Raw genomic sequence first — 57,671 nt, 5'->3', positions numbered from 1 at the left:
GTGCAGCCGTGCCTGCACCTCCCGGCCGGTGAGCAGGGCCCCGACGGCGCGCCAGGTGGGCACACCGGAGGCCAGGAGCCGCTCGCCCTCGGCGGGGTCGAGCGCCGCGAGCGTCGCCGCGTCCCCGGTCGCCAGCGCCCGCGCGACGGCCTCGTCGAACGGCCCGGCGGCCGGGTCCAGGTAGCCGGGGGCCTTGACCGTGCGCCGCGCCGAGCCGTCGCCCATGGCCAGGACGCCGAGCCTCACCGGCAGCCCGGCGACGGCCTCGGCGAGGTCCGCGGGCGCCACGCCGAGCCGCACGCCGGCGAACCCGGCCTCGTCCAGCAGCCAGGCGCCCACCGTGTGCGCGAGTGGCGTGCACCGGCCGCCCGGGCGTCGCTGTCCCGCGAACGGCACGTCGAGGTCGACGCCGAAGCGGCGGAGGTCCCCGCCGTCCCCCGCGCCGAACCGGCCGTCGGCGCCGCCACCCACGACGACCACCACCTCCGGCCGGTGGGCGAGCAGCGCGTCGAGCGCGTCGGCGCAGGCCGCACGCAGGTCGCTGGTCTCCGGCCCGGCCCGCCCCTCCACCTGCGGCAGGAGCAGCGGCGGGCAGGGACAGAAGGCGACCGTGAGAGGACCCGGGGTCCCCTGGGCGGCGGATCCGGCCGGGCTGGAGCTCACCCGAGCAGTGTCCCGGATGCGACGTGGGACACTGCGGTGCGTGTCGAGCACGGAGAACGCCGAAAGCACCTCGCAGCAGGTCCCCACCCCGGACACGGCCGGCTCCGAGGCGGTCACCCCCGAGGCGGGGACGGCGGCCGCGCCCGTCCCCGGCGACGCCGCGCTGGCCGACCCGGCCGCGGGGTCGTCGGAGGTCGCCGCACCGTCCGGGCCGGCTCCGGAGACGCCCACCGGCAGCGCCCCCGAGGCAGCCACCTCGGCCGGCGACCCCGGCACCGTTCCGCCGGGGACCGTGGTGCCGGAGGCGGTCGCACCGGACGCCGCGAGCCCCGACGCCGCTGCTGAGGCCGTCACCCCCGAGGCCGCCGTCCCCGAGGCCGTCGTCCCCGAGGTCGCCGTCCCGGAGGTCGCCGTCCCGGAGGCCGTCGTCCCGGAGGCCGCTCCCCCGGCGCTCGCCCCCGCGCAGCCGGCGTCGGACCCCGCGAAGTGGGGCCGGGTGGACGAGGACGGCACCGTCTACGTCCGCACCGCAGACGGCGAGCGCGCCGTGGGTTCCTGGCAGGCCGGCGACCCCGCCGCGGGCCTGGCCCACTACGCCCGCCGCTACGACGACCTCGCCACCGAGGTGTCGCTGCTCGAGGCGCGGCTGAAGGCGCACACCGGCAACCCCAGCGAGCTGAAGTCCAAGGCGCAGGCGCTGGCCGACTCGATCCCCACCGCCACCGCCGTCGGCGACCTCGACGGGCTGGCTGCCCGGGCCCGCGCGATGGTGGAGACCGCCGACTCCGCGGCCGCCGAGTCGCGGGCGGAGAAGGCGGCCGCCCGCGCCGCCCAGGTCGCCCGCAAGGAGGCGCTGGCCGCCGAGGCCGAGCAGATCGCCGCCGAGTCCACCTCGTGGAAGGCCGCCGGTGACCGGCTCAAGGCCATCGTCGAGGAGTGGAAGACCATCCGCGGCATCGACCGCAAGACCGACGAGGCGCTGTGGACCCGGTTCGCCGCCGCCCGTGACGCCTTCAGCCGCCGTCGCGGCGCGCACTTCGCCGCCCTCGACGCCCAGCGCAGCGAGGCCCGGGCGGCCAAGCAGGAGCTGATCCGGGAGGCCGAGCGGCTGTCCACCTCCACCGAGTGGGGCCCGACCAGCGCCGCCATGCGCTCGCTCATGGACCGCTGGAAGGCCGTGCCGCGCACCGGCCGGGACGGCGACGACGACCTCTGGAAGCAGTTCCGCGCCGCCCAGGACGTCTTCTTCGCCGCCCGCGCGGAGCAGGACAAGGCCCGCAACGCCGAGCAGGTGGCCAACCAGCAGGCCAAGGAGGAGATCCTGGCCGAGGCCGAGAAGCTCGACCCCTCGACCGATCTCCGCGGCGCGCAGAACGCGCTGCGCAAGCTGCAGGAGCGCTACGACGCGATCGGCCACGTGCCGCGGGGCGTGATGCGCCAGCTCGAGGACCGCATGCAGGCCGTCGAGCAGCGGGTCCGCGGCGCGGTGGACTCCTCGCGGGCGCGGGTCGCCCCGGAGAACCCGATGGTGACCTCGATGCGCCAGGCCGTCGCCAAGGCCGAGGAGCAGCTGGCCAAGGCCGAGGCCGCCGGGGACGCCAAGCGGCTCGAGGAGGCGCGGGCCAACCTGGCCACCCGGCGCGAGTGGCTGGCCGAGGCCGAGAAGGCCGCCTCCCGCCGCTGAGGACCGGAGGCACAGGAGGCTCTGCCTACGCCCGGGACGCCCAGGACGTGTGCAGAGCCTCCTGTGCCTGGTTCAGGCGGGGGCGCCGATCCGCGGCATGCCCAGCAGCACGCCGGGGGTGGTCGGGCGGGTGCCGGCCTCGGCGGCGTCCCCGGCCCGGGTCCGCCGGTGGGACAGCAGCGGGCCGTCGGCGACGAGGTGGTGCGGCGCGGCCTGGGTGACGACGGTCTCGACGACGTCCCCGGGCCGGACGCCGGCGGCCGCCGTGAAGTGCACCAGCCGCCCGTCGCGGGCCCGGCCGGAGAGCCGCCCGGTCCGCGCGTCCTTGCTGCCCTCGCCCGCCGCGACCAGCAGCTCGACGGTGCGGCCGACCTGGGCGCGGTTCTCCGCCCAGCTGATCTCCTCCTGCAGCGCGACCAGTCGCTCGTAGCGCTCCTGGACGACGGCCTTCGGCAGCTGCCCCTCCATCTCGGCGGCGGGGGTCCCGGGCCGCTTGGAGTACTGGAAGGTGAAGGCGCTGGAGAACCGGGCCTGCCGGACGACGTCGAGGGTGTCGGCGAAGTCCTGCTCGGTCTCGCCGGGGAAGCCGACGATGACGTCCGTCGTGATCGCCGCGTCGGGCATCGCCGCCCGCACCCGGTCGAGGATGCCGAGGAACCGGTCCCGCCGGTAGGCGCGCCGCATCCGGCGCAGGACGTCGTCCGAACCCGACTGCAGCGGCATGTGCAGCGAGTGGCACACCGCGGGCGTCTCGGCCATCGCGGCGATGACGTCGTCGGTGAACTCGCGGGGGTGCGGGCTGGTGAACCGGATCCGCTCCAGGCCCTCCATCCGGCCGGCGGCGCGCAGCAGGTCGGCGAAGGCGCCGCGGTCGCCGAACTCGGCGCCGTAGCTGTTGACGTTCTGGCCGAGCAGGGTCACCTCGAGGACGCCCTGGTCGACCAGCGCCTGCACCTCGGCCAGGATCTCGCCCGGACGGCGGTCCTTCTCCTTGCCGCGCAGCGACGGGACGATGCAGAACGTGCAGGTGTTGTTGCAGCCCACGCTGATGGAGACCCACCCGGAGTAGGCGGAGTCCCGCTTGGCCGGCAGCGTCGAGGGGAAGACCTCCAGGGCCTCGGCGATCTCGACCTGGGCCTCGGCGTTGTGCCGGGCCCGCTCCAGCAGGGCCGGCAGCGAGCCGACGTTGTGCGTGCCGAAGACGACGTCCACCCACGGCGCGCGGCGGACGATCTCGCCGCGGTCCTTCTGCGCCAGGCAGCCGCCGACGGCGATCTGCATGCCGGGGCGTGCGTCCTTGACCGGGCGCAGGTGCCCGAGGTTGCCGTAGAGCCGGTTGTCGGCGTTCTCCCGCACCGCGCAGGTGTTGAGGACGACGACGTCGGCGTCCTCGCCCTCGGTGGCCGGCGCGTACCCGGCCGCCTCCAGGAGCCCGGACAGGCGCTCGGAGTCGTGCACGTTCATCTGGCACCCGTAGGTGCGCACCCGGTAGGTGCGCGCGGCTGCGGGCGGGGCGGCGTGGCTCAACTCGGTTCCCATGACGGACCGAGGGTACGGCGCGCCGACGGGTCGGCCGCCGTCGCGCCGGGGCGGTCAGACGCCCGGGCCGGGCTGGTCCTCGTCGAACTCCGCCTGCGCCTTGCCGGTGTCGGTGTCCGGCGCGTCGGCGGCGAACGCGTCCGGGTCCACGGCGGGCGGGTCGTCGTCCCGGGCCTGGTCGGCGGTCCCCGGGTCGTCGACGAAGGCCGGTGCGTCGTGCGGGACCGGCCCGTCGCCCGGTGCCCGGTCCTCGCGGTCGTCGGTCATGCGTCCTCCTCGCCCGGTCCGGCGGCGGACCTCGCGCGCCGGGCCCGGCCAGTACCCGCCGATGACGCGCGCCACAGCTCCCTCGGGGTTGTTACTCCTTCGTGATCGCTCGGTTCGATCCGCGCCGCGTCCCGGCCCTAGGGTCGCCAGGGTGACCAGCCCCGCGAACACCGATGCGCGCAGCTCGGGAGGACCTCTCGTCCGCCTGTCCGGCGTCAACAAGTGGTTCGGCGAACTCCACGTGCTGCAGGACATCGACCTGTCCGTGGACCGCGGCGAGGTGGTCGTCGTCATCGGCCCCTCCGGGTCCGGCAAATCCACGCTGTGCCGCACGATCAACCGGCTGGAGTCCATCCAGCAGGGCGAGATCACCATCGACGGCCAGCGGCTGCCCGAGGAGGGCAAGGCCCTGGCCCGGCTGCGCAGCGACGTCGGCATGGTGTTCCAGAGCTTCAACCTCTTCGCCCACAAGACGATCCTCGAGAACGTCACCCTGGGCCCGGTCAAGGTGCGCCGGCAGTCCCGCGGAGAGGCCGACAAGCGCGCCCGCGAGCTGCTCGACCGGGTCGGTGTCGGGGCGCAGGCCGACAAGTACCCGGCGCAGCTCTCCGGCGGTCAGCAGCAGCGCGTGGCGATCGCCCGGGCGCTGGCCATGGACCCCAAGGTCATCCTCTTCGACGAGCCGACCTCGGCGCTGGACCCCGAGATGATCAACGAGGTCCTCGACGTCATGACCTCGCTCGCCCGTGACGGCATGACCATGATCGTCGTCACCCACGAGATGGGCTTCGCCCGCCGCGCGGCCAACCGGGTCGTCTTCATGGACGGCGGCCGCATCGTCGAGGCGACCGACCCGGAGTCGTTCTTCACCAACCCGCAGTCGGACCGGGCCAAGGACTTCCTCTCGAAGATCCTCAACCACTGAGAGCCCGGTAGGAAAGGAACGCACATGCGCATCACCCGCTACGCCGCCGCCCTCGGGGCGCTGGGCCTCGCGCTCGCCGGCTGCTCCAGCGAGGCCGGCCAGCAGGCCGAGGAGTCCGCGGCGAACACCCCCGAGGTGGCCGCGGACGCCACCTTCCCCGCCGGGACGACGATGGCCGAGCTCTCCGAGGCCGGGTCGATCACCGTCGGCACCAAGTTCGACCAGCCGGGCTTCGGGCTGCTCAACCCGCAGACCCAGACCCCCGAGGGCTTCGACGTCGAGATCGCCAAGATCGTCGCCGGCGAGCTGGGCATCGCGCCCGAGGACGTCACGTTCACCGAGACCGTCTCGGCCAACCGCGAGCCGTTCATCCAGAACGGCCAGGTCGACATCGTCGTGGCGACCTACACGATCAACGACACCCGCAAGCAGGTCGTCGACTTCGCCGGGCCGTACTACGTCGCCGGCCAGGACATCATGGTCGCGAAGGGCAACCCCGACGGGATCGCCGGCCCCGACGACCTCGCCGGCAAGACGGTCTGCTCGGTGGAGGGCTCCACCCCCGCGCAGAACATCCGGGACAACTACCCGCAGGCCAACCTGGTCACCTACGACGTGTACTCCAAGTGCGCCGACGACCTGGCCAACGGCAACGTCCAGGCGGTGACGACGGACAACGTCATCCTGACCGGGCTGGTCGCCGGCAACCCCGAGGGCTTCGAGCTGGTGGGCAACCCGTTCACCGAGGAGCCCTACGGCATCGGCCTGGCCCTCGGCGACACCGAGTTCCGCAACTTCATCAACGACGTCCTCGAGCAGTCCTACGAGGACGGCCGGTGGGCCGACGCCTGGGACCGCACCGTCGGGCAGATCACCGGCGAGCCGGCTCCCGAGCCGCCGACGGTCGACCGCTACTGAGACCCCGCGGCGCCGCCGGGCGGACCCCCGCCCGGCGGCGCCGTCCGCTACTGACCCGGTGAGGGTGCGGTGCAGTTCATCACAGACAACTGGGACCTGCTGCAGAGCGCGTTCCTGACGACGTTGTCCCTGGCCGTCGTCAGCGGCGTGCTCGCCCTGGTGCTGGGCACGGTGCTCGCCGGCATGCGGGTGAGCCCGGTGCCGCCGCTGCGCGGGCTGGCCACCTTCTACGTCGAGGTCTTCCGCAACACCCCGCTGACGGTGGTGTTCTTCTTCTTCGCCTTCGGGCTGGTCTACATCGACCTGCAGTTCCCGAGCCGGTTCGCCACCGCGGTCGCCGCGCTGTCGCTCTACACCGCCGCCTTCGTCTGCGAGGCGCTGCGCTCGGGCATCAACGCGGTGCCCCCCGGTCAGGCCGAGGCGGCGCGCGCCCTCGGGCTGGACTTCGGGCAGACCCTGCGCTCGGTGGTGCTCCCCCAGGCGTTCCGCACCGTCGTCCCGCCGCTGGGCAACGTGTGGATCGCGCTGGCCAAGAACACCTCGATCGCCGCCGGCTTCGCGGTGACCGACCTGACCGCCGCCCTGCAGCGGCTGTCGAACGTCAACGCCGACCGGCTGCTCGCCGTCTTCGCCGCCGTGGTGATCGGCTACCTCGTCATCACCCTGCCCTCCGCCTGGCTGATCCGGGTGGTCGAGAAGCGGGTGGCGATCGTCCGATGAGCAGCACCGTCCTGTTCGACCTGCCCGGGCCGCGGGCGCGCCAGCGGCAGCGGATCGGCACCGCGCTCGGCGTCGTCCTCGTCCTGGCCCTCGTGGCCCTGGCGCTGTGGCGGCTGGGTTCCAACGGGCAGTTGGCGCCCGAGCGGTGGGCGATCCTGTTCGACCCGGCGTCCGGCGTGCCGCAGGCGCTGTGGGAGGGGCTGGTCAACACCCTCGCGGCGGCCGCCGTCGGCATGGTGCTGGCCACGGTCCTGGGTGCGCTGCTGGCCGTCGGCCGGCTCTCCGACCACGCCTGGGTCCGCGGGCCGGTCACCGCGGTCATCGAGTTCTTCCGTGCGATCCCGCTGCTGATCCTGATCCTGTTCTGCCTGCTGTTCCTGCCGACCGTCGGCGTCCCGATGACCGCGTTCCGCGCGCTGGTCCTCGGCCTGACCCTCTACAACATGGCGGTGCTGGCCGAGATCTTCCGGGCCGGGATCCTGTCGGTCGACCGCGGTCAGCGCGAGGCGGCCTTCGCCCTGGGCATGCGCAAGACCCAGGTGATGACCCTCGTGCTGCTCCCCCAGGCCGTGCGCCGGATGCTGCCGGTGCTGGTCGCGCAGCTGGTGGTCCTGCTCAAGGACTCCTCGCTGGGCTTCATCGTCGGCTACGTCGAGCTGCTGCGGACCGCACGCAGCCTGGTGGAGTTCTTCAACTTCCAGTTCGGCAACCAGTACACCTTCCAGCTCTACGTGGCCGCCGGCCTGATCTACATCATCGTCAACGTGCTGCTGTCCTGGCTGGCCCGGTACGTGGAGAAGCGGACCCGGCGCAGCGCCAAGGCGGCGGCCGCGGCGGAGCCCGAGCTGGGCGCCGACATCCAGATGGACGGCGGCGGGGGCGGGGTTCCGGTGGAGCCGGGGCACCGGTGACCGGCTGGGACCGGTGAGACATCGGCAGGTCACACCCGGCGCCTGACCTGCCGATATCTGCGGTGTGGACACCGCTCTCCGCCCCGCCGTGCCGCCCCTCCCGGCCGTCGTGCGCGTGCCCGACCGCATCACCGACGCCGCTCAGGAGTTCGTGGCCCGGATGCGCGCGGCGGCGCCGGACTTCGCCGCGGCCGCCGGTGCCGAGACGGCCGTCGTGCGCGAGGTGGTGCCGCCGGCCCGCCACCGCCGGTCGCGTTGCCGGGTGGTCCTCCGCTTCGGCCGCGGCGAGGAGGCCGACCTGACGTTCCTCGGGCCGGTCAGCCGGACGTCGTCCTCCCCCGAGCGTGCCTTCGACCTGCAGATCCAGGCCTGGCTCGTGCACGGCCGGGGCACCGACGGCGACTGGCTGGTGCCCGACGACGAGGCCCCCGACGGGGTCGCGGTCGACGTCTCGGCCTGGTCGGCGACCGCGCGCCCCACGGGCTGATGCGGGCGCCTCCGGGGGCGCTACCAGGAGGACGATCCGGGTTCCTTCGGGGGCTCGCGGGGGCCACCATTGTCGGGCGCGTTCCGCCCGATGGCGGAACGCCGGCCGGTCCCTGGGAGCGCCCACATGACCGTTCTGGCCCCGCACCCGATCGTCAGCCGTCCGACCGCGCACCCCCCGGCGCCCAAGGGCTCCCGCCTGCTGAGCCTGGTCCGGACGACGGACCACAAGGTCATCGGGCTGCTGTACCTGTTCACCTCGTTCGCCTGGTTCCTGGCCGGCGGGCTGATGGCCATGCTGATGCGCGGCGAGCTGGCCCGGCCGGGGCTGCAGTTCCTGTCGCCCGAGCAGTACAACCAGCTGTTCACCATGCACGGCACGGTGATGCTGCTGTTCTTCGCGACGCCGCTGTTCTTCGCCTTCGGCAACCTGATCATGCCGCTGCAGATCGGCGCGCCCGACGTCGCGTTCCCCCGCCTGAACGCCTTCTCCTACTGGCTGTTCCTCTACGGGTCGCTCATCGCCGGCGCCGGCTTCGTCGTCCCCGGAGGGCCGGCGGACTTCGGCTGGTACGCCTACGTGCCGCTGTCGACCAACATCGGCTCACCCGGGCTGGGACCGAGCCTGTGGATCGCCGGTCTGGCGGTCAGCGGCCTGGGCACGATCCTGGGCGCGGTCAACTTCCTGACCACGATCATCTGCCTGCGGGCACCCGGGATGACGATGTTCCGGATGCCGATCTTCACCTGGGGAGCGGTGGTCACCAGCTTCCTGATCCTGATCGCGTTCCCGATCCTGACCGCCGCCCTGATGGCCCTGCTCGCGGAGCGGCAGCTCGACGCGGCCGTGTACTCGGAGGCGGCCGGCGGCGCCATGCTGTGGCAGCACCTGTTCTGGTTCTTCGGGCACCCCGAGGTCTACATCATCGCGTTGCCGTTCTTCGCGATCATCAGCGAGATCGTCCCGGTGTTCGCACGCAAGCCACTGTTCGGCTACAAGGGGATGATCTTCGCCCTCGTCGCGATCGCGTTCCTGTCGGTCACGGTGTGGGCGCACCACATGTTCGCCACCGGCGCGGTGCTGCTGCCCTTCTTCTCGTTCCTGACCTACCTGATCGCGGTGCCGACCGGCATCAAGTTCTTCAACTGGATCGGCACCATGTGGCGCGGGGCGCTGACCTTCGAGACGCCCATGCTCTTCGCGCTGGGGTTCATGGTCACCTTCCTGCTGGGCGGCCTCACCGGCGTCCTGCTCGCGTCTCCGCCGCTGGACTGGCACCTCAACGACAGCTACTTCGTCGTGGCCCACTTCCACTACGTCGTGTTCGGGACCGTCGTGTTCGCCGCCTACGGCGGGGTCTACTTCTGGTTCCCGAAGATGTGCGGCCGGATGATGGACGAGCGGCTCGGGAAGCTGCACTTCTGGATGACCCTCGTCGGGTTCTGGGGCACCTTCCTGGTGCAGCACTGGCTCGGCGACGAGGGCATGCCGCGCCGCTACGTCAACTACCTGCCCAGCGACGGGTTCACCACGCTCAACACGGTCTCGACGATCTTCTCGTTCGTGCTGGGCGCCTCCTTGCTGCCGTTCCTCTACAACGTCTACAAGTCCTGGCGGTCCGGGCCGCTGGCGCTGCGCGACGACCCCTGGGGCCACGGCAACTCGCTGGAGTGGGCGACGTCGTGCCCACCGCCGCGGCACAACTTCCTTGCCATCCCGAAGATCCGCTCCGAGCGGCCGGCGTTCGAGGCGCACTACCCGCACCTGATCGACCGGTTGCAGGAGGAGGCACACGTGGGGCGCCGACACGAGCCCTACGCCTCAGAGATCGGCGGGACGGCCGGCCCGCGGCAGGGCCCCCGGGATCCCGACCCGACCTGATCAGGCGCCCGGTCCCGGCGGTCCGACGAACCGGCCGGGACGGGCCACCCGTCGGACGGCGGGACTGCGGGACGGCGGGACTGCGGGACGGGGGGGGGGGGGGGGGGGGGGGGGGGGGGGGGGGGGGGGGGGGGGGGGGGGGGGGGGGGGGGGGGGGGGGGGGGGGGGGGGGGGGCGCCCCCCCCCCCCCCCCCCCCCGCCCCCCCCCCCCCCCCCCCCCCCCCCCCCCCCCCCCCCCCCCCCCCCCCGCGCGGTGCTGTGGGTGGGCGTGCTGGGGAAGGGTGCCTCTCCCGCCCCGGACTGCAGGCCTCGAACGGCGCTGCCTGCGCTCAGGGCAGCCAGGCGTCGAGGCCGACCTCGCCGTGCGGGCCGGGCTCGTCGGACTCCTCGTCGGTGCGGTCCTGGTCGAGGGCTTCGCGGACCACCCAGCCCGCCAGGCCGGAGCCGTAGCCCTTGCGGGCCAACATGCCCACCAGCCGGCGCTCGGCGGTGACGCGGTCGACCCGCCGGAGGCCGGGGAGGCGCCGCTGCACGAGGTGCCGTGCGGTCGCCCACTCGTCCTGGTCGTCGACGAGCGCGACCGCCTCCTCGGCGACCTCTCCGTCGACGCCCTTGGCGCGCAGCTCTGCCTTGAGCGCTCGCCGGGCGAGACCCCGCCCGGACTGCCGGGAAGTCACCCAGGCGCGGGCGAACGCGGCGTCGTCGATGAGCCCGACCTCGCCGAACCGGTCGAGCACCCGCTCGGCGGCGTCGTCGGGGACGCCGCGCTTGGCCAGCAGATCGGCCAGCTGCCGGCGGGTCTTCGGTGCCCCGGTGAGGGCGCGCAGGCAGATCGACCGGGCGACCTGCTCGGGGTCGCCGGGATCGTCCTCGACCGCGTCACCGGCCCCGGGCGGGGCGGCGTCTCCGCTGTCCTGGGCAGAGGACAGTCCGGAGCGCCGCCCGCGCCGGCGGCTGGGAGCAGCGCGCTCCCCGGCCTCGGGCCAGCTCATCGGCGGCTCAGAAGTCGACGGCGTCGGCCGCGGCCGGCTCGTCGAGCTTCGGGCCGATGCCGAGCTTCTCCTTGACCTTCTTCTCGATCTCGTCGGCGAGGTCGGGGTTGTCGCGCAGGAACCCGCGGACGTTCTCCTTGCCCTGGCCGAGCTGGTCGCCCTCGTACGTGTACCAGGCACCGGACTTGCGGATGAAGCCCTGCTCGACACCGGCGTCGATGAGGCCACCCTCGCGGCTGAAGCCCTGACCCCACAGCAGGTCGAGCTCGGCCTGCTTGAACGGCGCGGCCACCTTGTTCTTGACGACCTTGACGCGGACCCGGCTGCCGACGGCCTCGGTGCCCTGCTTGAGGGTCTCGATGCGCCGCACGTCGAGCCGGACCGACGAGTAGAACTTCAGCGCCCGGCCACCGGTGGTGACCTCCGGCGAGCCGTAGACGACACCGACCTTCTCGCGCAGCTGGTTGATGAAGATCGCGGTGGTCCCGGAGTTGTTCAGCGCTCCGGTGATCTTGCGCAGCGCCTGGCTCATGAGGCGGGCCTGCAGACCGACGTGGCTGTCACCCATCTCGCCCTCGATCTCGGCCCGGGGCACGAGGGCCGCGACCGAGTCGATGACGATGATGTCGAGCGCCCCGGAGCGGATGAGCATGTCGGCGATCTCCAGCGCCTGCTCACCGGTGTCGGGCTGGCTCACCAGCAGGGCGTCGGTGTCGACGCCGATCGCGCGGGCGTACTCCGGGTCGAGCGCGTGCTCGGCGTCGATGAACGCCGCGATGCCGCCGGCGGCCTGGGCGTTGGCCACCGCGTGCAGGGCGACCGTGGTCTTACCGGAGGCCTCGGGGCCGTACACCTCGATGACGCGGCCGCGCGGCAGGCCGCCGATGCCGAGGGCGATGTCGAGGGCGATGGAGCCGGTCGGGATGACCTTGATCGCCTGCGCGGCGTTGTCGCCCAGCCGCATGACCGAGCCCTTGCCGAACTGCTTGTCGATCTGGGCGAGGGCCATGTCGAGGGCCTTGTCGCGGTCGAGCGTTGCCATGGTGCTCACCTTCGGGAAGTCGCGTGGAGCGGGTCGGTGTCGACGCTAGAGCGGGGGTCTGACACTTCCGGGGGAACCGGTAGACCTGTGGACGGGCACCCGGCCTGTGGACTGCGCGTCCCAATCTAGCCCGAACGTGTGTTCGACTGCCAACGTGACACGCCGCGCCGACAGATCACCTCTCCTTCGGCGGGACGTCGTACTCCTCACAGATGGCCAGCCACACCTTGCGCACCGGGAGCCCCGCCTCGATCGCCTCGATCGCGGTGCGACCGCCGAGGGACGAGAAGACGTGGTCGCGGGCCACGCTCTGGGCCCGCATGGAGCCGAACTGCTGAGAGAGGCGGGACCAGAACTCCTGCAGGCGCACGTCCCCGACGCTAGCGCGGGCTCGACGAGGACCGCCGGGACCGGCGGGCTCCTACGCTGGCACCGTGATCCCCAGCACCGGGTCGTCGACGTGGGACCTCGTACTCGAGATCGGCATCGTGCTGTGCCTGGTGGCCTCGCTGGTGCTGCTCTACCGGAACTACCGGGGGCGCTGAGCCGGCCGGGGCACCGGACCGGTCCGGGCCCAGACCACCACCAGCGGCGCGACCAACGCGGCCGACACCGCCGTCACGAGCCCGTAGCCGCCGAGGGCCAGCAGCGGGCCGCCGACCACGCCGGCCAGTGCCGCGCCCAGTCCCATGAGCAGGTCCGTGCCGCCCTGCGCCGTCGGCCGCTGCTCCTCCGCGACCGACTCGGTGACCAGGGTCGACCCGGCGATCAGTCCGCACGACCACCCCAGGCCGAGCAGCAGCAGGCCGACACCCAGTCGCCCGGCGTCCCCCGGAGCGGCGGTCCCGGCGAGCGCGGCGGCGGCGACCAGCAGGGCCGCGGCCACGGCGACCGTGGCGCGGTGCCCCGCGCGATCGGCCAACTGCCCCACCAGCGGCGAGAACAGGTACATGCCGGCGACGTGCACGCTGATGACCAGGCCGATCACGCGCAGCGTGGTCCCCTCCGGCCCGCCGGCGTGGCCCATGTGCACCGGGGTCATCACCATGACGCCGACCATCACGGAGTGGGCCACGACGACCGCGGTCAGGCCGAGGCGTCCGCGCGGGTCCGCCCAGACGGCGCGCAGCGCCGCCAGGGTCACCCGCCGCGGCCGGGGACCACCGCCGGCGACGACACCCTTCAGCCGCCGGGCCATCAGGAGGGGGTCGGGCCGCAGGAGGAGGGCGAGACCGACCGCCACGACGGCGAAGACCGCCATCGAGATGGCGAACGCGCCGGTGAGCGGCGGCAGGCCGAGCACGTGCCCGAGCGACTCCCCCGGGCCGGCCAGGTTCGGGCCGAGCACCGACCCGACGGTCGTCGCCCACACCACCAGCGACAGCGCCCGTCCCCGGTGCTGCGGCTCGGCGAGGTCGGCCGCGGCGTAGCGCGCCTGCAGCCCGCACGCGGTGGCGGCCCCGAAGCCGAACAGGCCGATCAGCAGCAGCGGCAGGGACGACAGCAGCGCGGCGCAGACGGTGACGACCGAGCCGAGGACGGCGATCGCGTAGCCGACGGCCAGCCCGGCCCGGCGGCCGGACCGGTCGCTGATCCGCGCCAGCGGGACGGCGATGACCGCGGCCCCCAGCACCCCGGCGGTCTGCCCCAGGCCGGCAGCGGTGTCGGTGCCGGCGACGTCCCGGGCCAGCAGCCCGCCCACGGTGATGCCGACCGTCACCCCCAGGCCGGCCAGGGCCACGCCCGACCCGAGCACGCCGAGGGTCCGGCGCTGGACGGCGGTGGGGTCCGGGTGGGCCCGGGTCTCGGCGGTCACGTCGTCCCCGCCCTACAGCCCCATGGAGCGGCCGACGATCTCCCGCATGATCTCGTTGGTCCCGCCGTAGATGGACTGGATGCGGGCGTCGCGCCAGGCCTTGGAGACGAAGTACTCGTCCATGTAGCCGTAGCCGCCGTGCAGCTGCAGGCAGCGGTCGGCGACCTTGTTCTGCAGCTCGGTGGTCCAGTACTTGGCCATGGCCGCGTCGACCGGGGTGAGGTCGCCGCTGTTGAGCTGCCGGATGCACTCGTCGATGAAGCTGCGGGCGATGGTGAGCTCGGTCTGCAGCTCGGCCAGGACGAAGCGGGTGTTCTGGAAGCTGCTCACCGGCTTCCCGAACGCCGTGCGGCCGGTGACGTACTCGACGGTGTGGGCGAGCACCGTCTCGGCGGAGGCGACCGCGCCGACGGCGATCGACAGCCGCTCCTGCGGCAGGTTCTCCATGAGGTGGTAGAAGCCGCGGTTCTCGGTGCCCAGCAGGTTCTCCGCGGGCACGCGGACGTCGTCGAAGAACAGCTCGGCGGTGTCCTGCGCCTTGAGGCCGACCTTCTCCAGATTGCGGCCGCGGCTGAAGCCGGGCATGTCCCGCTCGACCACCAGCAGGCTGATCCCCTTCGAGCCGGGTGCGTCGGGGTCGGTGCGGGCGACGACGATGACCAGGTCGGCGTTGATGCCGTTGGTGATGAAGGTCTTGGAGCCGTTGAGGGCCCAGGCGTCGCCGTCCCGGCGCGCCGTGGTGCGGATGCCCTGCAGGTCACTGCCGGCCGCGGGCTCGGTCATCGCGATCGCGGTGATGAGCTCACCGGAGCAGAAGCCGGGCAGCCAGCGCTGCTTCTGCTCCTCGGTGCCCAGGTCGCGCAGGTACGGGCCGGCGACGTCGTTGTGCAGCGTGAACCCGACGCCCGTGGCGCCGATGCGCATGAGCTCCTCGTCGACGACCGCCTGGTAGCGGAAGTCGCGGACGCCGCCACCCCCGTACCGCTCGTCCATGTCGGTGCCCAGCAACCCCTGGGCGCCGGCCGAGGTCCAGACGTCCCGGGGGACGATGCCGTCCTTCTCCCACTGGTCGTGGAACGGGACGATCGTCTTCTCGGCCCAGGCGCGGACCATCTCGCGGAAGTCCTCGTGCTCGGCCTCGTACAGGGAGCGGCGCATGGCGGCCAGTGTGCCCGACCCCACCCCCGCTCCAGGAGCACCTCACTACCCGGCGGAAAGGGCGCTGCCGCGACGCTCCCGCGGCCCGGCGAACTGTCGTACCCGCGGGCGACACTGGTGCCCGTGTCCGCCCTCGACCGGTTCTCCGAGGCCACCCGCGCGTGGTTCACCGGGGCCTTCGCCGCGCCCACGCCAGCCCAGGAGGGCGCGTGGCAGGCGATCAGCAGCGGCGGGCACGCCCTCGTGGTGGCGCCGACCGGCTCGGGCAAGACGCTCGCCGCGTTCCTCTGGTCGCTCGACCGGTTGGCGAGCACCCCGGCGCCGGAGGACCCACAGGCCCGCTGCCGGGTCCTCTACGTCTCCCCGCTCAAGGCGCTCGCCGTCGACGTCGAGCGCAACCTGCGGGCGCCGCTGGCCGGCATCGGGCAGGCCGCCGCCCGGCTGGGGTTGCCCCGGCCCGAGATCCAGGTCGGCATCCGCTCCGGGGACACCCCCGCCGACGAGCGGCGGGCCTTCGCCCGCCGGCCGACCGACATCCTCATCACCACCCCCGAGTCGCTGTTCCTGCTGCTGACCAGTTCGGCCCGCGAGGCGCTGCGCGGTGTCGAGACGGTGATCGTCGACGAGGTGCACGCCGTCGCTGACACCAAGCGCGGAGCGCACCTGGCGGTGTCCCTCGACCGGCTCGACGACCTGCTGGAGCGCCCCGCCCAGCGGATCGGGCTGTCGGCCACGGTGCGGCCGATCGAGGAGGTGGCCACCTTCCTGGCCGGCAGCCGCCCGGTGGAGGTCGTGGCGCCCGGCTCGGCCAAGGAGTGGGACCTCTCGGTGGTCGTCCCGGTCGAGGACATGAGCACCCTCGGGCAGCCAACCGGCGAGCTGGACGGCTCGGCGGCCGGCAACCAGCCGCGGACGTCGATCTGGCCGGCAGTCGAGGAGCGGGTGCTCGACCTGGTCGAGGCCCACCGCAGCACCATCGTCTTCGCCAACTCGCGGCGGCTGGCCGAGCGGCTCACCAGCCGGCTCAACGAGCTGGCCTACGAACGGGCCACCGAGGAGACGGTCCCGCCCGGCACCAACGCGGCCGCGCTCATGGCGCAGGCCGGCTCCGGTGGAGGCGTGCCCGAGGGGGTGCGGCCGGTCGCCGCGGCCCACCACGGCTCGGTCTCCCGCGAGCAGCGGGCGGTGGTGGAGGAGGCCCTGAAGTCCGGGCGCCTGCCGGCGGTGGTGGCCACCTCCAGCCTTGAGCTCGGCATCGACATGGGGGCGGTCGACCTCGTCGTCCAGGTGGAGGCGCCGCCGACCGTGGCCTCGGGGCTGCAGCGGGTCGGGCGGGCCGGGCACCAGGTCGGCGCGGTCAGCCGGGGGGTGCTCTTCCCGAAGTACCGGGGCGACCTGGTGCAGTGCGCGCTGGTCGCCGAGCGGATGCGGGCGGGCGCGATCGAGTCGATCCGCTACCTGCGCAACCCCCTCGACGTCCTGGCCCAGCAGGTCGTCGCGATCGTCTCGGAGCGGCCGCGGTCGGTCGACGAGGTGGCCGCGCTGCTCCGCCGCTCGGCACCGTTCGGGTCGCTGCCGGACTCCGCCCTGCACGCGGTCCTCGACATGCTCGCCGGCCGCTACCCGTCGGACGCGTTCGCCGAGCTGCGACCCCGGCTGACCTGGGACCGGGTCACCGACACGCTCACCGCGCGCAGCGGAGCCCAGCGCCTGGCGGTCACCAGCGGCGGCACCATCCCCGACCGGGGGCTGTTCGGCGTCTTCCTCGTGGGCGGCGAGGGCTCGGGCGGCCGGCGGGTCGGCGAGCTCGACGAGGAGATGGTCTACGAGTCGCGGGTGGGCGACGTCTTCCTCCTCGGCTCCTCCTCGTGGCGGATCGAGGAGATAACCCACGACCGGGTCCTGGTCAGTCCGGCCCCCGGCCAGCCCGGGAAGATGCCCTTCTGGCACGGGGACGCCCCGGGACGGCCGCTGGAGCTCGGCCGCGCGCTGGGCGCGTTCCTCCGCGAGGTCGGGTCGGCGACGCCGCAGGCCGGTCTCGACCGGGCGCGGGCGGCCGGCCTCGACGAGTGGGGCGCGGCCAACCTGCTGACCTACCTCGCAGAGCAGAAGCAGGCCACCGGGCACCTGCCCGACGACCGCACGCTGCTGGTCGAGCGATTCCGCGACGAGCTTGGCGACTGGCGACTGGTCGTCCACTCTCCCTTCGGCGCCCAGGTCAACGCCCCGTGGGCGCTGGTGCTGGCCGCCCGGCTGCGCGAGCGGTACGGCGTGGACGTCGCCTCCATGCATTCCGACGACGGCATCGTGCTGCGCCTCCCTGACACCACGGGGGAACCGCCCGAGGCCGACCTGGCCGTCCTCGACCCGGACGACGTCGAGCGGGAGGTGACCGCCGAGGTCGGCAACTCCGCCCTGTTCGCCAGCCGCTTCCGCGAGTGCGCCGCCCGCGCCCTGCTGCTCCCCCGCCGCGACCCCCGGCGTCGCACGCCGCTGTGGCAGCAGCGGCAGCGGGCCGCGCAGCTGCTGTCGGTTGCCAGCGAGTTCTCCAGCTTCCCCATCACCCTCGAGGCCGCCCGCGAGGTGCTGCAGGACGTCTACGACGTGCCAGGCCTGGTCGAGCTGATGCGCGACGTGCGCTCCCGCCGGGTCCGGGTCGTCGACGTGCAGACCCAGGCCGCCAGCCCCTTCGCCCAGTCGCTGCTGTTCGGCTACGTCGGGCAGTTCCTCTACGAGGGCGACGCCCCGCTCGCCGAGCGGCGGGCCCAGGCCCTGGCCCTCGACACCGGCCTGCTGGCCGAGCTCCTCGGCCGCTCCGAGCTGCGGGAACTCCTCGACGCGGAGGCACTGGCCGAGGTCGAGCAGGAGCTGCAGCGGCTGCCCACCGACCGCCACCCCCGCGACCTGGACGGCGCGGCCGACCTGCTGCGCCTGCTCGGGGACCTCACCCCGGCCGAGGCCGCCGCCCGCGGCGTGCCCCGCGAGTGGCTGGACGAGCTGGTCGCCGCTCGACGCGCGCTGGTGGTGCGCATCGCCGGCGAGGAGCGGCACGTCGCCATCGAGGACGCCGGCCGCCTGCGGGACGCGCTCGGCACCGCGCTGCCCGTGGGCGTGCCCGAGGTCTTCACCGAGCCGGTCCCCGACCCGCTGGGCGACCTGGTCGGCCGGTACGCCCGCACCCACGGCCCCTTCCAGCCCGGCGAGGTGGCCGAGCGGCTGGGCCTGGGCGTCGCCGTGGTCACCGCCACCCTCCAGCGGCTGGTCGGCACCGGGCGGCTGGTCGCCGGCGAGTTTCGGCCCGGCGGCACCGGGCACGAGTGGTGCGACGCGGACGTGCTGCGCTCGATCCGCCGGCGCAGCCTGGCCCGGCTCCGGCAGGAGGTGGAACCGGTCCCCATCGACACCCTCGCCCGGTTCACCCCCTCCTGGCAGTCGGTGGGCAGCCGGATGCGGGGGCCCGACGGCGTGCTGGCCGTGGTCGAGCAGCTGGCCGGCGCGCTGGTGCCGGCCAGCGCGCTGGAGTCGCTGGTGCTGCCGGCCCGGGTGCGCGACTACTCCCCCGCGATGCTCGACGAGCTGACCAGCGCCGGTGAGGTGCTCTGGGCCGGCGCGGGCGGGCTGCCCGGCGGCGACGGCTGGATCAGCCTGGTCCCGGCCGACCTCGCGCCGCTGCTGCTCCCCGACCAGGTGCAGCCGGGCGGGGTGGGCGACGGGAGCGACCTCAGCGTGGGCGCAGCCGTGCTGGAGCGCCTGGCCGGCGGGCAGGCCCTGTTCTTCCGCGGCCTGTCCGACCTCGTCGGGTCCACCGACGACGCCGCGCTCGCCGACGTCGTGTGGGACCTCGTGTGGGCCGGGGCGCTCACCAACGACACCCTCGCCCCGCTGCGCACCCGGCTGACCGGCGGCGGCACGCACAAGCGCCAGCCGGCACCACCGCGCGCCCGGCTGGACCGCACCCGCTACGGGCGCCCCCGGCTCGGCCGGCCCGCGATGCCGACGCGGACCGGGCCGCCGACGGTCGCCGGGCGCTGGTCCCGGCTGCCCGACCGGGAGACCAACCCCACCAAGCGGACGACGGCGCGGGCCGAGGCGCTGCTGGAGCGGCACGGCGTGCTGACCCGGGGCGCGGTGATGGCCGAGCAGGTCCCGGGCGGGTTCTCCGCGGTCTACCCGGTGCTCCGGGCGTTCGAGGAGAACGGGCGGGCCCGGCGCGGTTACTTCGTCGAGACCCTCGGTGCCGCGCAGTTCGGCACCCCCGGCTCGGTCGACCGGCTGCGCAGCTTCGCCTCCCCCGACCGGGTCCCCGCGGGAGCGGTGGTGCTCGCGGCGACCGACCCGGCCAACGTCTACGGCGCGGCGCTGCCGTGGCCCGAGCGGTCGGCCGGCGGGGACGACGGCGGCAGGGCTGACGGCACGGGCAGCGCCGTCGACGTCGGCGAGGGCACCGGCAGCGGACGGCGGTCGGCCACCGGCCACCGGGCCGGCCGCAAGGCCGGAGCCCTGGTCGTGCTCGTCGACGGGGACTTGGTGCTCTACGTCGAGCGCGGCGGCAAGACGCTGCTGTCCTGGACCGAGGAGGAGACGGCGCTCAAGGAGGCGGCGACGGCGTTGTCCGGCGCGGTCGCCGCCGGCGCGCTCGGCCGGATGGTGGTGCAGAAGGCCGACGGGGCCTCGGTGCACGAGTCGACGCCGCTGTCGGCGGCGCTGCAGGCGGCCGGGTTCGCCGCGACCCCGCGGGGCCTGCGCCTGCGCGCCTAAGGGTGCTGCAGGCGGCCGGGTTCGCCGCGACCCCGCGGGGCCTGCGCCTGCGCGCCTAAAGGTGAGGAGCCGAGCCGCTACCCGTCGCGCCGCGAGGGCAGCGGGCCGGTGCCAGCCGCGTGTGCAGCCAGCCCGTGTCAGTCGCGCTGCGGGCGGAGCCAGCCGGCGAACAGCCGGGTGAGCGCCGGCATGACGACGAACCCGAGCAGCACGACAACGATGCACGCCGACAGCAGCAGCCGGAACGGCCACGGCCAGCCCGCGACGTGCGGCATGACGAGCACCTGCAGCGTCGAGGTGATGAGGAAGACCGCGGCGATGGTGAGCACCGTCGACCGCCAGCGGGGCCCCGGCGTCGCGGGGCGGGTGAAGAAGCTGTCGAGACCGGCGACGCGGGCGTATCGCTCCTCGTCGACCATCTCCTGCATCCGGTCGAGGGCCGCCCGCCGCTCCGGCGACCCCTCCCACGCGGCCAGCGACGCGTCGTCCTTGAACCGGTAGACGAGGTGGTACTCCGAGCTGCCCAGTCCCGGCTTGAGCAGGGTGCCGCCGAGGTTGCCGGGATAGGTGGCGGCCAGCGCGAGGGTGTCGGCCGCCCACCGCTCGAAGGCCTGCCGCCGGTGCGGGCGCACCACCCGCGCCACCGTGACCGTCACCGGCTCGGGGACCCGCCCGGCGACCTCCTGGCGGGTCAAGCGGGAGCGGATCAGGGTCGTCACGGCCACGGAATGGCTCAGCGCTCGGCGATCCGGCCGTCATCCCGGCTGTCAGCGGTCTCACAGCGGCCCGGGACCGCGCAGGGGACACTGGCGGCGTGCCCGAGGGAGACACCGTCTGGCTGGCGGCCAAGCGGATGCACGCCGCGCTCGCGGGGGCGACGCTGCGCCGCGGCGAGCTGCGCGTGCCCCGGCTGGCCGCCACCGACCTCGCCGGCCGCACGGTGTCGGAGGTCGCGCCCCGCGGCAAGCACCTGCTGATCCGGTTCGCCGACGGCTGGACCCTGCGCACGCACTTCCGCATGGACGGCAGCTGGCACATCTACCGGCCGGGCGCGAAGTGGCGGGGCGGGCCGGCCTTCGCCGTCCGCGCCGTGCTGGCCACCGACCAGTGGGAGTGCGTGGGCTACCGGCTGCACGACGTCGACCTGGTCCGCACCGCGCACGAGGACCAGCTCGTGGGTCACCTCGGCCCCGACGTCCTCGCCCCGGACTGGGACCTCGACGAGGCGCTGCGCCGGCTGCGGGCCTCCCCCGACGAACAGGTCGGCGTCGCGCTCCTCGACCAGCGCAACCTCGCCGGGATCGGCAACCTCTACAAGGTCGAGTCGCTGTTCCTCAGCGGCGTCCACCCGTGGGCGCGCGTGGCCGACGTCGCCGACCTCCCCGGGCTGGTGGAGCGGGCGCGCACGCTGATGCGGGCCAACCTCGAGCACCCCGAGCAGAGCACCACCGGCAGCCTGCGCCGCGGCGAGCAGCACTGGGTCTACGGCCGCAAGGACCGTCCCTGCCGACGCTGCGGCACACCGGTCCTGCTCGGCGACCAGGGGCCGGAGCTGGAGGAACGGGTCACGTACTGGTGCCCGCGCTGCCAGGCCGCCCGTTCTCCCATCGACCCGGCGGCCCGGACCGGGGAACCGGGCCGTCCCCGTCCCCTCGTCGGCTCCTCCTGACAGCTGCGGTCGCGGTCCGCCACCCGGGCGGAGTCCCCCGGGACCCACGGGGCGCCCGGCCCTGCGGTCAGCCCGCGCCTGTCCCGGGTGGCGGTGGGCGCTCCGGCTCGTCGGGGTCCAGGAGGTCCACCAGGAGGACGGCGACCAGGGCCTCGGCGCGGCGGCGGACGGAGGTCGGCGGAGTCCCCGGCACGATCCCGTCGAGCCGGGCCCGCGAGGCCAGGAGGCCCAGGAAGACGAGCACGGCGACGCCCACGGCAACGAACGAGACCCCGAGGGCGACCCGGAAGACCCCGACCAGCCCCGGCGACCGCAGGACGAGACCTGCCGTCATCGCGCCGACGCCGCACGCGCAGCTCACCCACGCGGTGCGGACGGCCACCAGCAGGAGGCGGTAGGCGGACAGGCCCGCCCCGACCCCCTCGGCGTCATCGTGCACCGCCACGGGGCCATGGTCCTCCGCACCGGAGGCCGGGGCGAGCACGTGCCGGGGCCACCCCGTGCCGGGACCACCCCGTGCCGGGACCACCCCGTGCCGGGGCCAGCACGTCCCGGAGCCACGACGTCCACGGGCCACTCCGACGACGACCTGCACCCGGAGGGCCGAATGGCCTCGCCATCGTCCCCGTTCGGAGGACCATTGCCCCGGACGGGTGACACCCCTAGCCTCTCCGCAACCGAGGCCGTGTGACCTTGGTCACACCTCGTCGCGAGGAGGCTCCGTGCCCGACTCCATGCCCGCCGTCATCTGTCACGGCCCGCGGGACTACCGCCTCGAGGAGGCCCCGGTCCCCAAGCGCGGCCCCGGGGAGGTGCTGGTCCGGGTCGAGGCGGTCGGGATCTGCGCGAGCGACCTGAAGTGCTACGCCGGTGCGGCCAAGTTCTGGGGGGACGAGAACCGTCCCGCCTGGGCCGAGACCGAGGTGATCCCGGGGCACGAGTTCGTCGGCGAGGTCGTCGACCTCGACGAGGAGGCCGCCGGGCGCTGGGGCATCGACGTCGGCGACCGGGTGACCTCGGAGCAGATTGTCCCCTGCTGGAAGTGCCGCTACTGCCTGCGCGGGCAGTACCACATGTGCGCGCCGCACGACCTCTACGGCTTCAAGCGGCGCACCCCCGGCGGCATGGCGTCCTTCATGGTGTACCCGCGCGAGGCGCTGGTCCACAAGATCTCCAAGGACCTCCCGGCGGCGCACGCGGCGTTCATCGAACCGCTGTCCTGCGCCCTGCACGCCGTCGAACGGGCCGACATCCACTTCGAGGACGTCGTCGTCGTCGCCGGGTGCGGTCCGATCGGGCTCGGCATGATCGCCGGCGCCAAGGCGAAGTTCCCCGCTCAGGTGGTGGCCCTCGACGTCGCCCCGGCCAAGCTCGACCTCGCCAAGCAAGTGGGCGCCGACCTCACGATCAACATCGCCGAGGAGGACGCCGTCGCGATGGTCAAGGACATGACCGACGGCTACGGCGCCGACGTCTACCTCGAGGGGACCGGCCACCCCTCGGCCGTGCCGCAGGGGCTCAACCTGCTCCGCAAGGTCGGCACGTTCGTCGAGTACAGCGTCTTCAAGGACGACGTCACCGTCGACTGGAGCATCATCAGCGACGACAAGGAGCTCGACGTCCGCGGTGCCCACCTCGGCCCGTACTGCTGGCCGGCGGCCGCCCGCATGCTCGAGTCCGGCGTGCTGCCGATGGACCAGATCGTGACCCACCAGCTCCCCGTGCAGGACTTCAAGGAGGGCCTCGACCTGGTCGCCTCCGGCACCAAGTCCGTCAAGGTCTCGCTCATCCCCGGCTGACCCCACCGGCCGCGCGTCGGCCTGCTCGACCGTCCCGCTGCACGCCCCGGCACGACTCCGCAGACACCTGGAGACCCCCATGCACGGCAGCCACCCCACGTACCGCCGCGACCTCGGGCGCCACCAGCTGTCCCGACGCTCGATGCTGCAGGCGCTCGGGCTCGGGGCGGCCGGCCTCGCCGGCGTGCCCCTCCTGTCGTCGTGCGGGACCGGGGGCACCACCACCGGAGGGGGCAACGCGGAGAACGGGGCCGCCGAGGTGACCGGCGGGTTCGACTGGAAGAAGGCCGACGGCCAGAGCATCTCGATCCTGCAGACCCCGCACCCCTACCAGCAGAGCTTCCAGCCCCTGCTGGCCGAGTTCACCCAGCTGACCGGCATCCAGGTCAACGTCGAGCTGGTGCCCGAGGCCGACTACTTCACCCGCCTGAACACCGAGCTCGCCGGGGGCGCCGGCAACTTCGACGCCTTCATGACCGGCGCCTACTTCATCTGGCAGTACGGCCCGCCCGGCTGGATGGAGGACCTGCAGCCCTGGATCGACAACGACTCGGCCACGAACCCGGACTACGACTTCGAGGACATCTACGAGGGCCTGCGCAACGCCACCCGGTGGGACTTCCAGCTCGGCAGCCCGCTGGGCAGCGGCGGCCAGTGGGCGATCCCGTGGGGGTTCGAGACCAACGTCATCGCCTACAACCGGGCGGAGTTCGACCGGCGCGGCATCCGGCCGGCGGAGACCTTCGAGGAACTCCAGCAGATCGCCGTCGACCTGACCGACCGCTCCGCCGGCCGCTACGGGATCGCCTTCCGCGGCTCCCGCTCCTGGGCCTCGATCCACCCCGGGTACATGACCCAGTACACCCGGGAGGGTGCCCGGGACTACAGCGAGGAGGGCGGCCAGCTCCAGGCCGTGATGAACTCGCCGGAGGCGGTGGACTTCACCCAGGCGTGGGTGACCCTCGCCCGGGACGCCGGCCCCGCGGGCTGGACCACCTACGAGTACCCGGACGTCACCCGCGACCTCGGCAACGGGGCGGCGATGATGGCCTACGACGCCGACAGCGCCACCTATCCGCTCAACGTCGCGGGAGCGAGCGCCCAGGCCGGCAACATCGCCTGGCACCCGGGGCCGGCCGGCCCCGACGGCAGCTACGCCACGAACCTGTGGACGTGGTCGTGGGCCATGAACTCCGCCTCCCAGAACAAGCTCCCGGCCTGGCTGTTCATCCAGTGGGCGACCGGCTCGGACGCCATGACCAGGGCCGTCCAGCAGGGCACCTTCGCCGACCCCACCCGCGCCTCGGTGTTCGACGGCGCGTTCAAGCAGACCCTGGGGGACTTCCCCGGCTACCTGGAGACCTTCGAGACCGTCATCGACAGCACCGCGATCCAGTTCACCCCGCAGACCCACTTCTTCGAGACGACCGAGGAGTGGTCGGTCGCGCTCCAGGACATCTACGACGGCGCCGACGCCAAGGAACGGCTCGACGCCCTCGCCGAGCAGAGCACGGAGATCGTGAACAGCTGACCGCGGGGCGCCAGCCGTCCCTGCTGCGGAAGGACAGCTCGTGACCACGACAGTCCCCGGCCGGTCGCCCGGGCAGGAGGCGCCAGCCCCCGCCGCGGGTCAGCAGCCCCCGGTCGTCCCGTCCTGGCGTCGCCGCCTGCGCCCGTACGTGCTGGCGGTGCCGGCGCTCGCCATCACGATCGGCATCCTGTACCCGTTCGTCCTGGGCGCCTACTACGCGTTCATCAACTACTCGGCGGTCAACCCGAACCCGACCTTCGTCGGTCTCGAGAACTTCCAGACGGTCCTCGGCAGCAGCGTCTTCTGGGCGAGCGTCCGGACGACGCTGCTGTTCGCCGTGGCCGCCACCGTGCTCGAGACGGTGCTCGGCGTCGGGATCGCGCTCCTGCTCTACCGGGCGAGCTTCGTCGGGCGGGTCTTCGAGCGGGTGCTCATCCTCCCGCTGATGATCGCGCCGGTGATCGCCGGCGTCATCTGGGGGCTGATGTACAACCCGCAGTTCGGCGTCCTCAACTACGTGTTCGGCCTCGGCAACTTCGACTGGCTCAGCCGGGACAACGCGCTGTGGTCGGTCATCGTCGTCGACATCTGGATCTTCACGCCGTTCGTGGCGATCCTCGTGCTCGCCGGCCTTCGGTCGCTGCCGCGGGAGCCGTTCGAGGCCTCGTCGGTCGACGGCGCCAGCTGGTTCTACATGTTCCGCCGGCTGATGCTGCCGATGATGTGGCCCTACATCCTGGTCGCGGTGATCTTCCGGTTCATGGACTCCCTGAAGGTCTTCGACCAGGTGTTCGTCCTCACCGCGGGCGGGCCGGGCAACGAGACCCGGACGCTGCAGATCGGGGCCTACCAGGACTCGATCATCAACTTGAACTACTCGCGCGGCGCGACCTACATGTTCCTGCTGTGGGCGCTGGTCTTCATCACCGCGCGCTGGCTGGTCAGCGTGCTCGGCAAGGCCCAGCGCCGGGCCGCCGGAGCGGAGGAGTGACATGGCCCAGGAGCTGATGCCCGGCCAGAAGCGGTTCACGCCCGGGGCCATCGCCGCTGACGTGGTGCTGGTGCTGTGGTTCGTCTTCTCGCTGTTCCCGATCCTGTGGATGCTGCTGCTGTCGCTGAAGACGCCGGCGGAGCAGACGACGACCTACTTCGGCTTCTCCCCCACGCTGGAGAACTTCGGCATCGTGCTCAGCGACGAGGGGACGCGGCTGACCAGCGTCAACTACCCGAGCGCGATCCTCTCCAGCATCGTGAACTGCGGCGGCGCGGTCCTCGTGTCGCTGCTGATCGGGATCCCCGCCGCCTACGCCGCCGGCCGCTACCGCTTCCGCGGCTCGAACGACCTGATGTTCACGATCCTGTCGTTCCGGTTCGCCCCGGAGCTGATGGTGATCGTGCCGCTGTTCGTGATCTACAACCAGATCGGCCTGTTCGACACCCGCCTGGGCATGATCTGGGTGCTCCAGCTGGTCACGATGCCGCTGGTGGTGTGGATCCTGCGGTCCTACTTCGAGGACCTGCCCGAGGACCTGGAGCAGGCCGCGCTGCTCGACGGGTACACCCGCCGCCGGGCGTTCGTGATGGTCGCCCTGCCGCTGGTGCGGCCCGGTATCGCGGCGGCCGCCCTGCTGGCCTTCATCTTCGCCTGGAACAACTACGTCTTCCCCCTCATCCTCGCCGGCTCGGAGAACGCCACGGTCACCGTTGCCATCTCTCGGTTCCTCGGCGGCGGTGGGCAGGCCTTCTACAACCTCACCGCCGCGGCGGCGCTCATCGGCGCCCTCCCGCCGCTCGTCCTGGCCCTCACCATCCAGCGGTACCTGGTGCGGGGCCTGTCGTTCGGGGCGGTGAAGGCCTGATGGGTGCGGTGCGACTGCAGGGCGTCACCAAGCACTACGGGTCCACGGTCGGCATCGAGGACCTCACCCTCGACGTCGGCGACGGTGAGTTCTTCGTGATCCTGGGGCCGTCCGGGGCGGGCAAGACGACAACGCTGAAGTCGGTCGCCGGGCTGGTCGACGTCGACCGCGGCGACGTGGTGATCGCCGGCAAGCCCATGAACGGCGTCGAGCCCTACCACCGCGGGGTGGCGATGGCCTTCGAGAGCTACGCGCTGTACCCGCAGAAGACGGTGTTCCAGAACCTCGCCTCCCCGCTGCGGTCGGGGCGCACGGGCCGGTACGCGGAGGAGGAGCAGCGGCGGCGGATCGACCTGGTCACCACCACGCTGGGGATCAACCACCTGCTCGAGCGCCTCCCGCGGGAGCTGTCCAACGGCCAGCGGCAGCGCGTGGCGCTGGGCCGGGTCCTGGTCCGGCCGGCCGACGTGTACCTGCTCGACGAGCCGCTGTCGCACCTGGACGCCAAGCTCCGCGCCGCGATGCGGGCGGAGCTCAAGCAGCTCGGGGGGATGTCCCACACGACCTCGCTGTACGTCACCCACGACTACCAGGAGGCGCTCTCCCTCGGCGACCGCATCGCGGTGCTGCGCCACGGCCGCCTCGTCCAGGTCGGCACGCCCGAGGAGGTGTGGCGCAAGCCGGTGGACAGCTTCGTGGCCAAGGCCCTCGGCCAGCCGGAGATCAACGTGATCGACGCGGTGGTGGAGGACGGCCGGGTCCGCGCGGCCGGCGGTGCCATCGACCTCGCCGTCCCGCCGCTGGGCCTCGAGCGCGGCCAGCGGGTCCGCTTGGGCATCCGCCCCCGCGACGTCGAGGTGGTCCGCCCCGGTCGGGGCGGACCCGGCTGGCTGCGGATGAGCGGCCGGATCCGGCTCGCCGAGCGACTCGGCCGCCAGCTCGAGCTCGACGTCCGGATCGGCGACGTCGACCTGATCGCGGTCGACTCCGCCGTGCAGCACGTCGACGAGGGCCAGGACGTGGAGCTGCAGGTCCCCCTCGAGCACGTCCACCTGTTCGCCGACGGCCCGGCCGGCGAGGACACCCGCCGCCTCGGCGGGGCCATGGAGCCCAGCGGCCGACTGCGCGGGGGCGTGCAGCCGGTCGGACACCAGGAGCAGCGATGACCAGCAACGGGGCCGGACGGCACACCACCGCGGAGGGGCCGCAGCCGCTGGTCCTCGAGCAACTGCGCAAGACCTACGTCTCCCGGGGGCGGGAGTCCTTCGAGGCGGTCAAGGGGATGGACCTCTACATCGAGCCGGGTGAGCTCATCGCCCTGCTCGGCCCCTCCGGCTGCGGCAAGACGACGACGCTGCGGATGATCGCCGGGCTGGAGACGGTGACCTCGGGCAGCATCCGGATCGGCGACCGCGCCGTCCAGGACCTGCCGCCGGGCAAGCGGAACGTGGGGGTCGGGTTCGAGAGCTACGCCCTCTACCCACCGCTCAACGTCCGCGAGAACCTCGCCTACGGGCTGAAGGCCCGGGGGGTCAAGGACGCCGGCCGCCGCGTCGACGAGCTGGCCGAGCGGCTGGAGATGACCGAGTTGCTGCCGATGCGCCCGGCCAACCTCTCCAGCGGGCAGAAGCAGCGGGTGGCCCTGGCCCGCGCCCTCATCCGCAACCCGCCGGTGCTGCTGCTCGACGAGCCCCTGTCGCACCTCGACGCCGCGCAGCGGCAGCGGGTGCGCCGGGAGCTGAAGGTGCTCCAGCGGGAGTTCGGCTACACGACGGTGGTCGTGACCCACGACCAGCTGGAGGCGCTGAGCCTGGCCGACCGCATGGCGGTGATGGACAAGGGCGTGATCCAGCAGTTCGGGACGCCTGACGAGGTCTTCGACGACCCGGCGAACCAGTTCGTCGCCGACTTCGTCGGCGAGCCGAAGATCAACCTGGTCGAGGGGACGATCACCCGCGAGGACGGCGACGTCCGGGTGCGGATCGGCCGGACCGGGGCACTGCCGACGGCCGCGCGGACGCCGGAGCACGACCGGCCGGTCGTGGTGGGCCTGCGCCCCCAGGACTGCCGGGTCGACGTCCCCGAGGGTGAGCCGGCCATCGAGGGCGAGGTGCGGGTCTTCGAGCACCTGCTCGAGTACGGCCAGGCCACGGTCGACGTGCCGGGCGTCGACGGCCCCGTCGTCGCGGTCACGCCGGCCGACGAGGACTGGGACCACGGCACGCCGGTGCGGGTCTCCGCCCCGCCGCAGCGGGTCTACCTCTTCGACGCCGACACGGGTGACCGGATCCGCTGACCGCGGCGGCGCCGCACCACCGACGGGAGGACGCCCGTGACCCGCCTGTACGACGACCCGGCGCAGTTCACCGAGGACATGCTGGCCGGCTTCCTCGACGCGTACGCCGACCGGGTGGTCGGCGTCCCGGGTGGCGTCGTGCGCGCGACCCGGCCGCGTCCGGGCAAGGTGGGCGTGGTGGTCGGGGGCGGCTCGGGGCACTATCCGGCCTTCTGCGGGGTGGTGGGCCCGGGCTTCGCCGACGGGGCGGTGGTCGGGAACGTGTTCACCTCGCCGTCCGCGGCCGAGGCGACCTCAGTCGGGCGCGCGGCCGACGGCGGCGGCGGCGTCCTGCTGACCACCGGCAACTACGCCGGGGACGTGATGAACTTCGGCCTCGCCGTGGAGCGGCTGCGGGCCGAGGGACGGGACGCCCGCTACTTCGCGGTGACCGACGACGTGGCCAGCGCGCCGGGCTCGGAGATCCCGAAGCGGCGCGGCATCGCCGGTGACTTCACCGTCTTCAAGGCCGCCTCGGCAGCCGCGGAGGAGGGGTACGACCTCGACGGCGTGGAACGCGTGGCGCGGCACAGCAACGCGCGCACCCGGACCCTCGGGGTGGCCTTCGACGGGTGCACCATGCCCGGCGCGCGGGAGCCGCTGTTCACCGTGCCCGACGGGAAGATGGGCCTGGGGCTGGGCATCCACGGCGAGCCGGGTGTCGCCGAGCAGCCCATGCCCACCGCCTCGGAGCTCGCCGGCATCCTGGTCGAGGGCCTCCTGGCCGAGACCCCGGAGGGCGCCGGGACCCGGGTGGCGGCCATCCTCAACGGCCTCGGGCGCACGAAGTACGAGGAGCTGTTCATCGTGTGGGCCTCGGTGGCCCGCCGGCTGCGGGAGGCCGGGCTGGAGGTCGTCGAGCCCGAGGTCGGCGAGCTCGTCACCAGCCTGGACATGGCCGGCTGTTCGCTGACCCTGATGTGGCTGGACGAGGAGCTCGAGCGCTTCTGGCGCGCCCCCGCAGACACCCCCGCCTATCGCAAGGGCGCCCTGGCCGCCGACCCCGGTGAGGCGCGGCGGTCCGCGTCCGAGGTGGCGGCCGCGGCCTCCGCACCGGCCGTCGAGGTCACCGAGGTCGACGACGCGGGCCGGGAGTGCGCAGCCGTCGTGCTGGCCGCGATCGAGGCGATGGCGCAGACCGTGGCCGACATGGAGGAGGAGCTCGGCCGCATCGACGCCGTCGCCGGGGACGGCGACCACGGCCGGGGCATGGTCCGCGGCACCGCCGCCGCCCGCGACGCAGCCCGCAGGGCGGTCGACGCCGGCGGCGCGGGTCCGGGCACGGCCCTCGTCCAGGCCGGCGACGCGTGGGCCGCCAAGGCCGGCGGCACCTCCGGCGTCCTCTGGGGGGCGGCGCTCACGGCCATGGGCCGGCGGCTGGGCGACACCGGCGCCCCGGACGCCCGCACCGTCGCAGCGGGGGTCCGCGACGGGTACGACGCGCTGGTGCGGCTCGGCGGGGCCCAGCCCGGCGACAAGACGATGCTCGACGCCCTCCTGCCCTTCACCGAGTCCCTCTCCGCCGCCGTGGACGCCGGGCAGGACCTGGGTCCGTCGTGGGACGAGGCGGCACGGCGGGCGCAGGACGCCGCCCGGGCCACCGCGGAGCTCCGGCCGCGGGTCGGCCGGGCCCGGCCGCTGGCGGAGCGGAGCGTCGGCACGCCGGACGCCGGCGCGGTCTCCCTGGCGGCCTGCCTGACCGCGATCGGACAGCTGCTCAAGGACGTCTGACCCGACCTCGGAGAGGAGTCGGTGTGCCCGATGGGTTGAGGATCGTGGTGGGCTGCGACGACGCGGGGCTGCAGTACAAGGAGCGGCTCAAGGCCGACCTGCAGGCCGACGACCGGGTGGCCGAGGTGACCGACGTGGGTGTCGGCGCCGACGACACCACCGCCTACCCGCACGTGGCCGTGAGCGCCGCGCAGCTGGTCGCCGAGGGCCGGGCCGACCGCGCGCTGCTCATCTGCGGCACCGGGCTGGGTGTGGCGATCAGCGCGAACAAGGTGCCCGGGGTCCGTGCCGTGACCGCCCACGACAGCTTCTCGGTGGAGCGCTCGGTGCTGAGCAACGACGCGCAGGTGCTCTGCATGGGCCAGCGCGTGATCGGCATCGAGCTGGCCCGGCGGCTGGCCCGGGAGTGGCTCGGCTACCGCTTCGACCCCACCTCCGCGTCCGCGGCGAAGGTCGACGCCATCCGCGGCTACGAGGCGACGGGACAGGCCGACTCGGCGTCGGAGCTGGCGGTGGAGGAGGACATGGCGCGCTCGACCTGCGGCTGACCCCCGCCGGCCGTGGCCCGGCGCACCGCCCGGCCACGCGGCCCTGCACAGCACGACGGGCCGGCCGCGCGTGCGGCCGGCCCGTCGGACCGGAGGTCAGGCGTTGCGCTCGGGCGCCTCGGCCGGCTCCTCCACGGGCTGGGCGGTCGGCGTCTGCACCGGCGGCGTGCCCTGCTCCAGGGCCGGGCCGGCGGGGCCGCCGGTGACCGCGGCCGGGCCGGAGGAGCCGCTGGTGACCGGGTTCATCGACGCGCGGATCTGGTCCAGCCGGGAGGCACCCGCGACGTCCAGCGTGGCCTTCTGCACCTCGAGCATCCGGCCCTCGACCGACGTCTGGGCGAGCTCCGCCTGCCCCAGCGCGTTGGCGTAGCGCGCCTCGATCTTGTCGCGGACCTCGGACAGGCTCGGCGTGTTGCCGGGCGCCGAGAGCTCGTTGACCTGCTTGAGCGAGGCGGCCACGTGCTCCTGCATCTTGGCCTGCTCGAGCTGGCTCATCAGCTTGGTGCGCTCGGCGAGGGTCGTCTGCAGCCGCATCCGGCTCTGCTCGACCGCGCCGCGGGCCTGCTCGGCGGCCTGCAGCGCCTCGTCGTGGCTGCGCTTGAGGTCCTCCATGGCCTGCTCCGCGGCGACCAGCTGGGTGGCGAAGGCCTGCGCCGCGTTCTCGTACTCGCCGGCCTTGGGCGCGTCCCCGGCGGCTCGGCTCTGGTCGGCCAGCACCAGCGCCTGGCGGGCGGAGGCCTGCAGCTTCTCGACCTCCCCGAGCTGGCGGTTGAGCCGCATCTCCAGCTGCCGTTGGTTGCCCAGCACGGCCGCGGCCTGGTTGGCCAGCGCCTGGTGGCGCTGCTGCTCGGCCTCGATGGCCTGCGCGATCTGGATCTTCGGGTCGGCCTTCTCGTCGATCTTCGCGTTGGCAGAGGCCGTGAGGTATCTCCACAGCTTCACGAACGGGTTGGGCATCGGTCCTCCTGCTCAGCGCGGTTCGTCCGCCGGTCGTCCCCGGCCCGGCGGTGCCGCAGCGGTGGTCGTCACCGTCCATCGTCCCAGGTGTGGCCCTCCGTGAGCCACCAGGGACGCCCCTGAGGGCTTCCCCCGTTAGGGTCTCGGGGTGTCCACCGACACCCCGGTCCTCAGCGTCCTCGGCGAACTCGTGGTCGACATGCTCCCCGTCCCGGAGGCCGGCGCCGGTCCCCAGGGGACGGCGCCGCAGTACGTCGCCCGCCCCGGTGGCAACGCGCTGAACGTCGCCGTGGCCGCGGGCCGGCTGGGCACGCCGGTGCGGCTGCTGGCCCGCCTGGGATCCGGGCCGCTGGCCGCCTCGCTGCGCCGGCACGTCGAGCTGGCCGGGGTCGACCTCGGCGGCCTGGTGGTGGCCGGCGAGCCGGTGAGCCTGGCCGTCGTCGGGCTGGGCCCGGACGGCGCCCCCGACTACGGCTTCCACGTGCTGGGCGCGGCCGACTGGCAGTGGACCGACGACGAGCTGGCCGCGGTCCTCCCCGAACGGACGGCGATCCTGCACGTGGGCTCCATCTCCAGCTGGACCCCGCCCGGCTGCGAGGCCATCGCCGGCCTGGTCGAGCGCATCGCCGGCAGCGGCCAGGCGCTGGTCAGCGTCGACCCGAACATCCGGCCGATGCTGGCCGAGGGGCAGGTCGGTGCGGCCCTGGGCAACACCGCCGACGAGGTGCGCGCACGGCTGGACCGGCTGCTCGCCCGGGCGGACATCGTCAAGGTCAGCGCCGAGGACCTCGCCTGGCTGGAGCCCGACGCGCTCGACGACCTCGACGCCGCGGCGCTGCGCTGGGCCGACCGCGGCGCCGCGCTGGTGCTCCTCACCGACGGCGGCGCGCCCCTGCGGGTGGCCCGGCCCGGCCGCGCGCTGGTGCACCGCGAGCCGCCGGAGGTCGCCGTCGTCGACACCGTGGGCGCCGGGGACTCGCTGGCCGCCGGCCTCTTCGCCGGCCTGCTCGAGGCCGGGGTCACCACGCGCGTCGCGCTGGAGGAGCTGCCCGACGAGCAGCTGCTGCCGATCGTCGACGACGCCGCCCTGGTCGCCGCCCTCAACTGCACCCGGGTCGGCGCCGACCCGCCGACCCGCGAGGAGCTCGCGGCGGCCCGCCGGTGACCCCACCCGATGACGTCACCCTGGTCGGGCTGGCCGAGCTGTCCGCGACCGTCGTCCGTGCCCGGCTGCTGGCCGCGCACGACCGCTTCTGGGACGTCGACACCCGCGCCCTGCACGACCCGGTCTGGTTCGACCAGTTCGGCGGCTTCGGCGTGCTGGCCCGCAGCGTCGACGGCGAGGACGTCGGCTACCTGCTCGGCGTGGTCACCGCCGACCGGCTGGCCTACGTCCACCTGCTGGGCGTGCGCGCCGACCGGCGGCACACCGATCTCGCCCGCCGGCTGCTCGCCCGGTTCGACGAGGTCGCCGCGCGCACCGGCGGCCGCGCCGTCCAGGCGGTCGCGCGGCCGGACGACGCCGGCACCGTCGCCCTGCACACGGAGCTCGGCGCGAGCGGCCACCTGGCGGCCGACCGCGCCGGCCCGGGAGACGACCGCCTGGTGCTGACCCGCTCCCTGTCCCGCTAGCCGGTCGTCAGCCAGGCCGCGGTGTCCGGCGGCAGGACGTCGGACACCGCCTCGCTGGCGAGCACGAGGCGACCCTCCCCGGCCAGGGGCAACGGCCGCGGTGAGAAGTTGACGACGCACCGGAAGGCCGGACCGCGGTCGAACGCGAGGACCTCCTCCCCGGCCTCCCGCCAGGCCGGCGGCTCCTCGCCTGCGAGGCCGGGCAGCCGGCGGCGCAGCCGCAGGGCGGCGCGGTACAGCGAGAGGGTGGACGACGGGTCGTCCTGCTGGGCGGCCACGGTGAGGTCCCGCCAGGCGGCCGGCTGCGGGAGCCACGGCGCGACCCCGTCCGCGGTGAACCCGAACGGCGGCCGCTCCCCCGCCCAGGGCAGCGGCACCCGGCAGCCGTCGCGACCGCGCGCGGTGTGCCCGGACCGCTCCCAGGTGGGGTCCTGCAGCACCTCCTCCGGCAGGTCCTCGACCTCGGGCAGGCCCAGCTCCTCGCCCTGGTACAGGTAGGCGCCCCCGGGCAGGGCGAGGGTGAGCAGCGCTGCGGCCCGCGCCCGCCGGAGGCCGAGCGCGAGGTCGGCCGGCGCGGCGGCGTCGAACCCCATGGTCGCCGCGCCGGTGTCCGGGCGGCCGAACCGGGTGACGTGCCGGGTCTCGTCGTGGCTGGACAGCACCCACGTCGCGGGGGCGCCGACGGGGCGCAGCGCGGCCAGCGTCGCGTCGACGACCGCCCGGATGCGGCGCGCGTCCCACGGCGCCTTGAGGTAGTCGAAGTTGAAGGTGGTGTGCAGCTCGTCGGGCCGCACGTAGCGGCTCAGCCGCTCGGGTCCGTTGACCACCGCCTCGGAGACGAACAACCGGTCGCCGGGGTAGGTGTCCCCGATCCGGCGCCAGCGGCGGAGGATCTCGTGCACCTCGTCGACGTCCCAGTGCGGGTTGCCGACCCAGGAGCTCGACTCGAACAGTGCCCCCGGCCCGTGCCCGGCGTCGGGCAGGTCGGGCACCTTCGCCATGGCCGGCGCGGCGTCGACCCGGATGCCGTCGACGCCGCGGTCGAGCCAGAACCGCAGGACGTCGTCGAACTCTGCCTGCACCCCCGGGTCGTCCCAGTCGAGGTCGGGCTGCTCGGGGGCGAACAGGTGCAGGTACCACTGCCCTGGCCGCCCGTCGGGCTCGAGGACCCGGGTCCACGCGGAGCCGCCGAAGGCGCTGATCCAGTCGTTGGGCGGCTCGGCTCCCCCGGCGCGGCCGTCGCGGAAGAAGTAGCGGGCCCGCTCCGGTGCGCCCGGCCCGCCGGCCACCGCCGCCGCGAACCAGGGGTGCTCGACCGAGGTGTGGTTGGCGACCAGGTCGACGACCACCCGCAGGCCGAGGGCGTGCGCCTCGGCGAGCAGCGCGTCGGCGTCGGCCAGCGTGCCGAACCGGGGGTCGATGTCGCGGTAGTCGGCGACGTCGTACCCGCCGTCGGCCATCGGGGACGGGTACCAGGGGGTGATCCAGACGGCGTCCACGCCGAGGTCGGCCAGGTAGGGCAACCGGCTGCGCAGCCCGCCGATGTCGCCGACCCCGTCGTCGTCGGAGTCGGCGAAGCTGCGCAGGTAGACCTCGTAGACGACCGCCGTCCGCCACCACGGACGGTGGTCGTCCACGACGAGGGGGTCCTCGCTCAGGCAGCGCCCGCGGCGTGCGCGCCACCCACGGTGGTCCCCTGCGTCTGGGCGTCCTGCACCTGCTCGACGCGGTCCTCCTCGGCCATCTGGGTGAGGCGGGCGCCGGCCTCGGCGTCGCGGGTGAGGTTCTCCCCGGACTGCGGGTCGAACACGTGCACCTTGCGGGTGTCGAGCCAGAACTCCGCCTCGCGGCCCTCGCGGATCCGGCTGGTCGAGTCGATGGACACGATGGCCTGGGTGCGCAGCTCCTCGGAGTCCAGCTCCCGGGACAGCTCGCGCAGCTGGTTGGTGATCGTCTCCGGGGCCTCGTAGGGGATGTAGGCGTACTGCGAGTCGCCCAGCCACTCGGTGACGTCGACCCGGGCGCGGAACGTCGAGCCCATCGGCCGCTTGGCCTCGTCGACCAGCGACGCGTCCTCGAAGTACTCCGGGCGGATGCCGACCAGCAGCAGGTCCCGGCCCTGCACCGCCGCGATCCGGCGCTCGTCGAGCTCGATCGGCCCGAACGGCGTCTGCAGCCGGTTGCCCTCGAGCGTGGCCGGCAGGAAGTTCATCGGCGGGGAGCCGATGAAGCCCGCGACGAAGAGGTTCACCGGCTGCTCGTAGAGCTCCCGGGGCGACGCGACCTGCTGGATGCGCCCCTTGCGCAGCACGCAGACCCGGTCGCCGAGGGTCATGGCCTCGGTCTGGTCGTGGGTGACGTAGACGGTCGTGATGCCCAGCCGGCGCTGCAGGCGGGCGATCTCGGTCCGCATCTGCCCGCGCAGCTTGGCGTCGAGGTTCGACAGCGGTTCGTCGAAGAGGAACGCCTCGGCCTGCCGCACGATCGCCCGGCCCATGGCCACGCGCTGCCGCTGACCACCGGAGAGGTTGGCCGGCTTGCGCTCGAGGTGGTCGCGCAGCTCCAGCACGTCGGCGGCCTCGGTGACCCGGCGGCGCACCTCGTCGTCGGCCATCTTGGCCAGGCGCAGCGGGAAGGCGATGTTCTCGTAGACCGTCATGTGCGGGTAGAGCGCGTAGTTCTGGAACACCATCGACAGGTTGCGGTCGCGCGGTGCCATGTCGTTGACCCGCTTGCCGCCGATGATCATGTCGCCGCTGGTGATGTCCTCCAGGCCGACGATCATCCGCAGCAGCGTCGACTTCCCGCACCCGGACGGCCCGACCAGGATCATGAACTCGCCGTCGGCGATGTCCAGGCTGACGTCGTTCACGGCCGGGTACCCGTCGCCGTACTGCTTGACGATGTGACGCATCTCGATGGAAGCCATGGTGGTGTTGTCCCCTCGATGGGTCGGTCGGTGCGGCGGCCGTCAGCCCTTGACGGCGCCGTTGGTCAGGCCGGCGACGATGCGCCGCTGGAACAGCAGCACCAGGACGACGACCGGGATGGTGACGATCACCGCGGCGGCGGCGATGGCCCCGGTGGGGTCCTCGAACTGCGAGGCGCCGGAGAACAGACCCAGCGCGGCGGGGACGGGGCGGGACGCGCTGGTCGACGTCAGCGAGATGCCGTAGGCGAAGTCGTTCCACGCGATGAAGAAGGCGATGATCGCGGTGGTGAAGACGCCGGGCGCGGCCAGCGGGACGATGACCTTCCGGAAGGCCTGCCAGTTCGTCGCGCCGTCGACCTGGGCGGCCTGCTCCATCTCCCACGGGATCTCGCGGAAGAACGCCGACATCGTCCAGATGGAGATCGGCAGGGTCAGGGACAGGTACGGGATGATCAGCCCGGGCCAGGTGTCGTAGAGGCCGATCTGCCGCCACAGGTTGAACAGCGGCGTGACGATGGAGATGACGGGGAAGATCGCCACGCCCAGCGCCGTGGAGAGGATCAGCCGCTTGCCCGGGAAGTCCAGCCGGGCGATCGCGTAGGCGGCGAACATCGACAGGATGCACGAGATCGCGGTCGCGATCAGGCAGATGCCGAACGAGTTGCGCAATGCCGGCAGGAACAGGTCACTCGCCGAGCCGCTGAGGATCGTCGTGTAGTTCGCCCAGGTCGCGTCCGTCGGGAAGAACGAGGCGTTGGCGATGTCCGACGGCGCCTTGAACGACAGCGAGATGATCCAGGCGATCGGGAACAGGCAGTACACGACGATGAGGACGCCCCCGACGATCCACCACACCTTCTCGCGCGTGGACATCAACGTTCCCCTCTCGCCTGGGCCAGGTCGACCCGGAAGCCCTTGATGAAGACGACGGCGATCAGCACCACGCAGAGGAACAGCAGCACCGACACCGCGGAGCCGAGGCCGATCTCGACGCGCGCGATCGTCTGCCGGTAGGCGAGGAACGACACCGACTCGGTGTTGTTCGCGCCCGCGGTCATGATGTAGATCGAGTCGAAGATCCGGAACGCGTCGAGGGCGCGGAAGAGCAGCGCCACCATGATCGCGGCCTTCATGTTCGGGATCGTCACCCGCCACATGCGCTGCCACCAGGTCGCGCCGTCGACCTTGGCGGCCTCCTGGAGCACCTCCGGCACCTGCGCCAGGCCGGCGAGGAGCAGCAGCGAGATGAACGGTGTGGTCTTCCAGATCTCGGCCAGGCAGATGACCGCCAGCGAGGACCACTGGCCGCCGAACCAGTCGGTGCTGTCCGAGACCCCCGGCAACCAGGCGAACCAGCTGTTCACGAAGCCGGTGTCGATCCGGAAGGCGAACGCCCAGGCGAAGGCCGAGACGACGGTGATGACGGCGTACGGGATGAGGATCGCCGCCCGCACCCAGGGCCGGATGGAGCTCAGCGCCTTGGCCATCACCAGGGCGAGTGCGAAGCCGAGGATCAGCTCCACGGCGACGGTCACCACGGTGATGAACAGCGTCACGCCCAGCGCCGTCCACCAGACCGGGTCGGTGAGGATCACCGCGTAGTTGGACAGGCCGTTGAACGACCGGTTGGCCGGGTCGGTCAGCCGGTAGCTGAACAGCGAGTACCAGACCGCCTGCAGAATCGGGTAGGCGGTGACCAGGAGCATGACCAGGAACGCGGGGCCGGCCAGCATCCAGCCGAGCTTGCGCTCGGCACGGGACCGGTCGCTGATGCCGTGCGGCGGCGCGGAGACCGGTTGGGTCTTCTCCTGCGGCGGGAGCGTCGTCTGGGTCATAGCAGCTGGTCTCCTGAGAGGACGGCGCTGATCAGTTCCTGCGCCCGCTGCCCGGTCTCCGGGCTCACCGACGACGGCGGGTGGTACTCGCGCTGCAGGCCACCGGACACCTCGTTGTAGTAGGGCGTCTGCGGCCGGTTCGCCGCCGCCTCCAGCGACTCGAGGATGGTGGGGGCCATCGGGAAGACCTCCAGCACCTCCGGGTCGTCGTACACCGCGGCCGAGGACGCCGGGTTGCCGTTGGTGGTCATGTAGTACGCCTGGTTCTCGTCACTGGTGATGCACTCGGTCGCGTCGTAGACCAGGTCGGGGTGCTGGCTGAAGTTGGAGACGGCGAGGTCGATGCCGCCGAACGGCGGTGCGCTGGGCTGGTCGGCGTCGACGCGCGGGTAGAGCGCCCACCCGTAGTCGTCGGGCACCGACTGGTCCAGGGTCCCGGCCTCGACGGCGGCGAGCGCGCGGGAGTAGACGAACGGCCAGTTCACCATGAAGCCGCCGTCGGCACTCTCGAACTCGGTCGCGCTGGTGTCCTCGCTGGAGGTCGAGAACGCGGGGCCGACGACGCCGGAGTTGGCCACGGTGTTCATCACCTCGGCCGCCCGGTCGGCCGCCGGGGTGGTCAGGCCGAGCTGGATGTCCTCCGGGTCGGTCGAGTTCTCCTCGATGATCGAGCCCCCCGCGGACTCGATGAGCGCGTTGAGCCACACCGTCAGCGACTCGGCGCGCCGGCCCTGGGCGCTGAGGATCTTCCCCTGGTCCTGCGCGGCCGTGACCAGCTGCTCCCAGGTCACCGGCTGGGTCATGTCCAGCCCGGCCGCCTCCGCCACCGACTTGCGGTACCAGAGCAGCTGGGTGTTGGCCCAGAACGGGACGGCCACCAGCTCGTCGTTCCACGTCGCGGAGTCCAGCGAGCTCTGCACGACGTCCTCGCTGACCCGCTGGGCGACGTCCTCGGGCATCGGGGCCAGGAAGCCGGCCTGGGCGAACTCGGGGACGTACGGCGGGTCGAGGCTCATCAGGTCGATCGAGCTGTCGTTGGCCGCGAGCCGCCGGACCAGCTGCTCGCGCTGGGCGGAGGACTCACGCGGCAGCTGGGAGACCGAGATGGTGTACGCCCCGTTCGAGGCGTCGCTGCAGCGCTGCGCGATCTCCGCCTGCCCACCGGAGTCGGGGTTGATGTACCAGTTGAGCACCGGGGGCCCACCGGCGTCCCCGCCGCCGCAGGCCGCGAGCGTGGACGCCAGGACCAGCACGGCCGCCGAGCCCCCGAGTGCCCGGCGGGTGCGCCCCCGCCGACGTCGGGAGCCGCCCGTCGGCGGCCCTTCCCTTTCGTCGTTCGACACCGTCTGTCGCCTCCGAATCGGCGAGGCAGCGACCGTCGGTCACCGCAGTCTTCGTAACGTGGCGCAGGTCACCATGGGTGTCAACTCGAACGAAACCGCCTCGTAACCAGCAGCGACGCACCCCCCGGGATCAGCGCGGAGGGCTCACGAAGGCCGACGGCGTCGTGAGCTCCTTGGGGGTGCGCGGCAGGACCGTCTCGAAGTACGACCGCGCCGCCTTCGTCGTCCCGACGTCCGCGCCGGCCCGCTCGGACAGGAACCAGCGGTGCTCGAGGATCTCGTGGAAGACCTCCGCCGGGGCCAGCCGGCCCCGCAGGTCCCGCGGGATGGCGTCCACGACCGGCTGGTAGGACTCGGCGAGCCAGCGGTACCCCGCGACGGTCTCCGACACCGGGGCGCCGGTCTTCTGCTCGAGGTTGGCCCGGAAGGCGCGCAGGTCGTTGAGCAGCCGCCGGGCCTGCCGCTCCTGGACCTCCAGCCCGGTCAACCGGAACAGCTCCCGCCGGTTCTCCCCCGGCTCGGCGACCCGGGTCTCCACCCGCAGCTTCGCCCCGCCGTCAGGGGTCGTCACCAGCTCGACCTCGCCGACGTCGAAGCCCAGGTCGTTGAGCCGCTGGAGGCGCGCGGCCACCCGGTAGCGCTGCTCGTCGAGGGCGAACACCTCCTCGCGGGTGACCTCCTCCCAGAGCGCCTCGTACCGCAGGGGCAGGCTGTCGGCCACCTCGATCGGGTCGATGTCGGCCGGGAGCAGCTCGCCGAACTGCAGGTCGAGCAGCTCGGCGCCGACCCGCTCCCGGGCCAGGTCGACGTCGTACTGGCGCCGGCCGGGGCTGAGGGTGGGGTGGCGCTCGCTGGTCTCGGCGTCGACCAGGTACGCGGCGAGGGTCCCGGCGTCGAGCCGGAAGAGGGTGTTCGACAGCGAGCAGTCGCCCCAGAACACGCCGGCCAGGTGCAGGCGGACGAGCAGCACGACCAGCGTGTCCAGCAGCTGGTCGGCGGAGTGCTCGGAGGTCGGGCGGGAGAACAGGTACCGGTAGGACATCGAGTACTCGAGGTACCGGGTGACCAGGATGGCGTCCTGCCCGTCCGGGCGGTCGACGCAGATGCCCAGCACGGACACCGACGGCAGGCCCTCCTCCTCGAACTGGCCGAGCAGGGCGTACTCGTGCCGGGCCAGCGGCTCGGCGATCTCCTTGAGGGCGTAGACGCAGCCGTGCTGGGCGGTGAACCGGACGACGTGCCGGGAGATGCCGCGCTGCGGGACGTCGATCAGCAGCTCGGGGTCCCACTGCTCCAGCGGCTGGTGCCAGGGCAGCGCGAGCAGGGCGGCCCCGTCGGTGGCCGGTGGCCGGAAGAGGTACCGCACGGCGGCCTCCGGAGGTCTGCGGGCAGCAGCCGACCGCCTCGGCTGGGCGTGTCGGACGGTCACCATCCCACCACGCCGGTCGGCGCGCGACCTCCCCGGTCAGGCCGCCCGGGCGGCCACCAGGACGGCGAGCCGCTCGGCGGCCGCCCGTCGCGCAGGCGCCTCTCCCGGCTGCAGGACCAGCCCGACCAGCCAGTGCGCCACGATGCCGGCGGCGTCCCGGTCGGTCCGCAGCGCCGTGGCGAGCCGGTCGAGGACCTCCGCCCAGCGGTCGGCCGGGGCGGCCAGCAGCCCCGTCAGCGCCTCGGGCTCGTCGCGGGCGAGTCGCTGCAGCACGGGGTGCGCGGCCACCTCGTCGGCGACCTCGGCCAGCGCGGCGGCCGGCGGCCCGCCCGCGGCGACCGCTGCCAGCCGGTCCAGCTCGCCGGCGAGCAGCGCCCGGGCCACCTCGTCCTTGGTGCGGAAGTGGTTGTAGAGGGTCGCCTTGGCGACGCCGGCCGCCGCGGCGATCGACTGCATGGTGCTGCGGCGCAGCCCCCGCTCGGCGAAGGCACGGGCCGCGCCGTCGAGCAGCCCGGCCCGGGTGCGGCCCATGGCGTTGCCGCTGCGGGTGTGGCTGCCGGGCGCGTGGGTCGGTGCAGGGGGCACCCAGCCGGACACCGGTGCGGTGGACGGGATCGGGCCGGCCGTCGCCATGTCCCCCTGTCTGGCACCCCGCAGGAGGAGAGTCAAGGACGCCGGGCCCGTCCCCGGCCGTGTCGCGGGGGTCAGGCCGCCAGCGAGACCGCGGTGCGCGCAGCCGGGCGGACCGGCGCGCCGACCAACGCGAGGGCCGGCTCGGCGACCGGCTGCTCGGCCGCCGGCTCCTGCGCCGACTGCTCGGCCGCGGGGGCGGCCGCACCGGGGGCGGGGGTGAGCGGGCGGACCCCACCGGCGTGCCGGAGCTCCAGGCTGACCTCGGCGAGCAGGTCGGCGAGCTCGAGGTCGAGGGCGTCGCAGATCGACGCGAGGAGCTCGGAGGAGGCCTCCTTCTGCCCCCGCTCGACCTCGGAGAGGTAGCCCAGGCTCACCCGGGCAGCACCGGAGACGTCCCGCAGCGTCCGGCGCTGACGCAACCGGTGGCCGCGCAGCGTGTTCCCGAGCTGGGTGCGCAGCAGCGTCATGGCCGTCTCCTGTCCTGCCTGTGCGGAAGCGGCGGCGCCCCGGGAGGGCGCCGTGCGCTCACGGTACGCGGAGCCACTGACCGGCACCGCGCCATCCCGGGCGCGTCCGCTCTGGGCGTAACGCCCGAGGCCGCCGGCCCCTTCCCGTTCCGCGCTGCGGCGGCGGGCGTTCCGCTGTGCGGCGGGCGGCCCCGTCCCGGGTCCCGCCCCGTCCCGGAGGGTCCTCCTTCAGGCGGGGGCGTCGGTGCGCGAGCCGCCGGCCGCCCGACGGGCCGCGGCCGCGCGCATCGCCCGCGCGCTCGTGCGGCGCAGCACCAGGGCCCGGTAGACGTAGTCGAGCCCGGTGACGACGGTCAGCACGAGGGCCACGGCCATGACCCACCACCGGGCGCTGGCCAGCACGCCCTCGAGCGGCAGGATGTAGAGCCCGATCGCGAGCGCCTGGACGACGGTCTTGGCCTTGCCGCCCCGGCTGGCCGCGATCACGCCGTGGCGGATCACCCAGAAGCGCAGCAGGGTCACGCCGATCTCGCGGACCAGGATCGCCAGGGTCACCCACCACGCCAGCAGGGACAGCACCGACAGCCCGATCAGCGCGGTGCCGGTGAGCGCCTTGTCGGCGATCGGGTCGGCGAGCTTGCCGAACTCGGTGACCTGGCCCCGGCGCCGGGCGATCATCCCGTCGTAGCGGTCGGTGATGATCGCCAGTCCGAAGAACAGCGTGGCCCAGTAGCGCTGCGCCTCATCCGTGCCGCCGTCGGTGAGCAGCAGGACGGCGAACACCGGCACCACCGCCAGCCGGAGCACCGTGAGCGCGTTCGGCAGGTTGACCAGCCGCACCGACTGGGGCGGCGTGGCGGCGGGGTCGGCGGACTCGCTCATGGAGTGACCGCGGGGACGAGCGCGGCGGCGACCAGGTCCACACCCTCCGTGCCGACGACCTCGGCGACCACGAGCCGGCCCGCGACCGCGCCGTCGGGCACGCCGGTCACCGTCGTCGTCCCGTCGGCCTCGGGGTCCTGGTGGGCGGCGTGCCCCAGCCAGGTCCCGGGCCCCTCTTCGGCGGAGAGGTCCTCGGTGAGCAGCACCTCGACCTGCTCGCCGAGGCGGTCCTCGGCGCGCTGGGCGGTCAGCTCCTCGACCAGGTCGGTGATCCGGCGCACGCGGGCGTCGATCTCGGCCTGGTCGAGCTTGCCGGGCATCCCGGCCGCCTCGGTGCCCTCCTCGTCGGAGTAGCCGAACACGCCGACCGCGTCGAGGCGCCCCTCCACCAGGAACCGCTCGAGCTCGGCGACGTCGTCCTCGGTCTCCCCCGGGAACCCGAGGATGACGTTGGTGCGGAAGCCGGCGGTGGGCGCCAGCGCCCGGGCCCGCTCGACGAGCGCCAGGAAGTCGTCGGTGCCGCCGAACCGGCGCATCCGGCGCAGCAGCGTCGGCGAGGAGTGCTGGAACGACAGGTCGAAGTATGGGGCGACGCCCTCGGTCGCCGCGATGACCTCCAGCAGACCGGGCCGCAGCTCGGCCGGCTGCAGGTAGGCCACCCGCACCCGGGCGATGCCCTCGACCGCGGCCAGCTGCGGCAGCAGCCGCTCCAGGGAGCGCAGGTCGCCGAGGTCCTTGCCGTAGGAGGTCGAGTTCTCGCTGACCAGCACCAGCTCGGTCACGCCCTGGGCGGCCAGCCACTGCGCCTCGCCGAGGACCTCGGCCGGCGGCCGGGAGACGAACGCGCCGCGGAAGGCGGGGATGGCGCAGAACGCGCACCGCCGGTCGCAGCCCGAGGCGAGCTTGAGCGCGGCGGAGGGGCCGCCGGCCAGCCGCCGGCGCTGCACCCAGCCGTGGCCGGGGATGACCGGCGCGTCGTCCGAGGTCACCGCGGCGGTGCGCGCCACCGGGCTGATCGGCAGCAGGGTGCGCCGGTCACGCGGGTCGTGCGGCACGAGGGATCGCCCGGAGAGGACGTCGTCGAGCCGGTCGCCGATCGCGGCGTAGTCGTCGAAGCCCAGGACGGTCGCCTCGGGGAGGGCGCCGGCCAGCTCCGAGCCGTACCGCTCGGCCATGCAGCCGACGGCGACGACCGAGGCGCCGGAGTCGGTCGCGGCGAGGATCGCGTCGACCGAGTCCTTCTTGGCCGACTCGATGAAGCCGCAGGTGTTGACCAGGACGGCGTCGGCCTCGTCGGCGTCCTCGACGAGCTCGTACCCGCCGGCGGCCAGGCGGCCGGCCAGCTCCTCCGAGTCGACCTCGTTGCGGGCGCAGCCGAGGGTCACCACCGCCACCTTGCGGGCGGCGTCGAGCGGAGCTGTCACCGCCCCATCGTAGTCGGCTCGCCGGCCCGTGCCGGGAGACCGCGAGTGACTCGGGACTCGCGGCCTCCCGGCGGGAACCGGCTCAGGCGTCGCCGCCGCCGCGCAGGAGGAACATCACCGACTCGAGCTCGTCGGGCTTGATGAGCACGTCGCGGGCCTTGGAGCCCTCCGACGGCCCGACGATGCCGCGGCTCTCCATGAGGTCCATGAGCCGGCCGGCCTTGGCGAAGCCGACCCGCAGCTTGCGCTGCAGCATCGACGTCGACCCGAACTGGCTGGTGACCACGAGCTCGACCGCCTGGACGAGCAGCTCCAGGTCGCCGCCGATGTCCTCGTCGATCTCCTTCTTCTCGCCACCCGCGGCGCTGAAGACCTCTTCCCGGTACTCGGGCTCGGCCTGCCGCTTGGTGAACTCGACGACCGCCTCGATCTCGGCGTCGGAGACGTAGGCGCCCTGGACACGCATGGGCTTGCCCTGGCCGATCGGCATGAACAGGGCGTCGCCCATGCCGATCAGCTTCTCCGCGCCGGGCTGGTCGAGGATGACCCGGCTGTCGGTGAGGCTGGACGTGGAGAAGGCCAGGCGCGAGGGCACGTTGGCCTTGATCAGGCCGGTGACGACGTCGACCGACGGCCGCTGGGTGGCCAGCACCAGGTGGATGCCGGCCGCACGCGCCTTCTGGGTGATCCGGACGATCGACTCCTCGACGTCGCGCGGGGCGACCATCATGAGGTCGGCCAGCTCGTCGACGATGGCGAGGATGTAGGGGTAGGGCCGGTACACCCGCTCGCTGCCGGGCGGGGCGGCGATCTCGCCCTTCTCGACCTTGCGGTTGAAGTCGTCGACGTGCCGGACGCCGGTGGCCCGCATGTCCTGGTAGCGCTGCTCCATCTCCTCGACCAGCCAGGCCAGCGCGGTGGCGGCCTTCTTGGGGTCGGTGATGATCGGCGTGATCAGGTGCGGGATGCCGTCGTAGGGCGTGAGCTCGACCATCTTCGGGTCGATCAGGATCATCCGCAGCTGGTCGGGGGTTGCCCGCAGCAGCAGCGAGGTCAGCAGCGAGTTGACGCAGCTGGACTTACCGGCACCGGTGGCACCGGCGACGAGCAGGTGCGGCATCTTCGCCAGGTTCGCGCAGACGAAGCCGCCCTCGATGTCCTTGCCCAGGCCGACCAGCATCGGGTGCGGGTCCTGCTTGGCCACCTGCGAGCGCAGCACGTCGCCGAGGCTGACCATCTCGCGGTCGACGTTGGGCACCTCGACGCCGACCGCGGACTTGCCGGGGATCGGCGCCAGGATGCGGATGTTGTCGTTGGCCACCGCGTAGGCCATGTTCTTGGTCAGCGCGGTGATCTTCTCGACCTTGACCGCCGGGCCGAGCTCGATCTCGTACCGGGTGACCGTCGGCCCGCGGGTGAAGCTGGTGACGACGGCGTCGATGTTGAACTGCTCGAGCACCCCCGTGATGGCCTCGATGGCCGCCTCGTTGGCCTTGGAGCCCTTCTTCGGCGGGTCGCCGGCGCGCAGCACGTTGACCGAGGGCAGCGTGTACTGCCCCTCGACCGGCTCGATGCGCAGCTGCTCGGGCTCGGTGATGGGCTCGAGTTCCTCCGGAGGCGCGGTCCGGTCCACGACCGGCGGACGGCGCGCCGGGACCGGCGGGGGCGGCGGCTCGTGCCGCACGGCCTCGGGCGCCTCGTCGAGCGCCGCGTGGTCGATCGCCGGCAGGGTCTCCACCGGGCCGGTGTCCATGAGGTCGTCGGCCAGCGACCGGCGGCGGGAGCGCGGAGCCGGCGCGGGCTCGTCGTCCTCCTCGTCGTCCCAGTCCTCGTCGTAGTCCTCGTCGGCCGTCTGGCCCAGCAGCCGGTCGCCGAGCTCGCGCAGCCGCTCGGGGATCTGGTGCACCGGCGTCGCGGTGAGCACCAGCAGGCCGAAGAACGCCAGGAGGACCAGCAGCACGACGGTGACGACGCTGCCGACGCCGGCGACCAGCGGGGTGCCGACGGCCCAGCCGGTCAGCCCCCCGGAGCCCGGCCGGCCCTCGGCGGGGACGGCGCCCTCGCCGACGACCTGCGCGATGCCCAGCACCGACGCGACCGCGCACAGCCAGCCGATCGCCAGCCGGCCACGGGCCTCGGGTCGGGGGCCGCGGCGCAGCAGCCGGAGGGCGGCGAGGAGCAGCAGCACCGGCAGGACGACGACCAGCGAGCCGACGACCCACCGCACGCCGTCGGCCAGCGCGGCGCCGACCGGGCCGATGCCGTTGGTCCAGGCCGCGGCGCCGAGGACGACGGCGAGGCCGAGCACGGCCAGCCCGACACCGTCGCGGCGGTGCTCGGGCGCGAGCGGCTCGGCCTCCTCCGGCCGGGCCACGGAGCGGGCCAGCCCGCCGGCCCCGCGGGCCAGCAGGGACCAGCCACCGCTGATGACGCCCCACAGACCGGGGCCGGAGTTCTTCGGCGCGGGCTTCCGGGCGGCGGGCTTGCGGCCACCGGAGGCGGGCCGCTTCGCGGGCGGGCGCTTCCGGGACGCCGTCGAGCCCGAGCCGGAGCGTCCGCGCGCCGGCGACTTACCCGACGAGCGGGTCGTCGTCGTGCGAGCAGGCATGCGTCAGACCGTAATCGCCGCAGGTGCGCGCCGACGGCAGGCGACGCTTCGTGTCCGCCACCTACGGTCAGGGCATGCCGACCCCTCCCCCGCTCCCCCACGGCAGCTGGCCCACGCCGATCACCTCCGAACTCGTGGTCCGCGCGGCCGCCCGCCTCGGCGAGGTGGCCGTCGACGGCACCGACGTGTGGTGGTCGGAGTCACGGCCCCAGGAGGGCGGCCGGTCGGCCCTGGCCCGCCGGTCCGCGGACGGCGTCGTCGAGGACGTGCTGCCTCCCCCGTGGAACGCCCGCACGCGGGTGCACGAGTACGGCGGCGGCGCGTGGACCGTCGCCGGCGGCACGCTGTGGTTCACCGACTTCGCCGACCAGCGGCTGTACCGGCTCGACCCGGGCGCGGGCGAGCCGGTCGCGGTCACGCCGGAGCCCGACCTGCCGGCGGGGGTCCGCTACGCCGACCTGACGCCGACGCGGGGCGGCGCGCTGCTCGCCGTCCGGGAGACGCACACGGCCGGCGGTGCGGCGGCCGACGTGGTCAACGAGATCGTCCGGATCGGGCCGGAGGGGACCGAGGAGGTCCTCGTGAGCGGGCCGGACTTCGTCTCCGACCCGCGCCCCTCGCCCGACGCCCGGTCCCTCGCCTGGCTGCAGTGGGAGCACCCGGACATGCCCTGGGACGCCGCCCGGCTCGTCGTCCGCACCGACGACGGCACCGAGACCGTCGTCGCGGGCGGGCGTCGGGCCGGCGGGACCGCGGAGTCCGTCGTCCAGCCGACGTGGGCCGCCGACGGCAGCCTGTGGTTCTGCCTGGACCGCACCGACGTGTGGGCGCTGTACCGCTGGCGGCCGGGTGGGGACGTCGACCTCGTGCTCGACCTCGGCGCGGACATCGCCGGACCGCAGTGGGTGTTCGGCGGCCGCCGCTTCGCCCTGCTGCCCGACGGCCGCGTCGTCCTGGCCGTCGCGCGGGAGGGTGCCGACCGGCTCGCCGTCCGGGAGACCGACGGCACGGTGCGCGAGCTCGACGTCCCGTACGCGGCGTTCCGGTACGTGACCGCGGCCGACGGCGCGGTGGTGTGCGCGGCCGGGGGCCCGGCCAGCGAGCCGGTGGTACTGCGGGTACCGGTGGACGGCGGTGCGGCCGAGGTGCTGCGACCGGCCCGCGACCTCGGCCTGGACCCGGCGTGGTTCGCCCGGCCCGAGCCCCTGACCTTCCCGACGCCGGACGACGGCACCGGCATCGAGGCCGCGCACGCGCTGGTCTACCCGCCGACCAACCCCGAGGCGTCCGCGCCGGAGGGGTCGCTGCCGCCGCTGCTGGTCGTCGTCCACGGCGGGCCGACGGCCGCGGCGACGCCGGTGCTCGACCTGGGCGTGCAGTACTGGACCTCGCGCGGGTTCTGCGTCGCCGACGTCGACTACCGCGGGTCGGCCGGCTACGGGCGCCGCTACCGCGAGGCGCTGCGGGGCAACTGGGGCGTGGTCGACCTCGACGACGTCGTCGCCTGCGCCACGTTCCTGGCCGACAGCGGCCGGGTCGACCCCGCTCGGATGGCCATCCGCGGCGGCTCGGCGGGCGGGTACACGACGCTGGCGGCGCTGTGCCTGCGGCCGGGGGTGTTCACCGCGGGGGCCAGCCACTTCGGCGTCGCCGACCTCGCCGCGCTCGCCGCGGACACCCACAAGTTCGAGTCCCGCTACCTCGACGGGCTGGTGGCCCCGTGGCCGGAGGGCGCCGAGGTCTACGCGCAGCGGTCGCCGATCAGCCACGTCGCCGCCTTCGACACGCCGCTGGCAGTCTTCCAGGGCGAGGAGGACCGCGTGGTGCCGCCGGAGCAGGCGGAGGCGATCGTGGCGGCGCTGCGCGAGAAGGGCGTGCCGCACGCCTACCTGCTGTTCCCCGGCGAGCAGCACGGGTTCCGGCGAGCCGAGAACATCCGCGCCGCGCTGGACGGCGAGCTGTCGTTCTACGCCCAGGTGTGGGGCTTCGACCTCCCTGCCGACGAGGGCATCACGCCCATCACACTGCTGTCCTCCGGACAGCGACCGCGGCCAGGTGCCGTCCCCCGGCCGAGCTGAGCCGGACCCGGCCCTCCTCGCGGAACCCTCCGGGCCCCACTCGTCGAGCCGATCACACCTCGAGGACGGTGGGGATGATCATCGGCCGGCGGCGGTGGGTGTCCGACACCCACTTGCCGATGGTCCGGCGGATCACCTGGGAGAGCCGGTGCGGATCGGTCTCCCCGTCGGCCAGGGTGCGCCGCAGCGCCTCCTCGACCAGCTGCAGGGCCGGGTCGAAGACGGTGGGATCGTCGGCAAAGCCCCGGGCGGACAGGTGCACCGGCCGCACGATCGTGCCGGTCGAGGGCTCGATGACGACGGTGAGCGCCACGAACCCCTCGTCACCGAGGATGCGCCGCTCCTGCAGCGACTCCTCCCCCACGTCACCGACGTTGAGCCCGTCGACGTAGACGTCCCCGACCGGGACGCTGCCCACGATCGCGGCCTTGCCGTCGACCAGGTCGACCACGACGCCGTTCTCGGCCAGGAGCACCCGGTCGGCGCTCATCCCGGTCTCCTCCGCGAGCGCCGCGTGCGCCCGCAGGTGCCGCCACTCGCCGTGCACCGGCATGAGGTGGCGCGGCTTGGCGACGTTGAGCAGCGTGCGCAGCTCCCCGGCCGGCGCGTGCCCGGAGACGTGCACCCGCGCGGTCTCCTTGTGCACGACCGTGGCGCCGAGGCGGGCCAGGCCGTTGATGACCTTGTAGACGGCGGTCTCGTTGCCCGGCACCAGGGAGGAGGCGAGGACGACGGTGTCGCCGGCCTCGATGGTGACCTGGTGGTGGTCGCCGCGCGCCATCCGGCCGAGCGCGGACAGCGGCTCCCCCTGCGAGCCGGTGCAGACCAGCACCACCTGGTCCGGCGGCATGGCCGCAGCCTCGTCGAGGGAGACCATCAGCCCCGGCGCGACCCGCAGCAGGCCGAGGTCCCGGGCCACGCCCATGTTCCGGACCATCGACCGGCCGACGAAGGTGACCTTCCGGCGGTGGGTCTCGGCGCAGTCGAGGACCTGCTGGATCCGGTGCACGTGGCTGGCGAAGCTGGAGACGATCAGCCGCTGCGTCGCCCGCGCGAAGACGTCGTCCAGCACCGGGCCGATCGACCGCTCGGAGGTGACGAAGCCGGGGATCTCGGCGTTGGTCGAGTCGGCCAGCAGCAGGTCGATGCCCTCGACGCCGAGCCGGGCGAACGCGCCCAGGTCGGTGAGGACGCCGTCGAGCGGCAGCTGGTCCATCTTGAAGTCCCCGGTGTGCACCAGCGTCCCGGCCGGCGTGTGCACGGCGACCGCCAGCGCGTCGGGGATCGAGTGGTTGACCGCGATGAACTCGCAGTGGAAGGGCCCGGCGACGTGGTCGTCGCCCGCGGCCACCTCCACCAGCGTCGGGACGATGCGGTGCTCGCGCAGCTTGGCCGCCACCAGGGCGAGGGTGAACCGGGAGCCGACCAGCGGGATGTCGCCGCGCAGCCGGAGCAGGTACGGGATCGCGCCGATGTGGTCCTCGTGCCCGTGGGTGAGGACGACGGCGGCGATGTCGCCCAGCCGGTGCTCGATGACCCCGAAGTCGGGGAGGATCAGGTCGACGCCGGGCTGCTCGGCCTCCGGGAACAGGACCCCGCAGTCGACGACCAGCAGGGCCCCGTCGTACTCCAGGACGGCCATGTTGCGGCCGATCTCGCCGAGCCCGCCCAGCGCCATCACCCGCAGGCCGCCGGAGGGCAGCGGGGGCGGGGCCTTGAGGTCGAGGTGCGGTTGGCTGATCGGGGCGCTGGGCGCCGCGCTCACAGGGCCACCCCACCCGCCGTCAGGTCGGCGCGGAGGCGCTCGACCTGCTCGGGGGTGGCGTCGACGAGTGGCGGGCGCACCGGCCCGGCGGGCAGGCCGAGCGCGTTGAGCGCCGCCTTGACCAGGATGGCGCCCTGGGTGCGGAAGACCCCGGTGTAGACCGGCAGGAGGCTCTCGTTGACCGCGCGGGCCTTGACCAGGTCACCGGACTCGACCGCCGCGATCAGCTCGGCCAGCCGGGGACCGACCAGGTGGCCGACGACGCTCACCACGCCGACCGCGCCGATCGCCAGCAGCGGCAGGTTGAGCATGTCCTCGCCGCTGTAGTAGGCCAGGTCGGTGCGGGCGAGGGTCCAGGCCACCGAGCCTAGGTCGCCCTTGGCGTCCTTGACCGCGACGATCCGCGGGTGCTCCGCCGCCCGGACCAGCGTCTCCACCTCGATGGGGACGACGGTGCGCGGCGGGATGTCGTAGAGCATCACCGGCAGGTCGGTGGAGTCGGCGACGGCGGTGAAGTGCCGCAGCAGGCCGGCCTGCGGGGGCTTGTTGTAGTACGGCGTCACCACCATGAGGCCGTGCGCGCCGAGCCGCTCGGCGTCGCGGGCCTTCTCGATGGAGTGGGCGGTGTCGTTGGTCCCCACGCCGGCGACGACGGTCGCCCGGTCGCCCACCGCGTCCAGGACCGCCTCGAGGACGGCGCGCTGCTCGGCGTCGCTGAGCGTCGGCGACTCCCCCGTCGTCCCGCAGACCACGAGCCCGTCGTGGGCCCCGCGGTCGACCAGGTGGGCAGCCAGTTCCTGGGCGCCGGCGAGGTCGATCGAGCCGTCCTCGGCCAGCGGGGTGACCATCGCCGTCAGGACGCGCCCGAAGGGCCGAACGGGGTCGCTGGTCATGGGGTGAATCTACCGATCGAGCACGGCCGCGTTCCGCGCCACCGCGCCGGGGCCGGTGCCGCGCCGGAACTCCGACACCGCGTACCGCAGGCCGGTCGTGGACGTCGACCAGCCCTCCGCGGGGTCGCGGGCGACCCGGCGCCACTCCGGCCCCGGGACCGGCGCCCACGTGTCGCCGTCCACCCGCGTGTCGACGTCGGTGACCACCAGCCGGTCGGCGTGCGGCAGGAAGGCCGCGTAGACCCGGCCCCCGCCGATGACCCACAGGTCCGTCCTGTCGCCGAGGACCTCCTCGACCGAGCCGGCGCGGCGCGCGCCGTCGGCCGACCAGGAGGGGTCGGTGGTGAGGACGACGTTGGTGCGCCCCGGCAGCGGGCGGAACCGGTCGGGCAGCGACTCCCAGGTGCGCCGGCCCATGACCACCGTCGAGCCGGTGGTGAGCGTGCGGAAGAGCTCCAGGTCCTCGGGCAGGTGCCACGGCAGCGCGCCGTCGACGCCGATGACCCCGCCGTGGGCCTGCGCCCAGATGAGGCTGACACTGCGCTGCCCCTCTGGTGACCTCGCGAGCTCGGTGCGCTGCCCCTCTGGTGACCTCGCGAGCTCGGTGCCCTGCCCCTCTGGTGACCTCGCGAGCTCGGTCACACGGCCACCGGGGCCTTGATGGCCGGGTGGTGCCGGTAGTCGTGCACGGTGAAGTGCTCGAAGGTGTAGTCGAACAGCGAGGGCGCGGGGGCCAGCTCGAGTGTCGGGAAGGGCAGCACCTCGCGGGAGAGCTGCTCGGTCACCTGCTCGACGTGGTTGCTGTACACGTGGCAGTCCCCGCCGACCCAGATGAAGTCCCCCGGGGCGAGCCCGACCTGGGCGGCGACCATGCGGGTCAGCAGCGCGTAGCTGGCGATGTTGAACGGGACGCCGAGGAAGAGGTCGGCGCTGCGCTGGTAGAGCTGGCAGGACAGCCGGCCGTCGGCGACGTGGAACTGGAACAGCGCGTGACACGGGGCCAGGGCCATCTCCGGGATCGCGGCGACGTTCCAGGCCGAGACGATCATCCGGCGGGAGTCCGGGTCGGTGCGCAGGGTGTCCAGCACGCCGGCGATCTGGTCGACGTGCCCGCCGTCCGGCGTCGGCCACGACCGCCACTGGACGCCGTAGACGGGCCCGAGCTCCCCCTCGGGGGAGGCCCACTCGTCCCAGATGGTGACGCCCTTGTCCCGCAGCCAGCCGACGTTGGAGTCGCCGCGCAGGAACCACAGCAGCTCGTAGGCGACCGACTTGAAGTGGACGCGCTTGGTGGTGACCAGCGGGAAGCGCTCGGACAGGTCGTAGCGCAGCCGCTCGCCGAACAGGCTCACCGTGCCGGTGCCGGTGCGGTCCTGCTTGGGGGTGCCCCGCTCGAGCACCCGGCGGAGCAGGTCCTCGTACTGGGTGTCGATCGGGCCGTCGGTCGCGCTTGCCACGGGCCCGAGGGTACGGCCGCGGTCCGGGGTCGTCGGCGAGGCGCGGGTGTGACCCCACGGCCCCTTGCGGTGGTGTCACTTGTGGCGTCACCATGACGTCATGGCGACGCTGGACCTCACCCCTCACGTCCGGGCGCTGCGCGAGTCGCTCGAGGCGGTGGCCGCGGTGGGCACGCCCGAGGCCCGGGAGACCGCACGGCTGCTGGCCGCCGGGATGGAGCCCGCGGTCCGGATGGTGCTGCTCGACGCCCTGTCGGCGCTGGCGGCGGAGATCACCGCGGCCTGGGACGGCGGCCTGGTCGACGTGCGCGTCCGCGGTGGCGACCCCGAGGTGGTCGTCGTCCCCGATGCGCCGACCCCGGCCGGGGACGATGACCCGCCCACGGTCGACGAGGACGCCGAGGGCGGGGTGGCGCGGATCAGCCTGCGCCTGCCCGAGCCGCTCAAGGGCCGCGCCGAGCAGGCCGCCGCCGCCCGGGGCTCGTCGCTCAACACCTGGCTGGTGCGGGCGGTCACGGCGGCCCTGCACACCCCCGGGTCCGCGCCGTCCGGGCGCGGGCCACGCCGGCTCTCCGGGTTCGCCCGGAGCTGACCCCTGGAGGTCCCCGTGACCGTGCGCAGACTGACCCGCCCCGCCGGTGGCCCCCCGCCGGTCGTCGACGTCCGCAACCCGGCCGGTTCCATCACCGTGACGGCGGCCGAGGGGGCGGCCGAGCTGTCGGTCGAGGTCGAGGCCCTCGACGAGGCCGCCGAGCACCTGCTCGACCGGGTCGGGATCGACGTTGCCGAGGGGCAGCCGCTGCGGCTGCGGATCGCCGTCCCCGAACGGCGACTGTTCGGCGCGCCCGCCTTCGCGGTGCGGGTGGGCACGCCGGCCGGCGCCACGGTCCGCGTCCGGGCGGGCTCGGCGGACTGCGACCTGCGCGGTCCGCTGGGGCCGGTGGTGGTGGCCTCGGCCAGCGGGGAGTGCGCCGTCGAGGAGTGCACCGAACTGCAGGCGCGAAGCGCGAGCGGCGACATCCGGGTGGGCACGGTCCACGGGGCGGCCACCCTCGGGACGGCGTCCGGGGGCGTGCGGGTCGGGTCCGCGGGCGGGGCCGTCGAGGTCCGCACCGCGTCGGGGGACGTCGACCTCGGCTCGGCCGACGGGGACACCTCGGTGCGGTCGGCGTCCGGGGACGTGTCCGTCGCCCGCACCACCGGCGGGGACGTGCGCCTCACCACCGTGTCCGGCGACGCGACCGTCGGCGTCCTCCCCGGGCGGCGGGTGTGGCTGGACCTGTCCAGCGTCTCCGGGCGCCTGGCCTCCGACCTCGACGACGACGGCGCGGGTGACGGGCCGGCCGAGCTGACCGTGGCGGTGCGCACCGTCTCCGGTGACGTGCGCGTCCGGCGCACCGCTCCCGCGGCCTGAGCTCAGCGCAGGGCGACGGCGAGGTCCGCGGCGAGGTCCCCGCGGTCGGCGACGACGACGGCGTCGAGCTCCAGCCAGCCGGCCATGAGCGTGAGCTCGGCGGCGAGCGCTGCGGCGACCTCGGCGCGGTCGACCCCGTCCTCGGCGAAGGCCGACTGCACCCGCAGCAGGCCCGCCTGGCGGTCGGCCTTGAGGTCCACCCGGGCGACGAGCCGGTCGCCGAGCAGGAACGGCAGGACGTAGTAGCCGTGCACCCGCTTCGCGGCCGGTGTGTAGATCTCCAGGCGGTAGCGGAAGCCGAAGATGCGCTCGACCCGCGGCCGCTCCCACACCAGCGAGTCGAACGGACTGAGCAGCGCCCGGGCTCGGATCCAGCGGGGACGGCGCGCCTCGGGGTGCAGCCAGGCCGGCGCACCCCACCCGGCCACCTCGACCGGCAGCAGCTCGCCGGCGTCGGTGAGCTCGGCGATCGCGGCCCGGGTGGGACCCGGCCTGAGCCGGAAGTAGTCGCGCAGGTCGCGCTCGGTGGCCACCCCGAGGGCCCGGGCGGCGGTGCGCACCAGCTCCCGCACCGCCGCGGCCGGCTCGGGGGTGGGCGCCCCCAGCACGGTGGCGGGCAGCACCCGCTCGGCCAGGTCGTAGACCCGCTCGAAGGCCGTGGTCCGACCGCGCGTGGTGAGGACGCCGGTGTAGAAGAGCCACTCGAGAGCGACCTTGCCCGCGTGCCAGTTCCACATGCTGCCCGGACGGTCGGGCCGCGGTTCGGCGAGGTCGCTGGCCTTGAGCGGGCCGCCCTCCCGCACCCGCTCGAGCACCTCGGCGACGAACCCGGGGCGCTCCCGCTGGATGCGCACCATCGAGCCCCACGCGTGCTCCTCGGCGGCCGCCATGCGCCACCGCAGGTACGGGTGCAGCCGCACGGGCAGGAAGGACGCCTCGTGCGCCCAGTACTCGAACAACGCCCGGCGCCGGCCGGCCAGGTCGTCGATGGCGGTGCGCGGGTACGGCCCGAACCGGCTGAACCCGGGCAGGTAGTGCGCCCGGGCGAGCACGTTGACCGAGTCGATCTGCACGACGGCCAGCCGCTCGGTCATCCGGCGCAGGTGCCGGCCGTCGACCACCCCGGCCGGCCGGGGGTCGGCGAACCCCTGGGCGGCGAGGGCGATGCGGCGGGCGAGCGGAGCCGGCAGCCGGTCGACGACGGGGAGGCCCACAGCGGGCGATCCTGCCTGGTGGGTCCGACAGTCGCCGCGCGGACCTACGCTGCCCGGCGTGGACCCGACCTCGCCGTTCCCTCGCCTGACCGGCAACGCCGAGGTGTCGGTGCGCCCCGCCCGGGCGACGGACGCCGCGGACATCGCCCGGGTGCAGGCGGTCACCTGGCGGACGGCCTACCGGTCCGCGCTCCCGGCCGACGTCCTCGACACCTGGGACGAGGAGGCCGCGGCGGCCGCGTGGCGCTCGGCCGTGCTGAGGCCACCGACACCCGCCCACGGCGTGCTGGTGGCGGTCGAGCGCGAGGTCGTCGTCGGGTTCGCGGCCTACGGACCGCCGGAGGCGGTCGACGTGGAGGGCGCCGGCAGCGGCCCGACGACCGAGGTCGCCACGCTCCTCGTGGAGCCGCGGTGGGGACGGCGCGGACACGGCAGCCGCCTGCTGGCCGCGGTGGCCGACCTCGCCCGGACCTCCGGCGCGCTGCGCCTGCAGACGTGGCTCGCGGAACAGGACCAGGTGTCGGCGGACTTCTTCGAGTCGGCCGGCTGGGCGCCGGACGGGTGGGTGCGCACCCTCGACACCGGCGGTGCACCCCTGCGGGAGCGGCGCTGGCACGCGCTGCTGGACGAGACGGACAGGGACCGATGACGTTCGAGGGGTTCCCCGACGAGGGGCTGGTCTTCTACGAGGGCCTGGAGGCCGACAACAGCAAGACGTACTGGACCCGCCACCGCGCGGTCTACGACGGCTGCGTGCGCGCGCCGGTGCAGGCCCTGGTGGAAGAACTGGCCCCGGAGTTCGGCACGGCCAAGGTGTTCCGCCCCTACCGGGACGTCCGCTTCAGCCACGACAAGACGCCGTACAAGACGCACCAGGGCGCCGTGGTCAACCCCGAGGGACGCGGTGCGGGCGCCTGGTACGTCCAGGTCTCCGCCGACGGCCTCATGGTTGCCGGCGGCTGCTGGCGGCTGGAGTCCGACCAGGTCGCCCGGTACCGCCGCGCCGTGGCCGACGACCTCCAGGGGGCGCGCCTGCGCGCCGAGGTCGACCGCCTGACCGCGGCCGGCTGGGACATCGAGGGCGAGCGGCTCACGCGCGCGCCCTCCGGCTTCTCGCCGGACGGCAACCGCACCGACCTGCTGCGGCACAAGTCCCTGCACGCCGCGCGCCGCTGGGAGCCCGCGGACTGGCTGCACGACCGCCGGGCCCTCGACGAGGTCCGGACGGCGTGGCGCGACCTCGTCGCCCTCAACGCGTGGTTCGCCGACAACGTCGGGGCGACGACCAAGGAACCGCGCGCCCGACGCTGAGCCGTTCGCCGGCCCGGCCGCGTCCGCGAACCCGGCCACCGCCAGGGCAGCACGCGAGAACGCCGAAGGGGCCCCAGCGGTTGCTGGGGCCCCTTCGGGAATGGTTGTCCGGCGGCGTCCTACTCTCCCACCCCGTCTCCAGGGCAGTACCATCGGCGCTGAGA

General features: G+C 73.9%; 52 protein-coding genes (1 of these 52 running past the window's edge). 25 read left to right on the top strand and 27 right to left on the bottom strand.

The window, feature by feature from the left end; all coding sequences use genetic code 11:
- Positions 1–663, bottom strand: the 5' portion of a protein-coding gene (locus ACI789_RS22200) for a hypothetical protein (RefSeq protein WP_457011629.1). Its footprint begins 57 nt before the window's first position; only the first 663 of its 720 coding nucleotides appear in the window; its start codon is at positions 661–663; its stop codon lies beyond the left edge, outside the window.
- A 40-nt stretch (positions 664–703) separates the two neighbouring features.
- On the opposite strand from ACI789_RS22200, the gene ACI789_RS22195 reads away from it, so the two are divergent.
- The gene (locus ACI789_RS22195; RefSeq protein WP_457011628.1) at positions 704–2,347 is read left to right on the top strand and encodes a DUF349 domain-containing protein; all 1,644 of its coding nucleotides are present in this window, start codon (positions 704–706) and stop codon (positions 2,345–2,347) included.
- 72 nt (positions 2,348–2,419) lie between these two features.
- Here the strand turns inward: ACI789_RS22195 and miaB are convergent, their stop codons facing one another.
- Together miaB and ACI789_RS22185 are read right to left on the bottom strand one after the other, a co-directional pair.
- Positions 2,420–3,886 (bottom strand): tRNA (N6-isopentenyl adenosine(37)-C2)-methylthiotransferase MiaB, encoded by a 1,467-nt coding sequence (gene miaB, locus ACI789_RS22190; protein ID WP_457011627.1) that lies wholly within the window; start codon positions 3,884–3,886, stop codon positions 2,420–2,422.
- Between the two features lie 54 nt (positions 3,887–3,940).
- On the bottom strand, positions 3,941–4,153 hold the full coding sequence (locus ACI789_RS22185; RefSeq protein ID WP_457011625.1) for a hypothetical protein: 213 nt from the start codon (positions 4,151–4,153) through the stop codon (positions 3,941–3,943).
- Between the two features lie 205 nt (positions 4,154–4,358).
- Here ACI789_RS22185 and ACI789_RS22180 point away from each other — a divergent pair, with 205 nt between their 5' ends.
- The 6 genes from ACI789_RS22180 (at position 4,359) to ctaD (ending at position 9,995) form a co-directional block, all read left to right on the top strand.
- A complete protein-coding gene (locus ACI789_RS22180; protein WP_456917828.1) occupies positions 4,359–5,078 on the top strand; it encodes an amino acid ABC transporter ATP-binding protein in 720 nt (239 codons plus the stop codon).
- Positions 5,079–5,102: 24 nt separating this feature from the next.
- Positions 5,103–5,996 carry a glutamate ABC transporter substrate-binding protein gene (locus ACI789_RS22175; RefSeq protein WP_457011624.1) on the top strand — a complete coding sequence of 298 codons (894 nt, stop codon included), beginning with the start codon at positions 5,103–5,105 and terminating at the stop codon, positions 5,994–5,996.
- Between the two features lie 69 nt (positions 5,997–6,065).
- A complete protein-coding gene (locus tag ACI789_RS22170) occupies positions 6,066–6,716 on the top strand; it encodes an amino acid ABC transporter permease (RefSeq protein WP_457011622.1) in 651 nt (216 codons plus the stop codon).
- Positions 6,713–7,627: an amino acid ABC transporter permease gene (locus ACI789_RS22165; RefSeq protein WP_456917753.1), complete on the top strand. Its 915-nt coding sequence runs from the start codon at positions 6,713–6,715 to the stop codon at positions 7,625–7,627. Before ACI789_RS22170 ends, ACI789_RS22165 begins: the two co-directional genes overlap by 4 nt.
- A gap of 115 nt (positions 7,628–7,742) precedes the next feature.
- Entirely contained in the window at positions 7,743–8,114 is a 372-nt protein-coding gene (locus ACI789_RS22160; RefSeq protein ID WP_457011621.1) for a hypothetical protein, read from the top strand.
- Between the two features lie 126 nt (positions 8,115–8,240).
- On the top strand, positions 8,241–9,995 hold the full coding sequence (ctaD, locus tag ACI789_RS22155) for an aa3-type cytochrome oxidase subunit I (RefSeq protein ID WP_457011620.1): 1,755 nt from the start codon (positions 8,241–8,243) through the stop codon (positions 9,993–9,995).
- A gap of 329 nt (positions 9,996–10,324) precedes the next feature.
- Here the strand turns inward: ctaD and ACI789_RS22150 are convergent, their stop codons facing one another.
- The 3 genes from ACI789_RS22150 to ACI789_RS22140 all read right to left on the bottom strand — a co-directional run bounded on the left by ACI789_RS22150 (position 10,325) and on the right by ACI789_RS22140 (position 12,399).
- Entirely contained in the window at positions 10,325–10,987 is a 663-nt protein-coding gene (locus tag ACI789_RS22150; protein ID WP_457011619.1) for a regulatory protein RecX, read from the bottom strand.
- Positions 10,988–10,994: 7 nt separating this feature from the next.
- Entirely contained in the window at positions 10,995–12,029 is a 1,035-nt protein-coding gene (recA, locus tag ACI789_RS22145) for a recombinase RecA (RefSeq protein ID WP_457011618.1), read from the bottom strand.
- Positions 12,030–12,204: 175 nt separating this feature from the next.
- Positions 12,205–12,399, bottom strand: a complete 195-nt coding sequence (locus tag ACI789_RS22140; RefSeq protein ID WP_456917758.1) for a DUF3046 domain-containing protein — start codon at positions 12,397–12,399, stop codon at positions 12,205–12,207.
- A 64-nt stretch (positions 12,400–12,463) separates the two neighbouring features.
- Here ACI789_RS22140 and ACI789_RS22135 point away from each other — a divergent pair, with 64 nt between their 5' ends.
- The gene (locus ACI789_RS22135; RefSeq protein ID WP_456910351.1) at positions 12,464–12,574 is read left to right on the top strand and encodes an LPXTG cell wall anchor domain-containing protein; all 111 of its coding nucleotides are present in this window, start codon (positions 12,464–12,466) and stop codon (positions 12,572–12,574) included.
- Here ACI789_RS22135 and ACI789_RS22130 read toward each other — a convergent pair.
- Both ACI789_RS22130 and ACI789_RS22125 read right to left on the bottom strand, forming a co-directional pair.
- Positions 12,559–13,845, bottom strand: coding sequence for an MFS transporter (locus ACI789_RS22130; protein WP_457011616.1), 1,287 nt, complete (start codon positions 13,843–13,845; stop codon positions 12,559–12,561). The genes ACI789_RS22135 and ACI789_RS22130 overlap by 16 nt on opposite strands.
- Before the next feature lie 12 nt (positions 13,846–13,857).
- A complete protein-coding gene (locus ACI789_RS22125; RefSeq protein WP_457011615.1) occupies positions 13,858–15,003 on the bottom strand; it encodes an acyl-CoA dehydrogenase family protein in 1,146 nt (381 codons plus the stop codon).
- 123 nt (positions 15,004–15,126) lie between these two features.
- On the opposite strand from ACI789_RS22125, the gene ACI789_RS22120 reads away from it, so the two are divergent.
- Positions 15,127–19,761, top strand: coding sequence for an ATP-dependent helicase (locus tag ACI789_RS22120; protein WP_457011613.1), 4,635 nt, complete (start codon positions 15,127–15,129; stop codon positions 19,759–19,761).
- Positions 19,762–19,898: 137 nt separating this feature from the next.
- Here the strand turns inward: ACI789_RS22120 and ACI789_RS22115 are convergent, their stop codons facing one another.
- Positions 19,899–20,480, bottom strand: coding sequence for an antibiotic biosynthesis monooxygenase (locus ACI789_RS22115; protein ID WP_457011611.1), 582 nt, complete (start codon positions 20,478–20,480; stop codon positions 19,899–19,901).
- Between the two features lie 95 nt (positions 20,481–20,575).
- On the opposite strand from ACI789_RS22115, the gene ACI789_RS22110 reads away from it, so the two are divergent.
- Positions 20,576–21,430, top strand: coding sequence for a DNA-formamidopyrimidine glycosylase family protein (locus ACI789_RS22110; protein WP_457011609.1), 855 nt, complete (start codon positions 20,576–20,578; stop codon positions 21,428–21,430).
- 67 nt (positions 21,431–21,497) lie between these two features.
- Here the strand turns inward: ACI789_RS22110 and ACI789_RS22105 are convergent, their stop codons facing one another.
- On the bottom strand, positions 21,498–21,875 hold the full coding sequence (locus ACI789_RS22105) for a hypothetical protein (protein ID WP_457011607.1): 378 nt from the start codon (positions 21,873–21,875) through the stop codon (positions 21,498–21,500).
- A gap of 289 nt (positions 21,876–22,164) precedes the next feature.
- Here ACI789_RS22105 and ACI789_RS22100 point away from each other — a divergent pair, with 289 nt between their 5' ends.
- The 8 genes from ACI789_RS22100 (at position 22,165) to ACI789_RS22065 (ending at position 31,233) form a co-directional block, all read left to right on the top strand.
- Positions 22,165–23,229 (top strand): alcohol dehydrogenase catalytic domain-containing protein, encoded by a 1,065-nt coding sequence (locus ACI789_RS22100; protein ID WP_457011631.1) that lies wholly within the window; start codon positions 22,165–22,167, stop codon positions 23,227–23,229.
- 79 nt (positions 23,230–23,308) lie between these two features.
- Positions 23,309–24,760 (top strand): extracellular solute-binding protein, encoded by a 1,452-nt coding sequence (locus tag ACI789_RS22095; RefSeq protein ID WP_457011605.1) that lies wholly within the window; start codon positions 23,309–23,311, stop codon positions 24,758–24,760.
- A 40-nt stretch (positions 24,761–24,800) separates the two neighbouring features.
- Complete coding sequence (locus ACI789_RS22090; RefSeq protein WP_457011603.1) at positions 24,801–25,751, top strand: carbohydrate ABC transporter permease; 951 nt, start codon at positions 24,801–24,803, stop codon at positions 25,749–25,751.
- A 1-nt stretch (position 25,752) separates the two neighbouring features.
- Entirely contained in the window at positions 25,753–26,619 is an 867-nt protein-coding gene (locus tag ACI789_RS22085) for a carbohydrate ABC transporter permease (protein WP_457011601.1), read from the top strand.
- On the top strand, positions 26,619–27,785 hold the full coding sequence (locus tag ACI789_RS22080; RefSeq protein ID WP_457011600.1) for an ABC transporter ATP-binding protein: 1,167 nt from the start codon (positions 26,619–26,621) through the stop codon (positions 27,783–27,785). The genes ACI789_RS22085 and ACI789_RS22080 overlap by 1 nt, the downstream gene beginning before the upstream one ends.
- On the top strand, positions 27,782–28,915 hold the full coding sequence (locus tag ACI789_RS22075; protein WP_457011599.1) for an ABC transporter ATP-binding protein: 1,134 nt from the start codon (positions 27,782–27,784) through the stop codon (positions 28,913–28,915). The genes ACI789_RS22080 and ACI789_RS22075 overlap by 4 nt, the downstream gene beginning before the upstream one ends.
- Before the next feature lie 36 nt (positions 28,916–28,951).
- Complete coding sequence (locus tag ACI789_RS22070; protein WP_457011597.1) at positions 28,952–30,685, top strand: dihydroxyacetone kinase family protein; 1,734 nt, start codon at positions 28,952–28,954, stop codon at positions 30,683–30,685.
- A 23-nt stretch (positions 30,686–30,708) separates the two neighbouring features.
- Positions 30,709–31,233: a ribose-5-phosphate isomerase gene (locus ACI789_RS22065; protein ID WP_457011596.1), complete on the top strand. Its 525-nt coding sequence runs from the start codon at positions 30,709–30,711 to the stop codon at positions 31,231–31,233.
- Positions 31,234–31,329: 96 nt separating this feature from the next.
- Here ACI789_RS22065 and ACI789_RS22060 read toward each other — a convergent pair whose 3' ends face one another.
- On the bottom strand, positions 31,330–32,190 hold the full coding sequence (locus tag ACI789_RS22060; protein ID WP_457011594.1) for a PspA/IM30 family protein: 861 nt from the start codon (positions 32,188–32,190) through the stop codon (positions 31,330–31,332).
- Between the two features lie 148 nt (positions 32,191–32,338).
- Between ACI789_RS22060 and ACI789_RS22055 the strand changes: the two genes are divergently transcribed.
- Positions 32,339–33,355: a carbohydrate kinase family protein gene (locus ACI789_RS22055; protein WP_457011593.1), complete on the top strand. Its 1,017-nt coding sequence runs from the start codon at positions 32,339–32,341 to the stop codon at positions 33,353–33,355.
- A complete protein-coding gene (locus ACI789_RS22050) occupies positions 33,352–33,822 on the top strand; it encodes a GNAT family N-acetyltransferase (RefSeq protein WP_457011591.1) in 471 nt (156 codons plus the stop codon). Before ACI789_RS22055 ends, ACI789_RS22050 begins: the two co-directional genes overlap by 4 nt.
- On the opposite strand, the gene ACI789_RS22045 is transcribed toward ACI789_RS22050, so the two are convergent.
- From ACI789_RS22045 to ACI789_RS21995, 11 genes are all read right to left on the bottom strand, one after another.
- Positions 33,819–35,459, bottom strand: a complete 1,641-nt coding sequence (locus ACI789_RS22045; protein ID WP_457011589.1) for a glycoside hydrolase family 13 protein — start codon at positions 35,457–35,459, stop codon at positions 33,819–33,821. The genes ACI789_RS22050 and ACI789_RS22045 overlap by 4 nt on opposite strands.
- Before the next feature lie 17 nt (positions 35,460–35,476).
- On the bottom strand, positions 35,477–36,751 hold the full coding sequence (locus ACI789_RS22040; RefSeq protein WP_457011587.1) for an ABC transporter ATP-binding protein: 1,275 nt from the start codon (positions 36,749–36,751) through the stop codon (positions 35,477–35,479).
- Positions 36,752–36,793: 42 nt separating this feature from the next.
- Entirely contained in the window at positions 36,794–37,627 is an 834-nt protein-coding gene (locus ACI789_RS22035; RefSeq protein ID WP_457011585.1) for a carbohydrate ABC transporter permease, read from the bottom strand.
- Positions 37,627–38,589 (bottom strand): carbohydrate ABC transporter permease, encoded by a 963-nt coding sequence (locus ACI789_RS22030; protein WP_457011584.1) that lies wholly within the window; start codon positions 38,587–38,589, stop codon positions 37,627–37,629. The genes ACI789_RS22035 and ACI789_RS22030 overlap by 1 nt, the downstream gene beginning before the upstream one ends.
- Positions 38,586–39,842, bottom strand: coding sequence for an extracellular solute-binding protein (locus ACI789_RS22025; RefSeq protein ID WP_457011582.1), 1,257 nt, complete (start codon positions 39,840–39,842; stop codon positions 38,586–38,588). Before ACI789_RS22025 ends, ACI789_RS22030 begins: the two co-directional genes overlap by 4 nt.
- A 220-nt stretch (positions 39,843–40,062) precedes the next feature.
- Positions 40,063–41,298, bottom strand: a complete 1,236-nt coding sequence (locus ACI789_RS22020; RefSeq protein WP_457011580.1) for a DUF4032 domain-containing protein — start codon at positions 41,296–41,298, stop codon at positions 40,063–40,065.
- A gap of 99 nt (positions 41,299–41,397) precedes the next feature.
- Positions 41,398–41,994 carry a TetR/AcrR family transcriptional regulator gene (locus ACI789_RS22015; protein ID WP_457011578.1) on the bottom strand — a complete coding sequence of 199 codons (597 nt, stop codon included), beginning with the start codon at positions 41,992–41,994 and terminating at the stop codon, positions 41,398–41,400.
- Between the two features lie 71 nt (positions 41,995–42,065).
- The gene (locus ACI789_RS22010) at positions 42,066–42,461 is read right to left on the bottom strand and encodes a helix-turn-helix domain-containing protein (protein ID WP_457011577.1); all 396 of its coding nucleotides are present in this window, start codon (positions 42,459–42,461) and stop codon (positions 42,066–42,068) included.
- A gap of 228 nt (positions 42,462–42,689) precedes the next feature.
- Positions 42,690–43,343: a CDP-diacylglycerol--glycerol-3-phosphate 3-phosphatidyltransferase gene (gene pgsA, locus ACI789_RS22005; protein WP_456917804.1), complete on the bottom strand. Its 654-nt coding sequence runs from the start codon at positions 43,341–43,343 to the stop codon at positions 42,690–42,692.
- Complete coding sequence (gene rimO, locus ACI789_RS22000; RefSeq protein WP_456917806.1) at positions 43,340–44,767, bottom strand: 30S ribosomal protein S12 methylthiotransferase RimO; 1,428 nt, start codon at positions 44,765–44,767, stop codon at positions 43,340–43,342. The genes pgsA and rimO overlap by 4 nt, the downstream gene beginning before the upstream one ends.
- Positions 44,768–44,849: 82 nt before the next feature.
- A complete protein-coding gene (locus ACI789_RS21995; RefSeq protein WP_457011576.1) occupies positions 44,850–47,375 on the bottom strand; it encodes a DNA translocase FtsK in 2,526 nt (841 codons plus the stop codon).
- A 74-nt stretch (positions 47,376–47,449) separates the two neighbouring features.
- Here ACI789_RS21995 and ACI789_RS21990 point away from each other — a divergent pair, with 74 nt between their 5' ends.
- Positions 47,450–49,453: a prolyl oligopeptidase family serine peptidase gene (locus tag ACI789_RS21990; protein WP_457011575.1), complete on the top strand. Its 2,004-nt coding sequence runs from the start codon at positions 47,450–47,452 to the stop codon at positions 49,451–49,453.
- A gap of 52 nt (positions 49,454–49,505) precedes the next feature.
- Here ACI789_RS21990 and ACI789_RS21985 read toward each other — a convergent pair whose 3' ends face one another.
- Genes ACI789_RS21985 through ACI789_RS21970 form a run of 4 tightly spaced genes read right to left on the bottom strand, consistent with a single transcriptional unit; the run spans position 49,506 to position 53,568 of the window.
- The gene (locus ACI789_RS21985) at positions 49,506–51,218 is read right to left on the bottom strand and encodes a ribonuclease J (RefSeq protein ID WP_457011574.1); all 1,713 of its coding nucleotides are present in this window, start codon (positions 51,216–51,218) and stop codon (positions 49,506–49,508) included.
- The gene (dapA, locus tag ACI789_RS21980; RefSeq protein ID WP_457011573.1) at positions 51,215–52,111 is read right to left on the bottom strand and encodes a 4-hydroxy-tetrahydrodipicolinate synthase; all 897 of its coding nucleotides are present in this window, start codon (positions 52,109–52,111) and stop codon (positions 51,215–51,217) included. Before dapA ends, ACI789_RS21985 begins: the two co-directional genes overlap by 4 nt.
- Before the next feature lie 9 nt (positions 52,112–52,120).
- Entirely contained in the window at positions 52,121–52,753 is a 633-nt protein-coding gene (locus tag ACI789_RS21975; RefSeq protein ID WP_457011572.1) for a dihydrofolate reductase, read from the bottom strand.
- Positions 52,750–53,568 carry a thymidylate synthase gene (locus tag ACI789_RS21970; RefSeq protein ID WP_457011571.1) on the bottom strand — a complete coding sequence of 273 codons (819 nt, stop codon included), beginning with the start codon at positions 53,566–53,568 and terminating at the stop codon, positions 52,750–52,752. The genes ACI789_RS21975 and ACI789_RS21970 overlap by 4 nt, the downstream gene beginning before the upstream one ends.
- 100 nt (positions 53,569–53,668) lie before the next feature.
- Between ACI789_RS21970 and ACI789_RS21965 the strand changes: the two genes are divergently transcribed.
- Both ACI789_RS21965 and ACI789_RS21960 read left to right on the top strand, forming a co-directional pair.
- Positions 53,669–54,160, top strand: a complete 492-nt coding sequence (locus ACI789_RS21965; RefSeq protein WP_457011569.1) for a hypothetical protein — start codon at positions 53,669–53,671, stop codon at positions 54,158–54,160.
- 15 nt (positions 54,161–54,175) lie between these two features.
- A complete protein-coding gene (locus ACI789_RS21960) occupies positions 54,176–54,982 on the top strand; it encodes a DUF4097 family beta strand repeat-containing protein (RefSeq protein ID WP_457011567.1) in 807 nt (268 codons plus the stop codon).
- Positions 54,983–54,984: 2 nt separating this feature from the next.
- On the opposite strand, the gene ACI789_RS21955 is transcribed toward ACI789_RS21960, so the two are convergent.
- Entirely contained in the window at positions 54,985–56,196 is a 1,212-nt protein-coding gene (locus ACI789_RS21955) for a winged helix-turn-helix domain-containing protein (RefSeq protein WP_457011565.1), read from the bottom strand.
- A gap of 58 nt (positions 56,197–56,254) precedes the next feature.
- Between ACI789_RS21955 and ACI789_RS21950 the strand changes: the two genes are divergently transcribed.
- Entirely contained in the window at positions 56,255–56,845 is a 591-nt protein-coding gene (locus ACI789_RS21950) for an N-acetyltransferase family protein (protein ID WP_457011563.1), read from the top strand.
- Positions 56,842–57,507, top strand: coding sequence for a DUF2461 domain-containing protein (locus tag ACI789_RS21945; RefSeq protein ID WP_457011562.1), 666 nt, complete (start codon positions 56,842–56,844; stop codon positions 57,505–57,507). The genes ACI789_RS21950 and ACI789_RS21945 overlap by 4 nt, the downstream gene beginning before the upstream one ends.
- The last annotated feature ends 164 nt before the right edge of the window (positions 57,508–57,671 follow it).

The sequence above is a fragment of the Geodermatophilus sp. SYSU D00965 genome (assembly GCF_054050075.1).
The sequence above is the reverse complement of the archived record's forward strand: the minus strand, read 5'-3'. Positions and strand labels throughout refer to the sequence as shown.

Coding starts and splice junctions, on each gene's coding strand:
- ACI789_RS22075 (WP_457011599.1), top strand. CDS start 27,782: ATGACCAGCAACGGGGCCGGACGGCACACCACCGCGGAGGGGCCGCAG.
- ACI789_RS22095 (WP_457011605.1), top strand. CDS start 23,309: ATGCACGGCAGCCACCCCACGTACCGCCGCGACCTCGGGCGCCACCAG.
- ACI789_RS22165 (WP_456917753.1), top strand. CDS start 6,713: ATGAGCAGCACCGTCCTGTTCGACCTGCCCGGGCCGCGGGCGCGCCAG.
- ACI789_RS22100 (WP_457011631.1), top strand. CDS start 22,165: ATGCCCGCCGTCATCTGTCACGGCCCGCGGGACTACCGCCTCGAGGAG.
- ACI789_RS21945 (WP_457011562.1), top strand. CDS start 56,842: ATGACGTTCGAGGGGTTCCCCGACGAGGGGCTGGTCTTCTACGAGGGC.
- ctaD (WP_457011620.1), top strand. CDS start 8,241: ATGACCGTTCTGGCCCCGCACCCGATCGTCAGCCGTCCGACCGCGCAC.
- ACI789_RS22030 (WP_457011584.1), bottom strand. CDS start 38,589: ATGACCCAGACGACGCTCCCGCCGCAGGAGAAGACCCAACCGGTCTCC.
- dapA (WP_457011573.1), bottom strand. CDS start 52,111: ATGACCAGCGACCCCGTTCGGCCCTTCGGGCGCGTCCTGACGGCGATG.
- ACI789_RS22015 (WP_457011578.1), bottom strand. CDS start 41,994: ATGGCGACGGCCGGCCCGATCCCGTCCACCGCACCGGTGTCCGGCTGG.
- ACI789_RS22185 (WP_457011625.1), bottom strand. CDS start 4,153: ATGACCGACGACCGCGAGGACCGGGCACCGGGCGACGGGCCGGTCCCG.
- ACI789_RS22035 (WP_457011585.1), bottom strand. CDS start 37,627: ATGTCCACGCGCGAGAAGGTGTGGTGGATCGTCGGGGGCGTCCTCATC.
- ACI789_RS22150 (WP_457011619.1), bottom strand. CDS start 10,987: ATGAGCTGGCCCGAGGCCGGGGAGCGCGCTGCTCCCAGCCGCCGGCGC.
- ACI789_RS22125 (WP_457011615.1), bottom strand. CDS start 15,003: ATGCGCCGCTCCCTGTACGAGGCCGAGCACGAGGACTTCCGCGAGATG.
- ACI789_RS22060 (WP_457011594.1), bottom strand. CDS start 32,190: ATGCCCAACCCGTTCGTGAAGCTGTGGAGATACCTCACGGCCTCTGCC.
- ACI789_RS22080 (WP_457011600.1), top strand. CDS start 26,619: ATGGGTGCGGTGCGACTGCAGGGCGTCACCAAGCACTACGGGTCCACG.
- ACI789_RS21965 (WP_457011569.1), top strand. CDS start 53,669: ATGGCGACGCTGGACCTCACCCCTCACGTCCGGGCGCTGCGCGAGTCG.
- ACI789_RS22010 (WP_457011577.1), bottom strand. CDS start 42,461: ATGACGCTGCTGCGCACCCAGCTCGGGAACACGCTGCGCGGCCACCGG.
- miaB (WP_457011627.1), bottom strand. CDS start 3,886: ATGGGAACCGAGTTGAGCCACGCCGCCCCGCCCGCAGCCGCGCGCACC.
- pgsA (WP_456917804.1), bottom strand. CDS start 43,343: ATGAGCGAGTCCGCCGACCCCGCCGCCACGCCGCCCCAGTCGGTGCGG.
- ACI789_RS21990 (WP_457011575.1), top strand. CDS start 47,450: ATGCCGACCCCTCCCCCGCTCCCCCACGGCAGCTGGCCCACGCCGATC.
- ACI789_RS22085 (WP_457011601.1), top strand. CDS start 25,753: ATGGCCCAGGAGCTGATGCCCGGCCAGAAGCGGTTCACGCCCGGGGCC.
- ACI789_RS22175 (WP_457011624.1), top strand. CDS start 5,103: ATGCGCATCACCCGCTACGCCGCCGCCCTCGGGGCGCTGGGCCTCGCG.
- ACI789_RS22040 (WP_457011587.1), bottom strand. CDS start 36,751: ATGGCTTCCATCGAGATGCGTCACATCGTCAAGCAGTACGGCGACGGG.
- recA (WP_457011618.1), bottom strand. CDS start 12,029: ATGGCAACGCTCGACCGCGACAAGGCCCTCGACATGGCCCTCGCCCAG.
- ACI789_RS21995 (WP_457011576.1), bottom strand. CDS start 47,375: ATGCCTGCTCGCACGACGACGACCCGCTCGTCGGGTAAGTCGCCGGCG.